Genomic DNA, 57,671 nt, shown 5'->3' on the forward strand with positions numbered 1-57,671 from the left:
TTAATATTGGAATTTTATTTCTTGCCTTTAAAAAACACTGGAAACCATTATACTATTCAGCATTCTCTTTAAGTTGGCTAATCTATTTCTCTTGGTTTGTAGGAGATTATTCTTACGATGAACATTTTTCTCTTGCTAGCACATTTTTGTTTGTGTTTTTTGCAACCTTCTACCTCATGTTCCTTGCTTACAAATTGGTTCGCAAAGAAGCTTTAGAGAAAACCAACAGCTCTTTATTGCTAAGCAACTCTTTTATATTTTATGGCATCGGAATTGCGCTTTTGAGCAAAAACCACGATGAATATCTTGGCCTTTTCACTCTTTGCAACGCAATTTTACACAGCATCGTAAGTATTATCGTTTACAAACGAAATCTTGCTGACAAAAATATTTTTTACCTGATATCTGGATTGGTTCTGATTTTTACCACCATAACCATACCTGTGCAATTAGATGGCAATTGGGTTACACTACTTTGGGTTACCGAAGCTGCTCTTTTATTCTGGATTGGGCGAACTAAAAAAGTCTCCATATACGAGCTACTGTCCTATCCTATGATGATTTTGGCATTCTCTAGCATCCTACAAGACTGGAGCGAAATGTACTATTCCTATCATGTATCCGATCCATTATCAAAAATTACACCTATACTTAACGTACATTTTCTTAGCGCTATACTATTCATTGTTTCCTTTGGCTTTATCAATCGAATCAATTACAATCCGAAGTATCCATCACAAATCACATCGAAGGAATTCCTTAGCAAAGCAATTTCCTTTCTAGTGCCATCCATCTTACTATTTACCCTTTATTTTTCTTTACGGATGGAGATCGATACCTACTGGAAACAAGTATTTAGCGATTCGGCAATTTCTGTTCAAGCAGATGGCCAAGACTATGCACGCACAATTAAAAACTTTGACATCAAGAACTTTCAAAGCATATGGATCATTAACTATTCTTTGTTATTTTTTGCACTGCTATCCTTTGTTAATATCAAGAAAATTCAGATTAAAAAACTCGATTATGCTTGCACTGGTTTACTTGCCTTTACGGTGATTTTATTCCTAACACAAGGACTTTATGCCATAAGTGAATTAAGAGAGGCTTATTTGAACAACGAACAATCGGAGTACTTTCAACATGGCGCCTTTAACATTATCATTCGATACATTTCCATGGGATTTGCAGGATTAGCCTTGGGCGCTTTATACATGCAAATTAAAGAGCGTTTAAACACCAAAAGCTTACGACTTGGCTTCGAATATTTATTAGCTACCTCTATCGTGTGGATCTTAAGCAGCGAATTGCTAAACTGGATGGACATTGCTGGATCTGCTCAATCGTACAAACTTGGTTTGAGTATTCTTTGGGGATCTTATGCCTTATTACTGATTTCTTTTGGGATATGGAAAAACAAAAAGCATTTGCGAATTGCAGCAATCGGATGGTTTGGCATTACGCTCGTTAAGCTATTCTTTTACGACATTTCGCACCTGAGCACAATCGCAAAAACAATCGTATTTGTATCATTGGGAATCTTACTTCTGATCACCTCGTTTCTATACAACAAGTATAAAAGCAATATTTCTGAGGAAGCTGATACCGAGATCAATTAAATAGACAAAAAAGAATCGAAAGATCCTTAGCATATAAAACTCTAATCATGAAAACTAGAATCTGTATCTACCTGTTCCTTTTTGTTTGCACCAATTCGTTCGCACAAGCAAAAGACTACGATTACCAAAGAGAGTTAATTGGAGTTACAGATCAGTGGCATAAACTAGACTTGCCAAATGATTTATTCGCTAAGCTTTCTACCGATTTATCGGATATTAGAATCCTTGGGATCTCAGCGAACAAGGATACGTTGGAGGCACCTTATTTAATTCAAGCCTCGAAAGAAACGATTAAAACAAAGCATGTCGATTTTAAATTATTGAATAGCACGCACAATAAAAATGGATATTACTATTCGTTTAAAGTACCAACGGCCGATGCAATCAATCAAATTCAGTTGGATTTTAAACAGGATAATTTCGACTGGGCTGTTTCTTTGCAAGGAAGTCAAAACCAAAAGGATTGGTACACCATTATTGAAGACTACCGAATACTATCCATTAGTAATCAGCACACCGATTACAAACATACACAAGTAAATTTCCCTGCGGCCAATTTTCCCTATTTCAGATTGCACGTAGCGAGCAATGAAAAACCAGAATTGCAAAAAGCGAACTTGTTACGCAAAGAAGTGGTGAACGGAAAATTGAGAAATTACCAGATTAAAAAACAAGAGATAAATCAGAACAAAAAGAGGAAAACAAGCGAAATTGACATTGATTTAGAAGCTCCTGTTCTGATTAGTAGTCTGACAATAAAGATAGACGAAAGCTTCGACTACTATCGCCCAATTAGCATTCGCTATGTTACCGATAGTGTAAAAACAGAAAAAGGCTGGAAATACAATTACAGAACAATTACTTCGGGAACCTTATCGTCACTTGAAAAAAATGTGTTCAAATTCAAAAGCATAAAAGCTCAACATTTAAAAGTGATCATCTCCAACCAAGATAATCAGGCGCTAAAAATAAGTGGTGTTGAAGTAAGCGGATACATCTGGCAACTGCTTGCTCGCTTTAAGGAACCTGCCTCTTATTTCTTAACCTATGGCAACAAGCATTCACGTAAGCCCAATTACGATATCGCCCGTTTTTCGAATAAAATACCGAAAGAAATTGCGGGAATTACTTTAGGTAAAGAACAAGTTATTAAAAAGAAAGCCAAAACACCAAAAGAAGGTCTATTCATGAACAAAACATGGCTTTGGGGAATAATCGGTCTTATGATACTTCTACTGGCTTGGTTCACCTTAAAAATGATGAAGAAAACAGAAGAAAGCTAGAAACAGTAAGCTTTCTTACTTTCATTCATTTTATTCAAAGCCCACAATAGACTTTACAGAGAAAACCTTTTGTTAATCACTGTACTTTTCATAAATTCGAGAATTCTAATCTTTCGAATGAAGTGGGAATGCAATCTATTTTGCAAAAGAGGATATGAATTCTTTTTATAAAATGAACATATCCATACACGGGGGTATAGACAATGCAAAAGGGAATGAAATTTTAAATAGGGCAAATTATTTTTAAAAGGGCTGAAATAATTTATCCTAAGTGGTATTCACAGCCAAAAAAATGATAACAGGCGGATATATTTCAAAACAAGTGACGAAACATATCGCCATACCGTTACCTTCAATAGCAAATGAAAAAGAGCATAGCACTTTTATTAATAATAATTGGACTGCAAGTTTCTGGTCAAACTACAATTGATTCGATTGTTAAGATCGAAATTGTGGACTATGAGAATAATGATTTTGACAACATGAAAGGTAGAACATATCAACTCATCGCATTAAAAAACAGTTTCTCTGTTTATAATATGAATATTTTTACTGGTTTTGAATTACTTGAAAAGCTGAAGAAGGATGATAAATTTCGTTATGAAACGATTTTGAATAAATTTACAAAGGATTCAATGGAAGTATTCAAAATTGAAATAAATTCATTAAAACAAGAATATTTTATTGAACCAAATGCAATTGATTGTGTATCGAGAAATCAAATTGATTCACTATTATTTGAATTGGAGCGAATCCCTACTAAATCTATATTCAAAGAATTAGGGCTTAATCATGAACTACTAGACAATAATGCTTTAAAACACCTAGAGTTATTTCTTCAAAAGAACTTTAAAAATTCGAAACTTAAAGAGTCACAAAAAGCGTACTGTTTAAATCAATTGCAAAATAGTGAGATATTACAAATATCGGCAAAAGAATTAATTCGTAAAAACGCTTTCAGTGATTATGGATACACAAGCGTTACAGTTTACAGACAAAGTGATACTTTGAATTACCAAACCAAAGGTACTAGTTACTATAAGTTACCTTGGTTTAATGAAAATAAAAGAATTTATACCTACAATCCAAGAACTTCTATTTTGCTAGGTACAATAATTCCAAATGAGATAAATAGAGATCTATTACAAGGGAGAAATTTCACGAGAGATTTATACTTTTATGTAATTGATAAATACTGCTTGACTCGACAAGATCGTTTTAAAAAGAAATAGCTAAAGCAGGTAATAAAAGCTAAATGTATCATGACCGTTGATTAATCTAGCAAAAAAACACACAAATTAATGGGAACTATTATAAACAACATTTTAAATTATTTTTCTTCTTCCGAGCAAGAGGAAGAACAATTAATAGAATTCCAACGAAATGACAAATGCTTTTGCGATAGTGGTAAAAAATATAAAAACTGTCATTTGATAAAGCTTCGCAAGAAAGGGAAAATGGCACTTTATTCTGTGGGAAAAAATGGAGAAGGTAAAAAAGTCAAAATTCTATCAGAAAGAAAGTATCGACATCAAACTATTCGATTTACAACCAACTTAACAGGTAATGATATCGGAGGTGGTGGAAATCTTGAATAAAGACAAATTTGTTAGGCTTACTTCTTTGGATCTATCCGTTAAAGATTTTAATTTAAATCGCTAAAATTAAGCAATACCGTTACAAGCAATCTTTTAAGTCAGCATCAAAACATGAAGAAAGTAAAAGATAAAAGACAACAGCAGGCTTTAAATATTTTCTTAGGAATAATTTTTATGACATTACCGATTATCGGTATTGCTTTAAGTGCAATTGCAATTGGAGGTGATATAGGAAATTACGTAGAACCATACAAATTCTGTTTTATTTGGGGAGTAATAGGGGTTGTGTTAGCTTATATGGTTACATATAAATTGAAGCCAATTATTATGACTGTCAATAAAAACATAAAAAACTATTCACAACTAAGATTATATTTTTCATTAGGATTTATTGGTATTGCACTAATAGTAGGCGTGAAAATTAATTCATACAATTCATCTTTGGACAAAACATTCAATTCAACTTTGATTTATAAAACTCAAAAAAAAGGTGGTTACGGTGTTGTAGGATATAACAAACTCCATTTTTTTATAAATGAACAAGCTATTGAATTAAGATGCCATCTGAAATATTGGGAAAATCATAATTTAGGCGAAAAAATAAATATTGAGTTTTATAAAAGTAAAATGGGATTCCACTATTGGAAAATTAAGAATGAATAATGGATTCTATTAACAATAAAAAAGCACTTGCGGTGAATAAACTCCCTAATCTCCGCAACAAAAGCAGAGAAAAGGATGCGAGCAGAGGAAGAAGCACTAATTATGAATTAGTTGAATTACCAGACGGCAACAAAGCTGAGCATATTTAATTCCTGCTACTCAAAAAACAATAGAATCAATGCAGCATCCCGACATTCAAAAATATGTTGGATCCCATAGATGAAGAGGACAAAAGAAAATTATCAATCAATATTGTCCTATTTATTTTTGTATTGGGCTATCCGCCCAAACCCGAATTCATTTTTTTACAGCCCCATTTCAAACACAATTAAATCACCTTTTTCCGTTAATCTTGTAGCACTAATTGCTACAAAATTTTCATCAGTAAAAGTTAAATCGTTTAGTTTTATCCCTTGTGGCAAAGCAAATTCTTTTTCTGATTTTATACTACCTGCTTCATCAATATGGACGACTTTGATTTTATTATTAAATGTTCCTGCAATAACAAAACTATTATCAGCTAAGCTTATAATTTGTTCTATATTTCCTTTTCCAGTAACACTAATGGGTGATTCCCAAATCTTTTCCCCATCTATATTGTATGCACTTGCAAAAGCTCCTGTAGCGTTTAAACCAGCAAAAACGATTTTATTATTCCCATTAATACCAACGGCGGTTGATTTTAAGCCTTGATCCAATAAAATATCCCATTTTAAATAACCTGCCTGGTTAATAGCAAATATCCAATTGCCCGCAGCAGCATAAGCAATACCTGAGGTATCACTAGCAATATTATAAACCTTACCCTTGCTTGAGTATGCACGCGACCACAATTTTTTACCATTGGCATTGAGTTTTACTAAACCAGGCGTAAAAGTTGAATCTTTTTTGTTTGTGCTATAGCCAGCAATTAAAATTTTATTGTCGGAATAAACTACAAAATCGAGTACTTCATCAATATCAATTCTTTGATTAAAAATATTTTTACCATTGGCATCAAGCTTGTAAATCCAGGCTTGCCCTTGTACACTATCAACTATGGCATCCGTAATACCTGCAACATAAATTTCATTTTGAGCACTTACACTAACTTTATTTACAGTATCATCAAAACGGTTTCCTAAAAACTTATTCCAAATCATTTTTCCACTAGCATCTAAACCTAAAAGCCAAGAATCGTGCATCTCTCCCTCTGCTTTACGCGACGATGCAGCTACTAAAAGCTCTCCATTTGGGCGTGAGGCAATTCCACCACCAAAATCATTAAACTGCTGGTTATCGAATCCTTTTACAAACTTGTAATTTTCCGTTGCAAAATCCTTAAGGATCTCTTCTCCTAATACACTAGCTTTAAGATTAAAAATATCAATGTAATGCTTGCCTTCAGGAAATGCAGACACAAATTTGTTATAAGCCTCTATGCTATTTACACTTTTAGCCCATTCAAAAAGCAATTTCTGTTTTAAAACTTTAGCTTTTGACATTTTTGATGAATTAGGAAATTCTGCCATAAAATGCTCAATAGCTTCAAGTGTCTGTTTATCGGATGCAACTTTAAAAGCCATTCCTTCCATTAATTTCTTAACCTCATAAACTTGAGCAGCCTCAGGATATTTTTCAACAAAATTTCGCAAACTATTAAATGATCCCTCACTTATAGCAGTTTTATAGGCTAAGTCATTGCGCATCTTTATTGCAATATCAGCTTGAGCTGATTCAGGATAATCCTTTAAAAATTGATTAAATGCAGCAAGCGTATTTTTATTCTCAGCTTCACGAAACTTTATATAATTCAAAATATGCGAAACATTGACATAGTATTTAGACTCAGGAAATTCATTTAAAAACCTCTCAGCATAATCTGTATTGTTTTCCTCTCGTACAAATTTTATCAACTTATCATCCATTTGTAGGCGCAGCCAGTCCATGTTTTTAATTACCGGTCTATGTCCACGCCTTTTATCTAGTTTTAAAAATAAATCGTTTAAAACAACTTTATCTCCTGCAGTAAACTGAGATTGCGTTGCATAGGCTTTTTTAAAGTATCCCAAAGCTTTAAAATAATCTTTGCCCGAATATTTATCAAATGAGTAAACAATAGCTTGCCCCAAATTAGCCATTGCTGATTCTGGTTCTTTTACTAAAACTTTATCGAAATTTACTTTAGCCTTACCGAGTCCAGTATCAATATCAGTCTGAACACTTGCCTCCATGCCTTTGAATAAATCATTTTTATAGATTTTACTAGACTTCTGTGCTATACTAATAAATGATATTAGCAGGAAAACGATCAGCAAATTTATTTTTCTTGAATTCATAATTAAGGGCTTATTTTTTTAGTACTAAAAATTCCACACGACGATTATTCGATCGTCCAACTTCGGTTTTATTGGTATCTAAAAACTTAGACTCTCCATATCCAACACCTTTGATTCTTTGAGAATTGACTCCTTTACTAACAAGATAGTTAACCACAGATTCTGCTCGTTGCTGACTTAAATTTTGATTTAATTCATCAGACCCCACATCATCAGTGTGCCCACTAATCTCAATCAAACTTACTGTTCCTTCTTTTAAAAATTCGACTACTTTATCAAGTTCTTCAAATGAAGTTGGCAAAAGCGTACTTTTTCCCGTTTCGAAGAAAATATTATTTAAAATAAGAGCACCTCCTTCTTCAATATTTCTTAATCCCTCGGTAAAAGAATCTTTAGGTAGTATGGGCTCTTTAAAAACAATCGTACCTTCTGTGTGACAATTATTTTGATCACTTACATGATAAGTATATGAACCTGCTTCTAGATTTTGAAGTTTCTGTACATTTTTTGTTCCGTTACTCCAATCAATATTGTAAGGAGGTTCTCCTCCTGATATTCCTAAGCTAATGATACCATCATTTATTATCTTACTAATTTGACCTGTAACAGGATTTAGACCTCCTGTATAAGAAGAATCAATAAGCACGGTTTTTAATCCTTTCGGAACGCATGCACACATATTACAATCAACTAGGGGACGAATTTCAAAATCGTCAAAAAAGTAATAAGCATATGACTTGCCTTTTTTATTCTTAGTATCACGACCAGTAACTACATAGTTCGTGTTATCGTAGTTTTTAAAGTTCCCCACAACAAAGAATGCCTCACCTCCTTTAGCTGTATATACTTGACAGAACTGTATCCATTCTTCTGTATTGTCTAAAAACAAACCTTCTTTATTAGTTAAATCTGCCTTTAAGTTTAAAAATGTTTTATTACCATTGGCTATTTTTGATTCTGTAAAATGCATGCTCAATTGATCAACAGCAAATTTACTACCAGATGCTAATTTGTACCAAAATGAAACACAATATTTTTGACCAGGAACCATAACCCTGCTTAAAGTACCTTGAAAGTATTCTCTGAAATCACGATTACTTCCGCTTAAAATAGCTCCCATATATCCTTTGCCAGATTTAGCCTTGCTGTATCCTGCAAAATTATCTGGCACTTTTACTTCATTAGCCCCACACTCATTAAAATAATCGGGAGTAGTAGCTGTTGGATAGGTCCAGTTAGGAATTAACTTATGTGTCTTATCCATAAAAGTGTAGCTTTCAGGACATTTTTCATACACTTCAAAACTAGGATTAAGTACCATATTCTCAACTTGAGCATATGATCCAAAGCTTGTGAAAATAACAATCAATACTATGAGATGTTTTACGTAGAGCTTTCTCATTATTAAATAGAATTATGTTTGTGTTTCTAAATTTTAAATAAATATATCGAATTGGTACGTTTTATGATAAAATAAAAGCAAAAATTTAGTTTATGCTTAACTATTTATTTTTTTTGAATTGGGCTATCCGCCCAAACCCGATTTCATTTAATGAAGAGCTTATCCGACTTAAAGACAAACAAAAAAAGCTATTTGGAATGGAAAAGTAAATCTAAACTAGTGAAGCGTTTGTTTGAGCCACAAGGCTCTTACTTTTTACCATTGATGAAAAAGTAAGCAAAAAATCTAGGGCGCGCTTCCTCGATCACCCATCACAATTCATGAACTTAATGAAAAAAACTCGTTTCACTCAAACCGTTTTTCATTCTTAACACTCATTTCATCTATGGGTCCCGACCTGCGGATTCGATGCCCAACTCTGCAAAAATAATTACAAATTATCTCCCTTCGGCATCATGAAAAAGATTATCTGAATAGCAGCGATACTTTAGTAAGACCGAGAAGCTGGTCGCGATATAGAAGTTATAAGTATTTGCTTTGCAAATACCACAAACTTCATCATTGGGAGTAGATCACTCGGCCGCACTTGAGTCTCGCAATAATTCGGGTGATCTTTTGAATGTAGCCTTGACCTTTTTGCTTCGTTTTTGGGTCAAGCCAAAAATGAAGAGCCCGTCTGGCTCTAAGACAAGAAGATAACAATCAGAAAAGACATTAATATCTGCAGTTCATAAAAGAAAACACTCCTTACAATTCTCGCAATGCATTTCTCGAAGCCCGATCCACTAGCGTAAAAAGACCATCAATTTGACTTTTAAGAGCAGAACGCTTATGCCCTTTAACCTTTACAATCTCACAATTTAAAGAATCCGTAAGTCGATAAAACTCTTTATACAATTCATGGTTGGCAATAAGCTTTCCATTCTTCGAGATGTAATTATTTTTCTCGAATCTCACTCTTCTATCGGGTAAACCAACAATATTTTGAGAGTCAGTAAAGAGAACCACTCGTTTAGAGCTTTCTTCAAGTTTAGCAAGTGTATGGAGTAAAATCTGAATTTCCAATTTAGTAGACGAAGTATCTTCAAATTGCACAAGCTCAAGTAGGTCTTTAGCTTCATTAGTAGGTAAATCTAAATCCTCTACAATTATTGAAGCACCAAAACCAATTCCCGATTGAGGATTTACACTACCATCTGTAAATATGTAGACTTCGGCTGACATCATGTAAATTTATTGATTGCTGAGATTTCTCTGGATGACAATTTGCAATTAAGAATTCGTAATTGATTCTGGATATTCTATTTCAGCTAAAAATAAACCATGCCCAGGAACCGAAGAACCAGCATTCGACCTATTTTTGCTCTCAATTACTTTTCGAAAACCATCCAAATCCATCTTACCTCTGCCCACTTCAACCAAGGTACCAACAATGGCACGTACCATATTTCGTAGAAAACGATCTGCTTTAACGGTGAATACCAACTCATCATCAGTTTCAGTCCATTCTGCTTTGTAAATTTTACAATTGTTGGTTTTCACATCCGTATGCAGCTTACTAAAACTGGTGAAATCGCTAAAATCAAAAAGGATTTTAGCGGCTTCGTTCATTTTTTCCACATCCAAAACATATTGCATGTTCCAATGTGAATCGGTACGAAATGGATTTTTATTCTTGGTAATCTTATAGTGGTAGGTTCTTGCAATGGCATCAAAACGAGTATGCGCTTCATCATTTACCAAAAAGACTTCTTTTATTGCAATATCATGAGGTAGAAAGCGATTCAATTTAAAGGCTAATTTTTCACAATCAAACTGTGTCGTTTCACTCACATTAAAATGCACCATAAAATCACTTGCATGAACACCAGTATCAGTTCTTCCACAGCCCGTTACATTAATCGGTTGATTTAACACAGTCGATAATGCCTTATTCACTTCTTCTTGCACCGTATTAGCATTTGGCTGTATTTGCCATCCATGGTAATTCGTACCTTTATAGCTTAATCGGATAAAATATCGTTTACTCAAATCGTAATCATTTTCTAATTCTCCTCAAAAGTAAGCATTTTTAGTAAGCACGAATGCTAAAGGACAAAAGAGAATTGCCAATTTAGTACTCATTAGTCCTCAAACACCCCTCTGTTCTTCGAACATCTCCCCTTCAAAGGGGAGAATTCAAGATTTTTACTTTTGTATGTAGTTTCACTATGAATCTTTCCCTTTCAAGGGAAAGTGCCGATAGGCGAAAGGGTGTTAATTCTTAAGATTATCTTTTAATATATCTTGTATCTCATATTTTTTTTCATCCAACAAGCTGTGTATAAAATAATAACCTATAAAAGAGAGAATCCTATATTATAAAGTAAGTTTATTAAAATAAGCTAGCTCCATCTTTTGTTACTTGAAACTTGATCTTTTTTACTTTATACCTGAAACTTGTTACTTTGGACTTTATACTTTTTCCTTAAAGCTTGGAACTTGATCCTTTTCACTTGGAACTTATCCCTTTTTCCTTGGAGCCTGGAGCTTCTTAAAATCATTAACACTTTTTAACGGGCAAGCATTTTCATAAAACCCTCAAAGGTTTATCTTTGTAGAGGTTTTTCTCAAAAACCATTGTCTTTTATGTAAATATTTCAAGTAATAAAATATACTTTTTTATGATGCAGACAGTTGATATCAAAGAACTAAACGAGCGTATCCAGCAGGAAAGTTCCTTCGTGGATATGATTTCTATGGAAATGAATAAGGTAATTGTTGGACAAAAACATTTGGTCGAGAGCCTGTTGGTTGGCTTACTCTCCAATGGACACATCCTGCTTGAAGGGGTTCCCGGATTGGCAAAAACCCTTGCTATCAACACCCTTGCAACAACTATAGATGCTGACTTTAGTCGTATACAGTTTACACCAGACCTTCTACCAGCCGATCTTATCGGTACAATGATCTATTCTCAGAAGAAAGAAGAATTTGTTGTAAAAAAAGGACCAATCTTCGCCAACTTTATTCTTGCCGATGAGATTAACCGTGCCCCAGCTAAGGTTCAGGCTGCTTTGCTTGAGTCGATGCAAGAGCGCCAGGTTACAATTGGCGAAAACACTTATAAACTTGAAGAGCCTTTCCTTGTAATGGCTACTCAAAACCCGATTGAGCAAGAAGGTACTTACCCTCTACCTGAGGCGCAAGTTGACCGTTTTATGCTTAAGGTGGTTATCAATTACCCTAAAAAAGAGGAAGAGCAATTAATCATGCGTCAGAACCTTTTAAAGGCATTCCCCGTTGCAAGTCAAATTCTTAAACCAGAAGATATTCTTAAGGCACGTTCAGTAGTTAAGGATGTTTATATGGACGAAAAGATTGAAAAATATATTGTTGATATTGTATTTGCGACACGTTTCCCTGCAGATTACGGACTAGAGAAATTCAAAGAGATGATCGCTTTTGGTGGTTCTCCTCGTGCAAGTATTTCATTGGCATCGGCAGCAAAAGCTTATGCATTTATCAAGCGTCGTGGTTACGTTATTCCAGAGGATATTCGTGCCGTTTGTCACGATGTATTGCGTCACCGTGTCGGTTTAACTTACGAGGCTGAAGCCAACAACATCACAAGTGAGCATATTATTTCTGAGATTTTGAATACTGTTGAAGTACCGTAGAGATTATCAATTAGTAGTTGTTAATTCGTAATTATCAATTCGTAATTAACTATGGAGACCAGTGAATTATTAAAAAAAGTTCGGAAAATCGAGATTAAGACCAAAGGTTTGTCTCGAAATATATTTGCCGGAGAATACCACTCAGCATTTAAAGGGCGAGGAATGACCTTTAGCGAGGTTCGCGAATACCAGTACGGCGACGACATTCGTAATATCGACTGGAATGTAACGGCTCGTTACAACACCCCTTTCGTCAAGCTTTTCGAAGAAGAGCGTGAAATGACCGTGATGCTGATGATTGATGTGAGTGGTTCTCGCGAGTTTGGAACCATGTCGAAACTCAAAAAAAATCAGATTACTGAAATTGCTGCAGTTTTGGCCTTCTCTGCCATTCAGAACAACGATAAAATTGGTGTGCTTTTCTTTTCAGATACCATTGAGAAGTTTATTCCGCCTAAAAAAGGAAAATCGCATATTCTTAGAATTATCCGGGAATTAATCGATTTTAAACCCGAACACCGCAAAACGGATATTAACAGTGCGCTTCGCTACCTGACTAAGGCCATTAAAAAGCGTTGTACCACTTTCGTGATATCTGACTTTATTGATGATAAAGACTTTGAAAAAAGTTTGAGTATTGCCAACAGAAAGCACGATGTGGTTGCACTTAAAATTTACGATAAGCGTGAAGAAGAATTACCTTCCATTGGGCTTAATTAAAGTTAAGGATGCGGAAACTGGCGCGTACAGTTGGATCGACACATCGAATAAAAAAGTAAGAGAAAACTATAGCAAATGGTGGAAGAAAAATAACGATCGTGCCACCGAAATTTTCAAACGTTCAGGTGTTGATGTTGCAAATATCAGAACCGATCAAGACTACGTGAGATCGTTAATTTCTCTATTTAAACGAAGAGGACACTAAAATCTAGAAGTAGACGACTATGACAAATAAAATTAACATCCCATTTCAATTGATCGCAAAACGACTCTTCGTTTTTGTGTTTGTGTTGGGAGCTACTTTTTCTTCCTTTTCGTCTTTTGCTCAAGATGAAGACAAAGGAATAAATTACAGCGCCAGACTCGATACAAATGTGATCGTTATTGGCGACCAAATTAACCTTTTGCTTTCTGTAGAACAGCCAAAAGGTTTGAAAATAGAATTTCCAGCTTTCAAAGACAGTATTCCTTCTGGTGTTGAAATTATCCAACAAAATCCGCAGGATACAATCCCGATGGAAGATGGTCAAATCAAGGTAAATAAGAACTTTTTAATTACCTCTTTTGATGATGGCGTTCACAAAATGAACCCTTTCGAATTTAAAATTCATGAAGATAATTTGATGAAAATTATTCGAACGGATACTTTGCTTTTAGGTGTTAAAACTTTTGAAATTGATACTAGTAAAGCCAATTTTGATATTGTAATGCCAATTCACACACCAATTGCCTTTGCCGAAATTGCACCTTGGTTATTTGGCGGCTTATTTGCAGTAGCTCTTATCGTTTTACTGATATTATATCTGCGAAAGCGTAAGAAAAACCAACCTTTGTTTGTTAAGGTGAAACCAGCAGAACCGGCTCACGTTATTGCTTTGCGCAAATTAGATGAGATCAAGAGTCAAAAGCTGTGGGAAACTGGCAAGGTGAAGGAATTCCATTCTGAACTAACCGATACCATTCGTTTCTATTTAGATGAGCGATTTGAATTGTCAACAATCGAATCAACTACTGATGAAATACTAGCAGCGGTAAAATCGGTCGATCAGCAATCGGAATGGCATGTAAACCTAAAAGAGGTTTTAGAACGTGCCGATTTGGCCAAATTTGCGAAATTCACTCCATTGCAAGATGAGAATGAATTGAGCTTAAAATATGCCTATAAAATTATTGAGACAACCATTATTGAAGTAATTCCTGAAGAAGAAAAAGCTAAGGAAGAAACAGCAGTGGATGACGCTAGGAAGAAAGAATAGTAAACTTTGAAAATACAAAGTATGAATTCTATACAATTTGCAAACCCAGAATATTTTTATTTGCTTTTACTTTTACTGCCCTTAATTACTTGGTATGTATTAAAAGACAAAAATGCACATGCGAGTATTCAGGTATCTACATTAAAGAGCTTTAGCGCAGCACCAAAGACGTACAAGTATTATTTGCGACATGCATTGTTTGCTTTTCGTGTTTTGGCAATTGTATTTTTAGTTGCAGCTATTGCTCGACCGCAATCCAGCAGCAGTTGGAAAAATGAAACCTCAGAAGGAATCGATATCGTAATGTCTCTAGATATTTCGAGTAGTATGCTTGCTCGTGATTTTGAACCTGATCGATTAGAAGCCGCCAAAGAGGTAGCGATGAACTTCATCACTGGTCGCCAGGAAGATAAAATTGGCTTGGTAATTTTTAGTGGTGAAAGTTTTACGCAATGTCCATTAACTACCGATCATGCTGTTCTTATTAACCTCTTTAAGGATATCCAGAGTGGAATGATTGAGGATGGCACGGCAATTGGATTAGGATTGGCCAACGCTGTTAACCGTCTAAAGGATAGTAAATCAAAATCGAAGGTAGTAATCCTCTTAACAGATGGTGTGAACAACCAAGGAGAAATTGCACCGATTACGGCTGCAGAACTTGCTAAAACCTTCGGCATTAGAGTTTATACAATTGGAATTGGAACTATGGGAACAGCTCCCTACCCGATTCAAACAGCCTTTGGTATTAGCATGAGAAATATGCCGGTAAAAATTGACGAAGAAGTATTGGGGCAAATTGCCGATATGACTGGTGGTCAGTATTTCCGAGCAACAGATAACAATAAGCTTAAAGCAATTTATGCAGAGATTGATAAATTGGAGAAAAGTAAAATTGAAGTGAAGCAATACAGCACAAAGAGTGAGAAATACCTTCTTTTTGCAATGTTAGCCGCTCTATTTTTACTTTTAGAAATTGCTTTACGTAATTCAATTTTACGGAACATACCGTAATCGATATTAATTGAACACAGAAAATCATTGAACAATGAATCAATTTCGTTTTGATCATCCAGATCTTCTATATTTATTTCTGGTCCTACCTGTATTAGGTATTTTGTATTGGATCAGTTATGCAAGAAAAAAGAAAGCATTAGCCGAATTTGGTGAAATGAATGTCATTTCTCAACTGATGCCTTATGCTTCCAATACTCGACCGTTTTACAAATTCGGGATTCTTATTTTGGCATTAAGCTTTATCATTTTTGGATTGGCTGGCCCTCAGTATGGCTCCAAACTACAAACGATCAAGAGAAAAGGTGTCGAAATTGTTATTGCTTTGGATGTATCCAATTCGATGATGGCACAGGATATTCAGCCAAACCGTTTGGAACGAGCCAAGCGTGCCATTTCGAAAATGGTAGACAAGTTGAATAATGATAAGATTGGTTTGATTGTTTTTGCTGGTGAAGCGTATACTCAATTGCCAATCACAACTGATTATGGATCTGCTAAGCTGTTTTTATCATCTATTAGCACAGATATTGTACCTATTCAGGGAACAGCTATTGGCGCGGCTATCGATTTAGCCAGCCAAAGTTTCACACCAGATAGCGAAGCAAGTAAGGCCATTATTGTTATTACTGATGGTGAAAATCATGAAGATGATGCAGTAAGTTCGGCAAAAGCAGCTTTGGCGAAAGGAATTATTGTACACACCATTGCAATGGGATTGCCTGAAGGTGCTCCAATACCAGTAAGCAGAGGATCGAGAGATTTTCGAAAAGATGAAAATGGAAACATTGTTATCTCAAAGCTCGATCAGGAAATGGTGGAACAAATAGCTGTTGCAGGTGGTGGAAAACCAGTTATTGCGAACAATACCACTACTGGATTGAATGCGCTTTTTAGCGAGATCAATAAAATGAACAAAACAGAATTGGAACAAAGAGTATACGCAGCCTACGATGAAAAATTTCAGATTTTCATTGCCATTGGATTGCTTTTACTATTTCTAGAATTCTTAGTTCTTGAGCGTAAAAACCGCCATTTAAAAGACATTAATTTGTTTAAACCATCAAAATAGAACACAATTCTGACTATTATGAACAAATATATCGCACTATTCATTGGTTTTCTTTGTCTGTTTAGCTTGGATGCGGCAGCTCAAAAAGAGAGAAAATTCATCCGAAAAGGGAATGGCCTTTTTGAAAATAAGAACTTCCAGGATTCTGAAAATGAATATCGTAAAGCTCTTGATAAAGATATTGCATCTTTTGAGGCTGCCTTTAATTTAGGTGATGCCTTATACAAGCAAAAGAAATACGATGAAGCTCTGGAGCAATTTCAAGCTCTAGCATCAAAAGAAACCGATCCTCAACGCCTGGGAATTCTGCACCACAATATTGGTAACACATTGCTCGTTAATAAAAAGATTGACGAGAGTATTGAAGCTTACAAGCAATCGCTTCGTCACTTCCCGGATTCCAAAGAAACCAAATACAATTTGGAGTATGCTCGAAAAATGAAAGAGAAAGAAGAGCAAAAGAAAAAGCAAAACAAGGATCAGCAGAATCAAGACAATAAGGATAACAAGGACAAAAATAAAGATAAGAACAAGCAAGATCAGAAAAACAAAGATCAAGATAAAAAAGACCAGGGCAAGAAGGATCAGGATAAAAAGGACCAGGACAAAAAAGATCAGGATAAAAAGAAAGGAGAACCTGAAGAACAAAAAAACAAGATTTCGCAACAAGATGCACAGCGCTTGTTAAAAGCGCTTGAGAATGACGAGAAAAAAGTACAACAGAAAGTGCAAAAAGCGAAAGCTAAAGCACAAAAGAAGAAAAAACAAAAAATTAAAAAGGATTGGTAATTGATTTTGACAATATGATTAATCACGAAGGAATAATCTGTAAATTTGCACAAAACAATAACCAAACAAATCAATTCAGTTTATAACATCTGAAAAACAATTTACTACAGATGAAGAAAATATTTCTCTCATTATTAACCCTTATCTTAATTAGTACATCGGTATTTGCTGATGGAATTAAATTTACCGCTTCGGCTCCTAATGTGGTTGAGCTCGGTGAACAATTTCGTCTTACCTACTCATTAAACTCTAAGGGAAAGAACATTCAACTACCTGCTCTTGATGGATTCAGAGTCCTTATGGGACCATCCACATCGAGTAATATGAGCACGCAGATTATTAATGGTAAGGTTACTTCCAGCTCTTCCTATTCGTACACTTACGTACTTTTAGCTGAGAAAGAAGGAAAGTTTAACATTAAACCTGCGAGCATCTCTGTAAAAGGAGATAAAGTTAGCTCTAATACGCTTACCATTGAGGTTGTTAAAGTAAATAAGACTCAGCAAGGATCCGGAAATAATCAATCGAAAAATGCAGCTGCTAGCCAGAAAATAACACAAGAAAATCTATTTGTTAAAGTCCATTTAGATCGAAAAAGTGTTTACATGGGCGAGCATATTGTTGCTACCATAAAAGTATATACTCGATTAACCATTGCTGGATTTGGTGATTCTAAATTTCCATCTTTCGATGGCTTTTTAAGTCAGGAAGTACCAACACCAGGACAAATATCTCTACAAAGAGAAAATGTAAATGGAACCATTTACAACACTGGAATCATTCGAAAATTAATTCTTTTCCCTCAACACACCGGAGAAATTACAATCGATCCTTTCGAATTAGAATGTATCGTTCGTCAGCAAAGAGCGAATAAAAGAAGTGGATTCTTCGATGATTTCTTTGATAATTACCAAGATCTTAGGGTTCCTCGTAAGAGTAAACCAATTAAAATTCGTGTAAAAGATTTCCCTAAAAGCAAGCCAGCAAGTTTTGATGGTGCGGTAGGAAAATTTAATTTAACGACGACAATCGATAAGGATTCGGTTAAGGCCAACGATGCAATTACCATGCGCGTAAAGGTATCTGGTAACGGAAACCTGAAACTAATAAAGCCATTAGAATTTAACTTTCCTGCCGACTTTGAGGTTTATGATCCAAAGACGACACAGAACCTAAAAAGTTCAGAAAAAGGGATGAGTGGCTCTACAACCTTCGAATATTTAATCATTCCACGTCATGGCGGCGAATATGAAATTCCATCGGTCGATTTTTCTTTCTTCGATCCTAAAGCTCGAATTTTCAGAACTAGATCTACACCAAAATTCAATATTAAAGTTGCAAAGGGTGATGGCGATGCTAGCGGAACGGTTATCAGTTCCTTTTCTAAGGAGAAGGTTAAATTCATTGGAAAAGACATTCGATTTATTAAAACCAATGAATTTGAATCACAGTTAAAAGGCGAAGTCTTTTTTGGAACAACAAATTTCTATTTGGGCTATTTGATTCCATTTGTGTTGTTCATTCTTGCTTTTGTATTCAATCGTAAACGCATAAAAGAAAATGCCGATACTATTGGACAAAAAAACAAACGAGCTAATAGAGTTGCAATGAAACGTTTAAAAGCAGCTTCGGCTAGCCTGAAAGCGAAACAAAAAGAACAATTCTACGACGAAATATTGAAAGCAATTTGGGGTTATACTTCCGACAAATTAAGCTTGCCTTTGGAAAATCTAAACAAAGAAAATATTTCGGAGATACTACTTGATAAAGGTGTTGAAGTTGAGCTGAAGGATGAATTCTTAAGCATTTTGGATACCTGCGAATTTGCAAGATACTCTCCATCGGCTGGATCTTCAGAAATGGATGAACTGTATCAAACATCGATGGATACCATTACGAAGTTGGAAAAAAACATTAAATAGATTAGATGATTGTGTCTTCTACAGGTTAAGACACATAAATCAATTCAGAATATGAAAAAAGCATTACAAATTATACTAGTTCTATTCATTAGCACTCAGGCTTGGGCTCAAGTAAACCCAATTACTAAGGCTAATGAAATGTATCAGAAAGGCGAATACGAGAAAGCAATTCAGGCTTATCAATTTGTTTTGGATACGCATATTGAAGCGCCTGAGATTTACTTTAATCTAGGTAATTCATTTTATAAATCAGGAGAAATTTCATCTGCTATTCTTAATTACGAACGTGCATTACTGCTTTCTCCAGATGACAAGGATATTCAATACAATCTTGACCTAGCCCGCAAACACGTATTGGATAAATTTGAAGTTCTACCAGAGATCTTTGTAAAAAGGTGGTTTACAGGAATCCGTAACAGTTTTTCGGCTAATTTATGGGCGTATATTTCAATTGGCTTATTCTTTTTAGCTCTTTTGTTTGCAAGCTTTTACTTGTACAGCAACAAAGCAGGCCTAAAAAAGATTGGATTCTTTTTAGCGCTTATAGCTTTCGGAATTAGTCTTCTTACCTATTCATTTGCATCTAAAAAAACAGATGAGATTACGCTTCGTGAATATGCCATCATATTTAGTCCAAGTGTTACGATTAAAGGTTCTCCAGACAAAAGCGGAACAGAATTATTTTTACTTCACGAAGGAACCAAAGTAAAGGTTATTGATTCCTTAGGAGATTGGCGTAACATTCAACTCAGCGATGGAAATGAAGGTTGGCTTAAAAAAGAAGATATTGAAATGATTTAAAATTAAGATTTTAGCTGTTAGGTTTACTAACAGCTTTTTTTTATACCATAACAGCACAATATGAAATACAGCATACAGAACGACCAACTGGCAATTACAGTAAAAGAAACAGGAGCCGAATTGTGCAGTATAAAATCAATAAGTACTGGACAAGAATTCATGTGGCAGGCAGATCCTAATATCTGGAATGCTCATGCTCCCAACCTATTTCCTGTTATTGGCTGCCTAAAAGAGAATGGATTTCTACATGAAGGGAAAGAATATCCAATGACCAAACATGGTTTTGTCCGAAACAATAAGGATGTAAAACTTCATAGCAAAACAAAAACATCGCTTTGCTTCGTTTTAAAATCGAATAAAAACACGAAACAACTCTACCCTTTCGACTTTGAATTCTACATTCATTACATTCTTGAAGGAAGTAAATTAATCGTGAAACATGATGTTATAAACACAGGCTCCAACGAAATGTTGTTTTGTTTGGGTGGACATCCTGCTTTTGCATGTCCTTTAAAAGAGGAAGAAAATTACACTGATTACTATCTTGAATTTGAGCAAAAAGAAACTGCCAATACTTGGATGATTGATGGTGAAGGCTTAATAGGAAAACAAGGTGAACTTGTTTTAAACAATAGCAATCGAATTAATCTAAAGCCTGATTTATTTGCAAAGGATGCACTTATCTTCAAGAATCTAAAATCTTCTTTCGTTGTTTTAAAAAGCACAAAATCGAATTTCAACTTAAAATTTAATCTTAGTGAATTTCCTTATTTAGGTCTTTGGGCTAAACCAAATGCTCCTTATGTCTGCATCGAACCATGGATTGGAATTGCTGATGTTTCAGATTCCACGAGAGAGTTTTCAAGCAAAGAAGAGATAAAATCTCTCGGGTCAAAGGAAACCTTTACTGCAAACTACTCAATCGAAATAAACGAATAATTTAAAAGCCTCAAAAGAGGCTTTTTTTATGCTACCATCAAAAAAAGAGACTATTTAGTCTTTTTTATCCTTTTTCAGATACAATTCTTCATTTGAAAAGTTAAATTTGTAATAGGCTTTGGATTAATTTCAATAACCACAAGATCAATCGAAGTTAATTTAGTAGAAAAGCCTAACCAATTTTAATCAAAATTTTTCAAATGCATTTAGAAACCCTACTTGCCCATTTGGCTGAAGAAGGTGGTGTTCATGATCCATACGGAGCTTCGCACCTACCCATTTACCAAACAGCAACATTCGATTTAAAAAAACAGTCAGGATCGAAAATATACGACTATACTCGTTCTGATAATCCAACAAGAGATGCTTTGGAAATGGTTTTTGCTAAAGCAGAGAACGGAGCAAGCTGTTCTTGCACTCACACAGGAATTGGAGCCATTGCCTTACTTTTTGAAACGGTATTAAAAGCCAATAGTAAAATATTGGTTGAAAAAGATTGCTACGGAGGTACCTATCGTCTTTTGCAAGTTTACAAAGACAAGTATAATGTTGAAGTTTTCTTTGCGGATTTTAATGATTTAGATAGCATTGATGTGTTGATGCAGACAAATAAATTTGATTTGGTATTGTGTGAATCTCCTACCAATCCAGGAATGAAGATCATTGACTTAAGACAGCTTGCCAAAATTGCCAAAAGCAATGGAGCCAAATTTGCAGTTGATAATAGTCTCGCGACATTTGCATCACAGAAACCTTTAGAATTAGGAGCTGATTTTTCGGTGTTTAGCGCCACAAAATACATCTCAGGGCATGGAAGTACAGTTGCAGGAGCATTGGTCTCTAAATCCATGGAAGATGGAGAAAAAGTGGCCTATTATGCCAATGCAGAAGGTCGTTCACAAAATCCATTTGATGTATTTCTAATATCACTAGGAGTTCCTACTCTTCCTTTGCGCCTAAAACATCATGAACAAAGTGCTACCCAAGTAGCTAAATATTTAGAGAATCATTCTAAAGTTAAAAAGCTTATTTATCCTGGTTTGGAAAGTCATTCTGCTCATACTCTTGCAAAATCTCAAATGAAAATTTTTCCTGGGGTTATAACAGTGCATCTTCAAGATGTAGAGACGGCTGAAAAATTGGTGGCATCAACTCGCTGGTTTGGTGAAAAAGCATCTTTCGGAACGGCTGATTCCCGTATTGAAATTCCCGCTAAAATCAGTCATGCGTCGTTCTCCGAAGAAGATCTGAAAGCAATTGGTATTCTGCCATCAACGGTTCGTCTATCCATTGGTTTAGAGCATATCGATGATTTGCTTGAGGATCTTGAAAAGGGTCTCAAATAATATAGTCAATACTTAATCGCATTTTTACCAATGACAATAAATCCATATCGAAATATAGCTTGTGGAAAATCCATTCCTCCGAACAATGTTCATGCTATTTCTGTTAGTCTTCCAACAATTCAGGACGTTTGTTCCTATGAAGAAAACAAAAATAATTGGCGCTCTTGTATGGAAACAGGCTATCCTCGATTTTTCTGTCATCCGTATGAAATAAAAGTTGTTGCTTTTTTCAGATCTCATTTTTCAATTAGCGATGAAAAGTACGTTTTTCTATTTCCTTCTAAGCATGCCTGTCAACTTGTAAAAAGAACTTTTGCTATTGAATTCGAAGAATTTGAATTGGGTGGAATATTTGCTTTAAGCACTGATTCAAATTGCTCCAACTTTAAAAACCTTTGTGAGTTTATTCAACACACTGGCTACAAAGTTTTCTCACGACAATTAGAAAATTTTCTGTTTCAGCATCAAATCATTCCGCAAATACAAGCAGAGGAATTGTTAATAGAAGCACCTGAAAATCATATAAAAATTGAACTTCAGAAGCAATTTGACTTACCTGACCATCGGAATATCGAACTCTTTTCCAGTGGCATGAATGCCATTTATTCTTTATTTTCTGCAATCAAGAAAAGTCAGGAGAGTAATAAAGCATCTGTTTTTGTTCAGTATGGTTGGTTGTACACCGATACGATCGATATCCTAAGGAAATATAGTAAAGGATATTATGAAATTATCTCGGTATATAAGGAGAGCGAATTGGAAAAAGTAGTGAAAGAATACAAAGGGAAAATTGCGGCCGTATTTACCGAAACACCAACAAATCCATCTCTTCACACGCCAGATCTGCCATTAATCCATTCAATTCTTAAGGCACAAAACATTCCTTTGGTAGTTGATGGAACAATTGGTAGCTGTGTAAATCTTAACTACCTTCCCTATTGTGATTTTGCTGTTGAAAGCCTTACCAAATTTGCATCTGGAATGGCCGATGTAATGGCAGGCACCGTTGTTTCAAATCCTAATTCAAAATGGGTTCAAAACAACGAAATAAACCTTACAAGCTATCAAGATAAGCTATACACTAAAGACCTACAAAGGCTTGCGATTCAAATCGGAAATTTTGAACAAAGAGTTCGTGCAATTCGAAACAATGCTTTTCAACTGGCTCAATTCTTTGAATCACATCCGGCAATAAATAAAGTGAACTGGTCTCACAATGAATACAATAAGCAGAACTATTCAAAATTAGAAAAAGAGAAGAGCAGTTATTCTGGCTTAATTTCAATTGAATTTGATCATCCAATTCAAAAATTCTATGATACTTTGGATTTACCTAAAGGACCAAGTTTGGGAACGGAATTCACCTTAGTAATGCCTTACTTTTATTTGGCTCATTACGAAGAAATTAATTGTTCAGATGGAAGAAGGTTGCTAAAAGAAAAAAATATTAACTGGGAACTGGTAAGGATCTCAGTAGGAACTGAACCTATTGAAGAATTAATAACTGTCTTTGAAAAGGCACTTAAAGCGATATAAAAAAGCTCCGAATTAAATTCGGAGCTCATTTTATAGTTAAGAGTTTGAAAAAGGATAATCGGTGTAACCTACTTCATTGCCTCCATAAAAAGTTTCCTGATCCGCAGTATTTAATTCTACGTCCTTCTCAAATCGTTTTTCTAAATCTGGATTTGCTAGGTAAGGAACTCCAAAAGAAACCAACTCGGCCTTATTGGAACTAACCGCTTCGTGTCCCGTTTCTTTTGTAAATCCACCATTCACCATTCGAACCCCTTTGTATTGCTTCCCGTAATAATCGCCCACATTCTTTTTCATTTGCGGCAATTCATCAACAGGCATTAAAGGTTCAATCAAATGCAAATAAGCCAAATCATAAGCATTTAATTTTTCAATTACATAATCAAAAATAGCGCTTGGATTCGAGTCACCCATATCATTAAATAAACCACTCGGCGACAAACGAATTCCAACTTTACTTGAATCACACACCTGTAATATTGCATCTAAAACCTCAAATAAAAATCGTCCTCGATTCTCAACCCAACCGCCATATTCATCTGTTCTTAGGTTGGTTTTATCAACCAAAAACTGATCAATTAAATATCCGTTTGCAGCATGAATTTCAACACCATCAAAACCTGCATCTAATGCATTTTGTGTGGCATGTTTATAATCCTGAACGATCTGCTTGATTTCTTCGACCTCCAAAGCTCTTGGTGTTACAAAATCTTTCAAACCCTCATAGGTAAAAGCTTGTCCTGCTGGCTTAACCGCCGAAGGTGCTACCGGCAAAGCTCCCTCATGAAAATCTGGATGAGAAATTCTTCCAACATGCCAAAGCTGAATGTATATTTTTCCTCCTTTTGCATGAACTGCATCTGTAACCTGTTTCCATCCATCAACTTGTTCCTTACTATAAATTCCTGGAGTTGCCGGATAACCCATTCCTTGCGGAGATATTTGACTTGCTTCAGTAATGATTAATCCTGCACCAGCACGTTGTTCGTAATATTTTGCCATCAATTTGCTTGGAACATTTCCTTCTCCTGCTCTATTTCTTGTCATAGGAGCCATTATCATTCTATTTTTCAATTCTATATCCCCAATCGTAAAAGGAGTTAATAATGCATTTTTAGTCATATCTTTTTATTATTTTTATTCATTCAAGATAAAAATAAGATTTGTAATATTATAAAAAGAAATGTTAAAGAAGTTATAAATTGATTTATCGTCTAAGTTTTTTTCAATTTCAAAAACAATAGCCACGAATTCCTACTGATCTCGACATTGCTTCGTATCTTCGTGAAAAATTTATTAGAATGAAACAAATTGAACTTTTAGCACCAGCTAAAAATCTGGAAACAGGAATGGCAGCCATTAATTACGGGGCTGATGCTGTTTATATAGGAGCACCAAAATTTGGAGCTCGTGCCGCTGTTGGTAACACTCTCGAAGACATAGGAAAATTGATAAAATATGCTCACCGGTATTGGGCCAAGGTTTTTATCACAATGAACACCATTTTATATGATAATGAACTAAAAGAAGCTGAAAAACTCATTCATGATTTATACAAGCTAGGTGCAGATGCGCTTATCGTTCAAGATATGGGGATTTTGGAAATGGATCTACCTCCTATTGAGCTTCATGCCAGCACTCAGACTCACAATTTTGATCTAGAACGCATTCAATTCCTGGAAAAAGTTGGTTTTAAACGAATTATTTTAGCTAGAGAATTATCCTTGGAGCAGATTAAGGAAATTCGGGCAAACACAAGTGTTGACTTAGAATACTTTGTTAATGGTGCACTTTGTGTATGCTTAAGTGGACAATGCTATTTTTCACATGCAACAACCGGACGTTCAGCAAATAGAGGTGAATGTAGTCAAGCTTGCAGAATGAAATACGATTTACAAGATGAAAACGGTAATGTTTTAGCAAAAGATAAACACCTTCTCTCTCTTAAAGATTTAAATCTTTCCAATGAAATATCAGATATTGTTGATACCGGAATCTGTTCGCTAAAAATTGAAGGACGCTTAAAAGACATCTCTTATATTAAAAATATCACAAGTTACTATAGAAAAGAGCTTGATAGTGTTTTTGAGAAGAAAAGAGAATTTACAAAAGCATCATCGGGAACAATAGATCCTAAGTTTGATCCTGATTTGGATAGAACTTTTAACAGAGGATATACCTCCTACTTTTTTACAGGAAGAATACCAGAGATTGCAAATTTTCACACACCAAAATCACTAGGAAAAGAGATCGGTAAAATTGTTTCTATCCGAAAGGACCATTTCATTATTGATACTAAATATGATATTCACAATGGAGATGGCTTGTGTTTTTTCAATAAAAATAAACTTTTGAAAGGCATTCTTGTAAATGGTGTAAAAGGCAAGCAAATTTTTCCAAACGAAATGAGCATGTTGGTTGAAGGAGCTACTTTGTATCGCAATAACGATCATGAATTTGCAAAAACACTTAAAAGAGACAATTCTATTCGACGTATTTCTGTGGATTTCTATCTTGAGTTTACTAATGATACACTTACTTTATTTGCTACGGATGAAGATGGAATTAGTGCTTCGGTTCAACTTCAACAAGATTTTGAGTTGGCTCGAAACAGAGACATGGCCATTAGCAACCTTCAAAAGCAACTGGTAAAATCAGGTGGTTCTATTTATAGTATTAGTAACATTGAAGACAACTTTACTGACGTTCCTTTTGTTCAAGCGAAACAACTGAACGAATTACGAAGAAATGTTCTGGATCGTTTAACGGAAATTAGAATTGAAGCTTTTCAAAAAACAGAAAATCAGGATTTAATTTCTCATCCACAATACCCTACTAAAAATTTAACGTACATGGGAAATGTGGTGAATTGCAAAGCAGAAGAATTCTATCATAAATGTGGTGTAGAGAAGATTGAGAAGGGTTTTGAATTACAATCCAACTATACTGGAAAAACCATTATGACCACAAAGCATTGTTTGCGGCACGAATTTGGCATGTGTAAAAAGGAAGTTAACACAGATGCTAAGCCAAATACACCTTTATACCTGGTCGATAACAAGAACAGATACAAACTTGAATTTCATTGTCAGCGTTGCGAAATGAAAATCGTTTTAGAATAAAATTAACTCAATTACGAACCTTATTTAAATGTTTTAGCTATGGTTCATTATATCGATAAGCTGATTCGTGAAGGCGAGCATCAGCAGCAGGATTTTAAATTCTGCATAACGGATTCCAGGAAAATTGCTAAGTCGTTATCCGCTTTCGCTAACACAGATGGCGGAAAGCTACTGATTGGTGTAAAAGATAACGGCAAAATAGCTGGCACAAAAGTCGAAGAGGAATTTCACATGATAAAGGCAGCTGCAGAAATGTATTCTCGCCCTAAAATTGAATTTGAAAGTAAAGTTTGGAATGTCGGTGGAAAAAATGTTTTGGAAATAACGATACATCCATCTAAAGATATGCCACATTATGCCGAAAATGAAAATGGCAAATGGCTAGCTTATATCCGAAGAGCTGATGAAAATCATTTGGCAAATAAAATTCAATTAGAAGTCTGGAAAAGAAAATCAAAACCAACAGGAACCTATTTGGAATATACAGAGACGGAATCCTTATTAATGGAATATTTAAAAAACAATGAGGAAATTAGTCAAAATCAATTCTGTAAAATTGCAAAAATTAGTAGGTACAAAGCAGAAAGGATCTTGGTAAAATTAATTTGCTGGAAAGTTATCCAATTGAATTTTTCAGAAACTGGCACAAGATATTGTATTAAACAAGAAGCAATCTCTACACATTAAGCACACACAAATGCCTGTATTTAAACAGACTAACAACTCCACGAATAAAAAAAATAGGCATAAAAAAAACGCACTAGCTAATGGATTTTAAACTCCTATAAAACAGGATTTGAGTGCCCATCTGGTCAAGTTTCCCCTGTGTCCGAAAACAACCCTAAGGTTGGGGCCTGCTTTTGCAAACGTGTAGCTTTCTCGGTAACTTGTAAGTGTTGAGTTTAACAATCGATAACTAGTGCGATTATGCTTTTATCTTATATGTAAAGAACGTTCTTTCTTGTATGCAAAGTAAGCAATAATTTCTGTGTTTACAAGGTCTATAACGTTTTTTTTCTTCTATTTTGACTAAAATATCCAATCCTATTTCCCAACAGCCAATCTATTAAATTGTTATGCCTTCACCTTTTTTTGCCAAATTGAATATTTGTCTACACCAACAATATTAGTATTTTTGCCGAACGAAAATGAGCATACCCTTGGTACCTTATATCGACATTCACACACATTCATCAGCGGTGCAATCCGATATCTGTTCCATCCAATCTAAAAGTATGGAGGAACAAATAAAGGATAATGGGAAAGCTATATATTCCTTAGGGATACATCCATGGAAAATAGAGGATATCGACATCGCTTCTTCCTTAGAAAAATTGGAACAAATTTCTTCACAAAATCATATTCTAGCAATTGGAGAAATAGGCCTCGATCGCTTAATTCAAACTCCCCTATCTGTTCAAATAGAAATTTTACTCTCGCAAATTAGTATTGCAGAAAGGGCGCAAAAACCAATCGTTATTCATTGTGTAAAATCTTTTCCAGAACTAATTGAAATTCGTAAGAAACACAAAAGTTTTCCATGGATTATACATGGTTTTCAAAAAAATAAAATATTTGCTGATGAATTAATTGAATTGGGCTGTTACCTATCTTTTGGTAAAGCCTTATTTACAAACAAGAAGTTACGAGCCCTTTTTTGCTCGCTTCCAACAAGGCAAATCTTTCTTGAAACAGACGAAAGTGATGTTTCCATTAAAGAAATCTACAATAAAGTTGCGGATATAAAAGAGATGGAAGTGGAGAGTTTAAAAAAAGAGCTATTTAAAAATTTTAAGACCTGTTTTAAGAAGTGATGAGTACAGAATGGTTAAGCAGAACGGAACTGCTTTTAGGAAATGACAAGCTAAACAAGCTAAAGTCAGCACATGTTTTGGTGGTTGGATTAGGTGGTGTTGGTGCATATGCAGCCGAACAAATTTGCAGAGCTGGCGTTGGAGAAATGACAATTGTAGATGGAGATGATATTGAATCGACCAATATTAATCGTCAATTACCAGCAAGCATAAGTAATTTAGGTAAAGACAAAGCCCTTGTTATGGGAGAACGTTTACTAGATATCAATCCCAATCTAAAACTCAACATCATTAACGAATATCTGAGAGAAGAAAGAATGATTGAAGTCTTGCGAGAGCGAAGCTATGATTATGTCGTTGATGCCATTGACACTCTAGCACCTAAACTTTTCTTAATCTATCATAGCCTTCAAAACAAGCTAAATATTGTAAGTGCAATGGGTGCTGGGGGAAAAATGGATCCTACAAAAATTCAGGTGACCGATATTTCCAAATCGTACAACTGCCGACTAGCGCGAATGTTACGAAAAAAACTTCATCAACTAGGTGTTCGAAAGGGTGTTCAAGTTGTATTTTCACCTGAAGATGTTTCCAAAGATGCTGTTGTGATCGCAGAAAGTAAAAATAAAAAATCTAATGTTGGTACCATTTCATATATGCCTCCATTGTTTGGATGTTTCTGCTCTTCAGTTGTAATTAATGGCCTACTTGCTAGCTCGGAGCAAAACCTTAATTAAAGCTAAATTTACTTAAAACTCAATTGCCTTTCCAATAAATTAGCTACATTGAAAATTAAATAACTCTTACCATATTTTAATATTTGTCCGCTATGACTTTTTATGATATTCTTTCTTCTCCAATTGGCAATTTATTAATGGTTGCCAATGAAAATGGATTAAATAAAATCCTTTTTGAAGATGAAAATCAGCTAAACAAAATAGACGACACATGGATTAATGATACTGATCGACTCAAAGAAATTAGCAATCAGCTTAAAGCCTATTTTGCAAAAGAATTGACCGAATTCGATTTAAAATTGGCTCCTGAAGGAACTGCTTTCCAAAAACAAATTTGGAAACAGTTACAAGAAATTCCATTTGGTGAGGTATGTTCTTATCAAGATATAGCCCTTTCCATAAATAAACCAAATGCTTGCCGTGCAATTGGCATGGCGAATTCCTTAAACCCAATTCCGGTTATTATTCCTTGTCATAGAGTTATTGGAAAAAATGGCAAACTTACTGGTTACGCAGGTGGCCTAGAAACAAAAGCAAAACTACTTGGCTTGGAAAATATTGATCTAAGTAATTCAAAAAGTCAATACCAACTCTTTTAGTATAAAATACATTTAATAATTAGCTCGCAATCACTCTTATTCAACCCTACTCGAGTTTACTTGAATAAGGGCCATAAATACGTAAAATAGCTTTGATATCAGTTTCAAATAGTATAACTTGCCACTCGCAATTTACTAGCTGAATGCCTTTATTTTAGCTAATTAATATTGTGTTAAATATCAAAAAACAAATAAACAGTTACATGAGTAAAATTTTAGGACATAGTTTCCACATTCCAGTAATGGGAACCGGATTTACCGTTGATACTCCTGTAAAAGTGGCTCATTTAGGAATTTCATCAGTTGTTTCAATTGTTGATGATATCCTACTTGAAAAAATGAGAGAGCTGTATTGCACAAAACTCAGCTTACCATTTAAGCCAATAACGGAAAAAACAAAAGACTTTCGTGCCGAAAGAATTACTTCTTATCTAAATTTAATGGATAAGATTGTAAAAGAGAAGTTCGAAAACTTGAAAACTTCCGTACAGGAGAAAAAAGAAGATCTTGAAGAGTATCTTGATTTACTACCTGATTTTTCAGAAGTGAAAAAAGAATTCAAGGAAAAATTTGATGACAATTCTTACGTAAAAGAAGCAAAAGAATGGTTAACGAATAATCTTCCTCTTGGATCGATTGATGTAAACATCATGACCAAGTTAGATAAGGATAATTTTTATGAAGGTGAGCAATTGCCAGCAGAATATAACGACGCACATGCAGCTCTTCGTGGATTTGCCATGAGTAACCTGGAGAGCTCCATGGTTTTATCTGCGGGTATGAACCCTCGCTTATATGGATACCTAGAACAATTCGAAGATTTTTATCCTGATGAAACAGGATATATCAAGAAAAAGATTGTTCTTAAAGTAAGTGATTACCGCTCTGCATTAATACAGGGGAAATATCTTGCTAAAAAGGGAATCTGGATTTCTGAATTTCGTATTGAATCTGGTCTGAATTGTGGTGGACATGCCTTCGCAACAGATGGATTTTTAATGGGACCTATTCTTGAAGAATTCAAGGAGAACAGAGAGGAATTAAAAGCAACTTTAAACGAGATCTTGTCTCAAGCTTTAAAAACTAAAGAAAGAGCTTGTCCAGAATCCAATTTAGATTTAAGAATAACAGCACAAGGTGGAGTTGGAACTGCTGAAGAGCAAGAATTCCTAATGAACCACTACAATCTAGATTCTATTGGTTGGGGAACTCCATTTCTTTTGGTACCTGAAGCTTGCGATGTTGATGACAAAACTTTACACCTTCTTGAGGATGCTAAAGAAAAAGATTTAGCTCTTAGTCATGCTTCTCCTTTAGGCGTTCGTTACAATACGCTTCTTGGAAATACCAGAGACAGAGATGTTCTGAAAAAATTTGCAGCAAACAAGCCAGGTAGCGCATGTACAAAAAAATTCATGTTAGCGAATACGGAATTTACGGAAAAACCAATCTGTACGGCTTCAGTGCAATATCAAAAGTTAAAACTTGCTGATTTGAAAAATCAGGAACTTCCAAAAGAAGAGTATGATAAAGAAGTTGGTTTATTGCTTGAAAAAACCTGTTTGTGTAAAGGTTTATCTGCATCATCATTTCTTGTAAATCATATTGACACAAAGGCTGATGGAGACGGTGTTTCGATTTGCCCTGGTCCAAATTTAGCTTACTTTTCAAAAAAGGCTAAGCTAAAAGAAATGGTTGATCATATTTACAACAGAACCAATTTAATTGTTCGAAAAGATCGTCCACACATGTTTGTTAAAGAGTTAGATCTTTATGTAAGTTATCTTAAGGAACAGATTGATGAGTTGAAAGATCCTGTAAAGAAACAAATCAGATCACTGGAGAAATTTAAAACAAATCTTCTTAATGGTGTTGACTATTACAAAGGCTTATCGAATAATTTAACAGACAAGTTTAAAGATGCAAAAAAACAGGTCAGTAACGATCTGGATAAATTAGAAAATGAAATTAGGGGATTGTTAATCTCGACAGATAAATAAAACCTCATTTAAAAAGCCAATCGTACATCGATTGGCTTTTTTTTTGTGAATTACTGCATATCAGAAACTTACCCAACCACCCCTCCAACTTGGCGTAAATCACCCATTCACTTTTGAGTATTTCCAACTTGCATTTTGGGTAAATACAATGAAACCCTAAACCAATATTTCATGCATTTTTGTAGTGTGAAAGGGATATCACAAGAAAGTTTCAAAACTTTTATTGTGAATTGTGGCGAGAAAAGTAGAATGTGCTTCTACTTCGAGAGTACTTCAGATCCTAACTTTGTTTAGGTTAAGGTTAGAATTGTGGGTTAGGGTTTGAAGTATTTCTTATTTAAATTAGAATAATTGGGTTATTCCATATTGTTAGTTTTTGCTTTAAAACTGTAAAAAAGTCTTCACCAACTTTTTTACAGTTTTTTTTATACAAGAAGAGCTGGTTTCAAAATTGAAACCAGCTCTTTTTATGCGTAGATCATTTTTTAATTTTCTTCGGCTTCCGCCATCTTTTTTATACCAGCAATTTTTTCAAGCATATCTGTCGTTACTGATTTTGGACGCTCCAGAGGATACCCAAGAGCTCTGTCCCAAATAATATTAGCACAGATACCTATTGATCGACCAATACCAAATAACACGGTATAGAAATCATAATCTTTCACGCCATAGTGCCATTGAATAACACCTGATTGTGCATCGACATTAGGCCATGGATTCTTCGCTTTACCATGTTTCTGTAAAATTGGAGGTACAACCTTATAAAGCAAGTCAGCATATTTAAAAATTGGATCATCGGGAAGATGTTTCTGACTAAACTCGCGCTGTAATTTATAACGGGGGTCGGTTTTACGCAATACTGCGTGACCAAAACCAGGAATTACCTGACCAGAGTTCAAAGTATTCCAAACAAATTGCTCCATCTCTTCTGTTGATGGTAATTTATTGTCCATTTTATTCATTACCTCTTGTAACCAACGAAGAACTTCCTGATTAGCCAAACCATGTAAAGGTCCTGCTAAGCCATTAATCATCGCTGAAATAGAAAGATAGATATCAGATAAAGAACTTGCTACTAAGTGACCTGTATGCGCACTAACATTACCACTCTCATGATCAGAATGAATAATAAAATGCAAACGTGACACATCATCATATGGCTTCTCTATTCCCATCATTTGAGCAAAATTAGCTCCCATATCAAGGTTAGGATCTGATAAAATACGTTCACCTTTACGATATAGCTTATTATAAATATAGGCTGCAATCTCAGGCAACTTAGCCAATAGATTCAAGGCATCTTCATAAGTTGCTTCCCAATAATCTTTCTTGCTTAAGCCTGCTTGATATTGGCGATTAAAAACAGATTCTCTATTTAAGGTTAGAATAGCTGTTGAAAAAATTGCCATTGGATGACTTGATGTCGGGAACGAATCGATTACATCATAAACAAAGCGCGGAACAATGCGTCGCTTTGAAAACTCATCTACAACTTGCTGAACTTCTTCCTGATTCGGAAAATCTCCGGTAAGGAGTAAGTAAAACAATCCCTCAACGTAAGGCATGTCCCCTCCTTTTGGCTTTGGTAATCCTTCAATTACTTCTTCCAATGTATAACCTCTATAACGAATTCCTTCTTCAGGGTCAAGGTATGAAATATCAGTAACGAGAGATTTAATACCTCTCATACCACCAATTACTTGGGCTATAGTAACCTGATCAACAACGACATCCCCGTATTCTTTCAATAATTTTTTTGTCCGGGGTCTTTGTTTATCAATTTTCTCGGATAAGGTTTGCTTCAGTGTTTTTTTCATATGGTCTAAACTTTAGGTTTGGAAACCAACCGGGGAGATTGGTTTCGCATTAGCATTAGTTTGTTGTTTATTTTGCATTTTGTTTTCTTATCAGATTTAAAGCACTCCCCGCCTTAAACCAGTCAATTTGAACCTTGTTATAAGAATGATTTGCTACAATCGAATCTTTTGATCCATCTTCATGCGTAACAACTAATTCTAAAGGTACACCAGGAGTAAAATTTGTTAATCCGTTAACATCTACCTTATCTTTCTCTTGAATTTTATCGTAATCAGCTTTATCAGCAAAGGTTAAACCAAGCACACCTTGTTTCTTCAAATTCGTCTCGTGAATACGAGCAAATGAACGAACTAAAACAACTTTAATTCCTAAATGACGAGGTTCCATTGCTGCATGCTCTCTCGATGAACCTTCTCCATAATTTTCATCTCCCACAACAAAACTGGCCTGACCTTTAGCTTTTATTGCACGAGCTGTTGCCGGAACTTCTTCATATTTCTCAGAAATAGGATTAAATATTAAATTGCTTTCGTCATTGAAGTAATTAATTGCACCAATTAGCATATTATTAGAAATATTATCGAGGTGACCACGGAATCTTAACCAAGGTCCGGCCATAGAAATATGATCGGTTGTACACTTTCCTTTGGCTTTAATCAATAAATTAAGCCCCAGATAATCTTCACCATCCCACTCTTTAAATGGTGCTAACAATTGTAATCGATCAGACATCTTACTCACCTCTACCTTCACACCACTCCCGTCAGCCTGAGGAGCCAAATAACCAGCATCTACCACGTCAAAACCATGCGGAGGCAGTTCATAGCCTTTAGGCTCATCTAACTTCACCTCTACACCATCTTCATTAATTAATGTATCAGTCATTGGGTTAAAAGTAAGATCACCAGCAATAGCCATCGCTGTTACCAATTCAGGCGAAGCAACAAACCCATGTGTATTCGGGTTACCATCATTTCGCTTGGCAAAATTTCTATTAAAAGATGTAATAATTGAATTCTTACGTGTTGGATCTTCAGTATGACGATTCCATTGACCAATACATGGTCCACAAGCATTTGACATGATGACACCACCAATATTTTCAAACTCACTAAGAATACCATCGCGCTCAGTTGTATAACGAACCATTTCAGATCCTGGTGTTACAATAAATTCAGCTTTTACCTTCAGGTTCTTATCTCTTGCCTGTTTAGCTAATGATGCTGCTCTCGACAAATCTTCGTAAGATGAATTTGTACAAGAGCCAATTAAACCAACCTCTAGTTCTTGTGGGTAATCATTCGTCTTTACCGCTTTGGCAAATTCAGAAAGCGGATGAGCTAAATCTGGTGTAAATGGTCCATTAATAAACGGCTCCAATTCAGACAGATTGATTTCAATCAGTTCGTCGTAATATTTCTCCGGGTTTAAAGCAATCTCTTCGTCTGCTCGCAAATGTGGCATAATATCGTCAGCCAAGTCTGCTATTTGCTCACGCCCCGTATGACGCAGGTAAGTACTCATATTCTTGTCGTAAGCAAAAATGGAAGTTGTTGCTCCAATTTCAGCCCCCATATTACAAATGGTAGCTTTACCTGTACATGATAAGGCATCAGCTCCTTCACCAAAATATTCTACAATAGCACCTGTTCCACCTTTTACAGTTAAAATACCAGCAACTTTCAAAATCACATCCTTAGACGATGCCCAACCACTTAGTTTGCCGGTTAATTTTACACCAATTAGTTTTGGCATTTTTAGCTCCCAAGCCATTCCTGCCATCACATCAACAGCATCGGCACCACCAACACCAATGGCTACCATACCTAATCCACCAGCATTTACCGTGTGCGAATCTGTTCCAATCATCATCCCACCAGGGAATGCGTAATTTTCTAAAACAACTTGATGAATAATTCCAGCACCCGGCTTCCAAAAACCAATTCCATATTTATCAGATACCGATTGCAAAAAATTGTAAACTTCATTGTTTTGTAATAAAGCTTCTTTTAAATCTTCATCCGCTCCTACCGATGCTTGAATCAAATGGTCGCAATGTACAGTTGAAGGAACAGCAACCTTTGATTTACCAGCATTCATAAACTGAAGCAAAGCCATTTGTGCGGTAGCATCCTGCATAGCAACACGATCCGGAGCAAAATTAACGTAATCTTCAGCTCTCTTAAATTTATCTCCCTTTTCCTCTGCGGATAAATGAGAGTATAAAATTTTCTCGCTTAATGTTAATGGTTTGCCAAGAGTCTTTCTTGCTTTATTTACCTTTTCAGGCATTTGTTCGTAAACAGATTTTATCAAATTAAAATCAAATAGCATAGTTTAATGAATTTTTGATTTATATATATTTCCAATGGTTAATAGTTCTAAATTTAATTTAAGCACAAAAGAAAGAAATGTTTTAAGAGTTAGCGATCTTTTAATGCGTTTTATGTAAGCGACAAGTTGCAAGCTTACTGACTGTACTACAACATCTTAGAATAATTGAAGCTCTATAAGTAGCTGTTAAGTACGATTAAATTTAAATATCTAAATATAACAAAAACTTGCTATATTAAAAAGCCGAAACTAAAAATCTTTATAAGCTTTCAGACTCAACCAAAAAGAGCAGATTCTACCCTACAACTATAAATTTCCCCCTTAAAAAAATAGACTTATCAGATACCTGAAAATTGGAAGGTATTAACTTCCCTTATTTCCAAATTCAACAACTTGAAGATCTTTAATCTCTTTTGCATCAATCGTAAATTTTATTATGGTTTGAACTTTATGAAAACCATTAATTCCTGATGCTCCAGGATTGATATGTAAAAGATTTAATTCTTTATCGAAAATCACCTTTAATATATGCGAATGACCTGAAATAAATAATTGCGGAGGATTGTCAAAAATTTCCGGTTTTACATTACGGTCATAATTTTTTGGATAACCTCCGATGTGTGTGATCCAAACATCAACCTCTTCGCAACGGAAACGCTGATGCTTTGGGTAATCAATGCGAACCTTATGGTCGTCTATATTTCCATAAACAGCTCTTAGAGGAGCTATTTCGGATAATTTATCAGCGATTTCAATTCCTCCAATATCTCCAGCATGCCATATTTCATCGCATTCTTTTAAATGCTTTACCACTACTGGATCGAGCCATGCATGAGTATCAGAAAGTAATCCTATTCGCTTCATATAATTATCCTATTCGCAATTTTGTTTCGTAAATCTACTAAAAGAAATTCAAAGAATTAAGCAAACGTTAGCACTGTACCTGCCGTGAATTTGGTTGCAGAACTCTAATGTGATACAATTGAACTTTAAAAACAGAGCCTTATTTAATCCTTATAATAGGAAGCAAAATCAGTAAAAATGATTACTTTTGCATGCTTTTATTTTAAAGAAAATACGATCGATGGGATTTAAAGACGAAATAAATAGAAGACGTACCTTTGGTATCATCTCTCATCCCGATGCAGGTAAAACCACACTAACCGAAAAACTTTTGTTATTTGGTGGAGCTATTCACGTGGCTGGTGCTGTTAAATCGAACAAGATTAAGAAAACTGCAACTTCCGATTTTATGGAAATTGAGCGTCAGAGAGGTATTTCTGTTGCAACTTCGGTAATGGGATTCGAGTACAAAGGACATAAAATTAACATTCTTGATACACCTGGTCACCAGGATTTCGCTGAGGATACATTTCGTACTTTAACAGCTTGTGATTCGGTTATTATTGTGATTGATGTGGCAAAAGGAGTTGAGGCACAAACCAGAAAATTGATGAAGGTTTGTCGTATGAGAAAAACGCCTGTAATTGTATTCATTAATAAAATGGACCGATCGGGTAAGGATGCTTTTGATCTGCTTGATGAAATTGAGGAAGAATTACAATTAAATGTCAATCCTTTGAGTTGGCCTATAAATATGGGGCCTGATTTCAAAGGGGTTTACAATATCTACCATAAAAACTTGAGTCTCTTTACACCTGCAACTCAAACCGTTCAGGAAACCATTGAATTCGACGATGTTTCTAGTCCTGAGCTGGAAAATCATATTGGTGATGATGCTGAAGTGCTTCGTGAAGAGTTAGATTTAGTATCGGGAGTTTACCCTGAATTTAGCGTTGAAGATTATCTAAATGCTGAAATTGCGCCTGTATTCTTTGGTTCTGCACTGAATAACTTTGGTGTTCAGGAATTGCTTGATGTTTTTATTAAGATTGCTCCTTCTCCACTGCCATGTCAGACGGTTGAAAGAGTTATTGCACCAACAGAAGAGAAGTTTTCTGGTTTCGTCTTTAAGATTCATGCCAATATGGACCCTAAGCATCGCGATAGAATTGCTTTCGTGAAAATTGTATCGGGTACTTTTAAGAGAAATACACCTTACCTGCACGTACGCAATGGTAAAAAAGTGAAGTTCTCAAGTCCAACAGCTTTTATGGCTGAAAAGAAATCGATTGTAGAAGAGGCGTTCCCTGGAGACATTATCGGTTTGCACGATACAGGTAACTTTAAGATTGGTGATACTTTAACTGAAGGTGAAAAAATCAATTTCAAGGGGATTCCATCATTCTCTCCTGAGTTGTTTAAATATATCGAGAATGCTGATCCAATGAAATCGAAACAGCTTGCTAAAGGTATTGACCAATTGATGGACGAAGGTGTGGCACAACTCTTCACCTCACAGTTCAATGGTCGTAAAGTAATTGGTACCGTTGGAGCACTTCAATTTGAGGTTATCGAGTACCGTTTGCTACACGAGTATAGCGCATCCTGTCGTTGGGAACACATCAATCTTCACAAGGCTTGTTGGATTAAGTCTAACGACGATGAGGAATTGAAAGAGTTTAAAAAAGCTAAATACCAATATATTGCCAAAGACAAGCAAGGTAGAGATGTTTTCTTAGCTGATTCGGGTTATATGTTGCAAATGGCACAAGCAAATTATAAGAACTTGGAATTCCATTTCACTTCGGAATTTGAAGAATAGAATAACAATTTAAGAACCCTTATTATGGCTTTAGTAGAAGGATTATCCATAACACAAACTATGACTGTAACCAAAAAGGATACAGCAATATATCACGGATCTGGGAAGTTAGAAGTATATGCTACGCCAGCAATGGTTGCCTTTATGGAAAACACAGCAGTTGCTTGTATCGATAAAGACATGGCAAAAGGTACAGATAGCGTAGGAATTCAGATTGACACCAAGCACAACAAAGCTACGAAACTAGGAGCTACCGTTACATGTACTGCCAAATTGGTAAAAGTAGATGGTAAAAAATTAAGTTTCGAAATTGAAGCTTCTGACGAAGGTGGTAACATTGGAAATGCCGTTCATGTTCGATACATTATCGATCCAGTTAAATTTATGAGTAGATTGTAAAATCTATCTTCAAAATACTAAAAAGCCTGCAATTCATTTGAATTTGCAGGCTTTCTTTTTTATCATGTTGTATTAATCCATTAATCGTTTTTCACCATCCAATTTACGAATATCTGTTGCATCTTGGCTCACTTCAATACAGCCTTTATATACATTCTTCTCATCGCGCAAAGCGAAATACTGGATTAGAATGAATCGACCTTTCATTTGGATCCAAAATGATTCACTGTCCTTTTCTTCACTCTTAAATGCCTTAACCAAATCATCAACCACATGAACACTCTCTGGCGGATGACAATTCTGCACGGTTCTTCCAATTATTGCTTTTGAGCGTGGAAAAAAACGTTCTTTTGGATTTGAGAAGAAACAGACTCTATCATTTTCATCAATCATTGTAATGTCAACAGGCAAATGATTCAGCAACATCATCGCTTGTTTCAATGTCATTAAACCAGTTTCAAAATTAAGCAAGTTATCGCCCAATTGCTCCATATCTAATTCTTCTCCAATCATCTTTTCTGTCTTCTTTACTGATTTCTTTTCTGCTTTAACCAACTTTGGAGCTTCTATAAAACTGAAGCCTATTTCCGAACTCTGATCGTTCATTTCATCCCATAAATCCTCTGAAACAGCATTCAATGCAATCGGAAAAAGCAAATACTCCTCTCGAGAAATAATCGCATACATGAAAAAGAACAAATCGCCTAACAAACGATTAATCAGCTTCAAATCGATTAACTCAGATTGCAATTCTGCCACCAATTGTTTTTGAACCTTACGAATATCATCATGAATTGACCACATCACACCTAAACATTTGTATTCGGGATATTGATTTTCGAAGTAAGGAAAAAAGATGTTCTCTTTGCGCTGATAGTGCTTATTCATCTCGTCTAACTCACTAATTTTTTGTTTCAAAAGAGATAATTCGCTAGCCAATTCTTGAGGATCCTCGATACGATTGATGTTCTTCACTAGAGGTTTTATTGCCTTTAATCTAGTATCTAAGGCTGCATTCTCTAGCATCATTATTCCCAGAAAATGATTTTCTTGTACATCAGCTTTGGGATGATTGTGAATTGCTTTGTGAAAAACATTAAGTGCTTTATTGATGCCAACTTTCAAATCTTCCATTGGAACGTTCGCCTCTACCAAACGGTGCACAACCAAAATGATATCATTAGGAGTTAAGTGATCAATTGCCAGTTGATGTTTCTCAATTAATTCAGTTCCCTTCTCTCCCTTAATTAGTTGGTAACAAAACTCAAATAAAGAATCGACTCGAGCTTGATTATTATTTATGAATTCGGACATATACTTCTTATTAAATCATTTCTATTTTGAGAAAATTACAATAAAAAGCGCATGATACCAAGCTTACAATAGACCACTTCAGTATGCATTCCTCGCGGCAACCTCAGCTTTCTAGTATATATCAGAAAAAAAAAGAGACTAGCTGATCTTCAACATCAGGTAATCTCTCTTCGTAAATATATAAAGTGCACACAAACGGCACCCTTTCAGTTCAAATCAATAATCATCTTATTTCATTAACTGCTTAAAAAAGGCAGGTATATTTGTTTCAAAGGTCATCTCCTTTTTGGTGTGCGGATGCTGTATTGTTAAGCTTGCCGCATGCAAAGCCAAACGCTTCACTCCCATTCCTTTTATGCCGTACATTTTATCGCCGGCAACAGGATTGCCATTTTCAGCAAAATGAACACGAATTTGGTTTTTACGACCTGTAAACAGTTTTATTTCAAGCAAACTAAAGTATTTTGATTCCCTAATTACTTTATATCCTGTTTTAGCATACTTTCCCTTGTTCGGATTAGTAACGGAAAAAACTCTGTGGATGCTATTCTCTGTTAGGTAAGATTCGATGATTCCTTCCTTTTCAGCCAATTTTCCTTCTACCGCAGCAACATATTTCTTACTGAAATTTTGCCATTCGGTCTGTAGGAATACTTTTGCCTTCTCTGTTTTAGCAAAAACCAATACACCAGAAGTATCCTTATCAAGACGATGTACTATAAATATCCGATTTCGTGCTCTTGGATTTCCTTTTTTTACGTAATGCGTTAAATGCTGATAAGCTGTTTTTTGACGCTCCTTATCACTTCCCATGGTCAACAAGCCACTTACCTTATCAACAACGATAATATCTTGGTCTTCGTGAAGAATAGTACAACCTCTTGGTTGAAATCTTGAATTGACTTTTTTAGCTTTTGCTTTATTCTCTTCCATTATTTTCGTCTGCAATACGGATTAAGGCTCTGTTTTTTTGGTCGTGCAAAGATTGCTCTTTCATTTTGTTTTATAACCAAAGTAGATAAGAAATATTACAATAAAATATAGACTTGAACTCTTGATAGAATACATGCAATCTGAATAAGGATAAAAGTTACTTACTCTTTGTCTAAAGGAAAACTAAATTTGAAACTACTTCCTTTCCCAATTTCACTTTCAGCCCAAATTCTTCCATTGTGTTTCTCGATAAATTCCTTGCATAACATCAATCCCAAACCAGTACCTTTTTCGTTGGCAGTTCCTAAGGTAGTCTCATTTTCACTAATCTGAAATAATTTAGCTAAACGATCGAATGGAATTCCTACTCCATTATCAATTACACTAATTAATACTTCATCCTCTAATTGTTTAGCGGCAATAACAATTTCACCATGAGGCATTGTAAATTTAATAGCGTTCGAAATTAAGTTTCTCAACACCGTATTGATCATTTCTTTTTGCGCACACATAGTAAATCCAGAAGATACCTGAGTCGTAACTTCAATCGACTTAACCTGCGCATTGTTTGAAAACAAAAGGACTATTTCATCAATCTGCTTCTTTAAATCATAACGTTCAGGATTAAAATCTATTCGTCCTATTTGCGATTGCGACCATTCCAATAGGTTCGATAACAAATCCTTTGCTCTATTCGATGAATTATGAATAATTTCTGCATATTCTTCAATCCTTTTATAATCCTTCAACTTCATTTGCTCATTCAACAAATCACTAAATCCTATAATACTATTAAATGGGTTCATCAAATCATGTGCGATGATAGAAAACAATTTATCTTTAGTTGCATTCAACTCACCAAGAGCGATTTCTCGTTCCTTTAATGCTACCTGCGATTTAATTTTAAAATACTGAGTTTTGGCAAGTCTGTAGAAAATAAACAACCAACTAATGGACAAAAAAGCTAAAATAAACAAAGCTTGTTTCCAGCGAAGATTACTTTTTTCATTTAAAATATGGAATGGAATAAACGAAACAATTTTCCAATGATAATCATCGTTTATATGTTGCTGCTCATTTCTAGAAGGAGTTAATTTTTTGGGAATAGGGTAAATCGTTTTAAAAGTAAACATGCCCTTTTTCGTCTCAAATTGTGATTGTCCAGTAGCTACAATACTATCCCAAACCGCTCCATATTCATTTTCGAAAGTTAAGTCTTGCTTATCTTCATACATAAATCCCCAATCACTCTCAGCCCTTTGTCCTTTAAACCAGTAGCCCTCTGAGTTTAGGAACATCAATTGATCTTTAATTAAGGGATTCCTTTGATTAACAAATTCATTGATAATATTTTGTCCATAATAATTCAAAACAACAACCCCTCGTTTCACATTTTGACTATCAAAAACTGGTGTGGCAAAACGTATCATTGGTTTCAAGGGTATCTCAATTTCACCATTTTCAACATTTAAATCCAAAGGAGAAATAAAAACTTCATTACGATCTAACTTAAACGAATCATAAAAATAATATCGATCTTTTTTATTTTGCAATTTCGATTTGGGAACAATTGATGGCCTTGCAGAACTATAGTTAATACGAATAATTTCCATTCCCTTCTCATCAATCAATCGCACCTGATCAAAAACTTCATGATGAATCGAAAGATTAAGAAATTCAGCTTTTAAATCCTCGATATTTCCCTCTTTATCGCTCCAAAACTTCTTTAGATTACCACTTTCGGCCAACATCATCAAATCAGAAGTAACAGATTTAACGTCATCTTGAATATTTTCAAGTTTTGTTGCTAAAACTGTTTCTGCAACTTCTCGATATGCTTTCTTCTCTACTTCCTCATATTTGTTTAAAGTAATTATCAAGACTGAGAGCAAAACAACGAATCCAAATATGAAAATAAACAATAAGTTACGCACAAAACTACGTATGCTTTTATTTTCTTCATTCATAAAGCTGTACCAAATGTTTTTCATATTTCTACCAAATGTTTCTCAGTATAATCGAAAGAATTACGAATGAAATTGTAATAATTAAGGTGAGCGCACCTCTCTACTTCATTCCAATTAAAGATAGCAAATAAGACGATAGAACCAACAAAATGCCGCGTAACGAAAGGCCTGTTAAGCATAACACATCAGTATTTAACCCGATACTCCTCTCTTATACTTTTTTTTAAATTCCCTTTTTGTATTGTCCATTTACAGATGGATGAATTGCTTTCTTAACGTCCTTTTCAGAATCTGCACTTCCATTTAGCAATCCTTCAAAAAACGAAATAACCTCCCGTTTGCCAAAATTTAACTTCGTTTCTGTTTTCACATCTCGTAAATCAATCATACAAGAAGAAAAAACATTGGGCAAATCGTTAAGAATAGCTGTATTGAGATAATTATTGGTATTGTATAGGCTATGATAGTTTCCTTTCGATTTTTCAATCAAAAAAGAATCCTTTTTTAAATTTGTGATGGATGAATGCTTCTCGCAGGATTGAATACAAGTATTATCCACCATATTTTTCACACAACCAGTAACCTGATGAAACAAACATTGTCTGCTAGTCATCAGTACAATTGGATGATACAAACTATAATGAAGTTGAAAATCTTCTGGCCTTTTAATATTTTGAATTTGTTGCTTATTCAGCTCATTGGAAATAAAAGCTCCAGAACAATTAAAATCTTCTTTAAGAGAAAGTAAGCTGTACGAATTTGCCATATTTAAATGCGGACCAGCAATCCAATCGATACCTAACTGATACGCTTCGTAAGCAATACCTGTGTTGTTTGTGACAATTAATTTTGGCTTTACACAATGCAAAAAATCCACAGCTACATCGTAATCTTCTCCTATAATCACAGAAGGAAAATAAGGAATTATTTTTTCATTTTGGGTGAACAAATCTACATAAGCATCAAGTTTCCCCTTAAAACTATTAGGCAACTGAAAGTAAATCTGAGCATTCGTTTCATCAACAAAAGAAACCTCTTCTTCAGAGGATATCAAAACAGAAAGATTCGGTTTTTCATTCTCTTTAGTCAATTTCTTTATCGCAGGTAACTTAATTGGTTCAAGTGTTTCTCTGGAATCGTTTAGAATGAACAGAATTCGTTTCTTAAGTGCCGTCAGTTCTTTAAAAGAAATGTAAACATCACCCTTTATTTCTTCCAAATTCAAATCCTCAATAAAATATTCCGTATCGTTAAATGCTTTGAATCGCTTTAATACCATCTCCTTGGTAAGCGCCTCGGTACCTTTGTCAAGCAAATTGCACTTTGAAAAAACTTCAAACTCAGAATCTGGTGTTTTCACTACAACCTTCAGTGGTGCAGCTGGTTCTCCCGATAAATTTATTTGCAAAGAAGCTTTTATTGCACTTACACTATTTATTTTATCCTCTACAGAGCTTTTGATCTCTTCTTTTTCTTTGTATAATTTTAATTGTCCTTTCTCCAAATCATCTGCTGAAGCATAAGAATTGACTTCAGACAAATGCTTTATGGAATGATCACGAGGATTATCAATAAACATATCCTTACTGATATCGCCTTTGAGTAAAGTATTCGAAAAATTACGATTAAACACTTTATACAAAATACTATTCTCCTCTCCAACTTTATCTGTTCTATAAAAAGTATCAAGTTGTTTTCTCCAAGTATCAACAACGGTATAAACGTAATCGGAACCCTTTATTCGCCCTTCAATTTTTAAGGAATCAGCTCCAGCATCGTACAATTCCCTTAGATCATAGATTGCAGAGTTATCTTTCAAATTAAGCGGATATTCCTTTCCTGCAGTTGTTGTAAGGTACCGATCTCTGCAAGGTTGGCTGCACCTGCCTCGATTACCAGAATTTCCTCCATGCACCGAACTCATATAACAAATTCCTGAAAAGGAAATACAATTGGAACCATGCACAAATACCTCTGTTAACATCTTTTGTTGATGCGCCGCGCTGCTTAAAGCTTTAATCTCCTTTAGGTTTAATTCTCTTGATAAGTTTACGCGTGTAGCCGAAAGTTTGCTCAGAAATTTAATTTGCCCTTCGTTATGCGTTGTCATCTGTGTTGATGCATGAATATTTAGGCTAGGGAAATGCTTCCTTAAAACATACAACAGTCCAATATCCTGAACAATTACACCATCGATGCTTGTATTCTGCAACTTATTCAGCAAGCTAACCAGGGCAGAAAATTCACTTTCGAGAATGATAATATTTAGGGTAAGAAAAATTTCACAATTGTGCTTGTGAGCCAGATGAAGAACTCCTTGCAAATCATCAAAATCGATGTTTACAGCTCGGTTTCTTGCGTTAAATTTATCTAAGCCACAATAAATTGCATTTGCTCCTGCTAGTATTGCTGCTTTTATGGAATCAACATTTCCACCCGGTGCTAGTAGTTCAATCTTTCTTTTCGTCACAGTCTCTATCTCTTTCTTGAACTCCAAAAGTAAGGATTTTAAACAAGCTATTACGATTATATCCTAAGCTTAGATTTCCTCTCTTACTAATTTTTAAAAATACGAATTCAAATATTTTGGTTCGGTATTTGTTTAGCACAAGTTAGATGCATTACAGAATAGCTCTAAAAAGGAAAGTTTATGTGCAAAAACAGAACTTTGTGGACTTAGTAGCGTAATCTCAAATTAAAAATTAAATTTGCACAAAACCAAGATCCAATATTCTATGAACAAACTTACTCACTACGCACTTATTGCCGTACTTATAATTGTTGCTAGCTGCAGCACAGGTAATAAAGCGCTACAAAATGGAGACTACTATTCGGCTGTTCTTAAATCGGTAGAACGTTTACGTTCCAATCCTGACAAAGAAAAGGCTCAATTAACTTTAAAGGAAAGTTATCCTTTAGCAGTAAATTGGTACGAACAAGAAATTAATTACCTATTAGCTTCTAATGATCCGTTTAAACATTCGAAAACAGTTGGGCACTACCAAAGCTTAAACAGAATGGCTAATGAAATTAGGAGATGTCCAGGCGCATTGCGTATCATTTCGTATCCTAAACAATTTCAGCACGAAGAAAATATGGCCAAGCAAAATGCAGCTCCCGAATGCTATGCTGCTGGTATGTTAGAGCTAGAAAAAAACACTCGTACAGATGCTGTAAAAGCTTTTCATCATTTTGAAAAAGCCAATAGCTATGTTTTAAACTACAAAGATGTTGATGAAAAAATGAAGGAAGCTGAATACATGGCTACCTTAAAAGTTATCATTGATCATGTACCCGTTAACTCTACTAAATATCAATTAACAGCGGAATTTTTTCAAGATCAGGTAACGCAATATATTTTTCACAATATCAAAAGAAAATTTGTTCGTTTCTATACGCCTAAACAAGCTGAATTAGAAAAGCTAGAATATCCTGATCAGATTATCGGAATGCGTTTCGAAGATTTTGTAATTGGTGAAACTCATGACACTGACATTGAAAGAGAAGTAGTTAGTGCTGACAGTGTTGAAGTTGGTGAGACCAAATTAAAAACTGGAGAAACCATAAAGGTTTTCAATAAGGTAAAGGCTAAATTACATGTCCATAAACGTGAAGTGATCTCAAAAGGATTGTTATCGCTGCATATTATTGAATTTGACAACAAAAAAGAAGTGAACAACAAGCAGTTCGGTGGTCAATTCAATTGGTACCATCAGTGGGGACATTTTAATGGAGACGAAAGAGCTTTAACCGAAGAAGAATTAAACATTTGCAATAGCGAACCAATTCTTCCTCCAGCCCATCAAGATTTGTTTGTGGAATTCACCAAACCTATTTACTCAGATTTAACGGCAGAACTAAGAAGGTTCTATAACAGATACTAAGAATTGAAATTACATAACGAAAAGGCTATCCTAAATGGATGGCCTTTTTCATGAATGGCAACTTGCATTTCATTCAAACCCCTCACACGAGTGAACATTCCCTTTTCACAATTAATCAAAGCTATTTTCTACTATACATCAGCAAATAGATAATAAAAAAGAGGCAGGAAAATAATTTCCAAGCCTCTTGCTATATTTTCAATGACTTATCGATCCCGATGAATCAAATTGTAATCTACAATTAATGTTTTAAAAAACTGTAAGGGTTGCATTTCAGTCTTTATTCCTAACTGCTCCATCACATTTTTACGTGCGCGTAAACCAAATTGTAATTTTTCAACTGGATCTTCTAGCGTCTCAATCTGAGCAATCACTTTTTTAAATAGAGGTAGGTCTTTCTCATTAATATTTTTTGACTCGGAAAAAACAAGCTCATAATTATCAGGGATATCCACTAAAATAGTATTTTCAATTGACACTTTCCGTTTCGTTTTAATCACTGTTGTTTTAGCTAAAATATCACCTAATCGTTGTCCCTTTTCGCCTATAACAATGCAGAGAATTCCGCATATGCCATACGTCAAGGAAATATCAACTAACCTAAACATCCATCGAATCAAATAATTAGAAAAAGAAGGCGCAGATCCATCTGCAGTACTCACTTTAATTTTTAAGATCTTTTTCCCAGGTGTTTGTCCATTCATAAAGACTTCAAACAACAATGAATAAAAAAACAAAGGGATCATGAACAACATAAGCCAAACAAAACCTTCCCCTAATAGCCCCGCAAAAAGCATTACAATCATATACACGACAAAGAGAAATAATAAATCAAGTAAACTAGCTGAAATCCTTTCACCTACACTCGCCAATTGAAAATTAATACGAACATTTTGTGTTGTTTCTATTCCTACATTTGCCATTGTTATCTCTATTTTTTGTGCAAACGAATATACCTATCATAAGAAAGTAAACGAAATTTTTAAATAAATATTTTCAACATTTAAAATCATTCTACTGACTTATTGCTAGTTAGTAAAGTGGCTTGCAATTTAACCTTAATCTATTATTTGCAATTTTCCTTAATTACAATAACTTTAGCATTGTTTTATAGAAATCGTCTAAATGAAAGAAGTAGTTTTCCTGGATCGCAACAGTAAAAAATGGAAAGAATTTGAAAATCTTCTTGCTAATGAATCACATAGTGATCCGGATGCCATTGCCGATTTATACATTCAGTTAACGGATGATTTATCGTATGCACAAACTTTTTACCCTAACTCTTCAACAACTGATTACCTAAATCAATTAAGTGTAGGTATTCATCAGCAGATCTATAAAAATCAGAAAGCCAAAAAAGGAAAATTTAAACAGTTTTGGACTACAGACTTACCCTTAATCCTTTTTCAAACAAGAAAACAATTACTGTACTCTTTATTAATATTTCTTGTATCAACACTTTTAGGTGTTGTTTCTACAAGTAACGATCAGTCTTTTGTGCGTGCTATTCTTGGTGATGACTATGTAAATATGACCATTGATAATATTAAAAAAGGAGACGCAATGGCTGTATACAAACAAGAGGGACAAACTCAGATGTTTCTTGGAATTACCATTAACAACATAAAAGTTTCGTTCATGGCATTTGTTTTCGGCATATTTACTGCCTTTGGCACAGGTTACGTTCTTTTCAATAATGGAATAATGCTGGGCAGTTTTACCTATTTCTTTGTTGAGAATGGATTATTTTGGGAAAGCACACGAGTTATCTGGATACATGGAACGCTTGAGATATCAGCGATTATTCTAGCAGGAGGAGCAGGAATTGTTTTGGGAAATAGCATTATTTTCCCAGGCACCCTACCTCGTAAAACATCTATGCAAATAGGAGTTAGTAAAGGAATTAAAATTATTGTTGGAATCATTCCCATGTTTATCGCTGCCGGATTTTTAGAAGGCTATATAACACGACATACCGAAATGCCGATGTGGCTAAGTTGGTTCATTATTGTCTGTTCCCTACTGTTCGTTATTTGGTATTTTATTATTAATCCCAAACGAGTATATCAAAAAATAAGCAATTCATAAAAACTAAATCAAATTCTAAAACAAATGACAAGCAACAAGTTGCAACTCGAAAAAAACCGCGATTTCGGAGAACTATTTAACGACACATTCCTTTTTATTAAGTACAATTTTAAAAATTTACTTATGGGAATGATCTATTTCGTTATCCCTTTTGCACTATTACAAGGTATAGCACTCGGTGTGTATCAATATCAAGCATTATCATCTATTTCTATGGGACAAGTATCAAATCCATTCACAAATGGAGGAGGTAGTGCAATCTTAATCACTTATCTGTTTATGTTGATTACCTATTCCTTTTCAATGTCATTTGTGATGCAATATATCAAGTTATACAAATCAGCAGAGGGTAATGATATTGAATTAAAACAAGTTTGGAAATTGATGCTTGGAGTTGTGCCAAAAATATTCCTAACAATTATTGTTATTGGACTTATTTCAGGTATTGGCTTTATATTTTTATTAATCCCAGGTATTTATTTAATGATTTGTTTTAGTCTCGTTATCCCTATCATTGTATTTCAAGGTGATTCTCTTGGTGAAGCTCTAAGTGCTTGTTTTTCTCTAATAAAAAATAACTGGTGGCTAACTTTTGGCTTTTTATTAATCCTTGGTTTAATCGCTGGAGCTTTACAATTTGCATTCCAAATACCAACAACGATTTATCAGGCGATGACAGCTTTTCATATGGTACAAAATGAACCTTCATCTGCAAGTCAAAGTTTAAGCATTTTATTTTCAATTATCCAATCAATAGGAGCATCCTTAATGCAGATCATTCCATTTATAGGAATTGGAATTCTTTATTTTAGTCTTGTTGAACAAAAGCAAAATCCTGCATTATTAAAAGAGTTGGAAAGCGTTGGAGCTGATGAGTAAAAAAACACTTACAATATTATTTCTAGGCTGGTTTCATTTCTTTATTGGAGCCAGCCCTATTTTAGCGCAGGAAACTTTCAACTCGGATACTCTTGTAATGGATACTGGGCAAGTACAATTATGGGAAAAATCCATTCCTGAAGAACGAATTGAAAATTACCGAAAACAAAGCGATTTCAATTACAATTTAACCGAAGTAAAGCAAGAAACTGCTTGGGGACGTTTCGTTCAATGGCTTAAAAATTGGTTTAATTTCATGATTAAAAGCCTTGGTGTGATCTGGTATTTGAGATACATCATTTTAGCTGCCTGTGGTATTCTTCTAATTGCCATGATTTATCGTAGTAAATTCACAGGTTTGTTTAGCTCTCATCAGGAAATTTCATCGATGGAATTTAGCGATGCTACAAATCCCAATAAAGTAAATTGGGAACAGAAAATTCAAGAAGCACTTCTTCAAAAAGAATACCGTTTGGCTGTTCGCTATCATTACTTATCTCTTTTAAAAGCTTTAAGCCGCCATAAAATAATTACTTGGAAATCGGAAAAAACCAATTACGATTACATCCGAGAAATAAAACATGAAAAAATAAAAACAGATTTTATTGAATTAAGCGAATTGTATGAGGCTGTTTGGTATGGAGATTTCCCTATTGCCAAACTAGATTACCATCAAGTTGATGATGAATTTGCACGTTTGAACATTCTATTATCACAAACAAAAGAATTCGCGTCATGAAAATAAATATCCCTAAAAATGCACTTCCTGTAATTGGAATCCTCATTATCCTGATTCTAATGGATCTTTTTGCTCCGCAACCAATCGACTGGACAAGAAACTTTAATGAGGATGATAAACGTCCTTTTGGTTGCTTTCTCCTTCGCGAATTGATAGAACAAGAATTATTTCCTGAACAGGAGTTTGAAATTAGCAGAGATGCAATATTTAACTATCCTGTACTTGATAGCCTTGCTCCAAACAAGAATTATATTTTTGTAACAGATGATTTTTCTCCTCAGGCATGGGAAATTAAACTATTATTGGATTTAGTTCAAAATGGAAATCAAATCGTAATTGCCACATCTAATTTAGGTAAAGTATTCTCCGACACCATACACGTGCAATTTGATACTGAGTTTAAATTTACTGATCTAGGTGCTAAAGAAGTACAATTTCAGAATTTTGAAAATCCAAATTTAAAAGATAAAAACAACTCAAAATATCCCAAAGCGTTTGATAACACGACCATAAATAAATTTTATAAGGATAGTTTAATCGTTTTGGGACGAGATAATAAAAAAAGAATTCAATTGGTAAAAGTACCCTATGGCAAAGGGAATTTTTTTATAAGTAGTCAGCCTTTAGCATTCACGAATTTTAATATCGTTCAAAACAAAAATGCCGATTACATAGCAGGTATTTTCAGCTACTTACCTCCTAACCCAATCGTTTGGGATGAATATTACAAGCCTCTTAGAGCTTTCCGATCTACTAGCCCAATCGCATTCTTACTATCAAGTCCACCATTAAAAATGGCGTACTACCTTCTTTTGGCTTGCCTTATTCTTGTTCTTATTTTCCAAGGTAAACGCAAACAAAAAATGATTCCAATCCTAAAACCTATTCCCAATACAACTCTTGAGTTTATTAAAACAATGGGGAGATTGTATTACAATCGTAAAAACCACAAAGACATAGCACTCAAAAAAATAAAATACCTTAAGGAATTCTGTAAAACTCGATACCATATCGATTTAACTACTGATACTTTAAATGAAGTAAGTAAACGATCGGGAATTTCTTTGAAGACTTTGGAAATTCTATTTAAACAAGTAAACCAAATATCCAATTCCAATAACATCTCTAACGAAGAATTGGAAGACTTAAACGCTAAAGTAGAATACATTTATAAATCCGGCAAATAAAATAAACCCAAGAATGGAAAATAAACCTCAATTTAAAAACCGCATAGATTTGGCAGAACTCAATCACTTGATAGGCCAAATTAAATACGAAATAAAAAAAGTAATTATCGGACAAGAGAAAAACATTGATCTACTTCTAGTTGGTTTGTTTGCGCAAGGTCATGTTTTAATCGAAGGTGTTCCTGGAATTGCTAAAACCCTTTCAGCTAAATTACTGGCAAAGTCAATTTCTTCCGATTTTTCACGAATTCAATTTACGCCAGATTTAATGCCTTCGGATGTTTTAGGAACTACAATATTTAACCTAAGCACTTCAAAATTTGAGTTTAACAAAGGTCCTATATTCTCTAATATCATTTTGATAGATGAGATTAATCGTGCTCCTGCAAAAACTCAATCGGCACTTTTCGAAGTAATGGAAGAAGCGCAAATTAGTATTGATGGTACAACCCATGAAATGGAGCAACCATTTTGGGTGATTGCCACACAAAACCCTATTGAGCAAGAAGGAACCTACCGTTTACCTGAAGCACAATTGGATCGTTTTCTAATGAAGATTGAATTTACTTATCCTGATGAATTAGAAGAACTTGAAATTCTTGCCACCAAAAATGAGAGGAAAGGAAAAAATGAAACCGCTTCAATTTCCGAAGTATTAAATTCGGAACAGATTAACGAGCTGCGTCATCAAGTACAAGAAATACATATCGAAGAAAATCTTCAAAAATACATTGTACAGATCGTTCAAAGTACAAGAAATCATCCTGGCATTATATTGGGAGCTTCTCCGAGAGCATCCGTTGCAGTCATGATGGCTTCTAAAGCTCTTTCTGCCATCAGAGGTCGTGATTTTGTAACTCCGGATGATATCAAAGAAGTGGTTATTCCTGCCTTGCATCATCGATTAATTTTAACTCCTGAGAAAGAAATGGAAGGTGTTCTTCCTAAGCAAATAATCGCACAAATTATTGAAGGAATTGAAATTCCACGTTAGTAGGATTAATACAATTAGTTCAAACATCTAGCTGCTCACATAAAAATGAACTACCATTAATGAAATTCATTAAATCGATATATCTAACACAAAATTTGTATTGGGGACTAGTGCTTTTGGCTCTAATTTCCATTCTCGGGCATTTTATTCCGCTGCTATTTCCAGTAGCACGACTTCTCTTGCTTTTGTTTTTCTTATGCCTGGGTTTGGATATTATTATTCTCTACCGAAGTAAAAAAGGTATTATCGCATCACGAAAGTGTCCAGAGAAGCTATCCAATGGAGATGATAATTCCATTTCAATATTTGTAGAAAACAATTATCCCATAGCAACGAGAATAGATATTATAGATGAATTACCCGTACAGTTTCAAAAAAGAGATTTCCTTTATTCTTTTCAGCTAAAGACTGGTGATGACAAGCAATTCAACTACAACCTAAGACCTACTGAGAGAGGAGAATATCATTTTGGACTTCTGAATGTGTATGTTTCCACTTTTTTGGGATTGATAAAAAGAAGATATAAAATTGAAGCTGAACAAATGCTTCCTTGCTATCCATCTTTTATGCAGATGCGACAATATGAATTACTGGCTATCTCAAATCGATTAAATGATTTCGGGGTAAAAAGAATTAGGCGAATTGGCCACCAAATGGAATTCGACCAAATTCGGGACTATGTGAAAGGGGATGATTACAGAACCATTAACTGGAAAGCAACAGCTCGTAAGTCACAAATAATGGTGAACCAGTACCAAGATGAAAAATCACAACCAGTTTACTGTCTTATTGATACTGGCCGATCAATGAAAATGCCTTTTAATGGCTTAACGCTTCTTGATTATGCAATCAATACGAGCTTAGTTATTTCCAACACTGCGGTGATTAAAAATGATAAAGCAGGTCTAATTTGTTTTGGGAAAGATATTAATGCTCATGTTCCAGCTGATGGAAGAAGAACCCAAATAAGAAAAATAATGGAGGTTCTTTACAATCAGAAAACCAATTATCCTGAGCCAAATTATGAGTTACTGCATAGTTCTGCCCGACGATTTCTTCGAAACAGAAGTTTACTAATGCTGTTTGCAAATTTTGAAAGTCTCGATTCAATGAGACGCCAACTACCATACTTGCAAGGCTTAGCAAAAGATCATTTGTTAATGGTTGTCTTTTTCACAAACACTGAGATTAAAGAAATAACGCAACAACCTGCAAAAAGTATAGAAGAAATTTACATTAAAACCATCGGAGAGAAATTTATCTACGACAAAAAATTAATCGTAAAAGAATTGGAAAAATATGGAATTCATGCGATATTGAGTCAACCAAAAGACTTGACTATTAACACACTCAATAAATATCTCGAATTTAAGTCAAGAGGATTGATTTAAATAAATCAAACGATAGGGATATGGCATGATAAAAACTCGAAACATGAAACGTATTTATCTTCTTATTCTAGCTGTACTCTTTCTTACCGCATTAGCAAACGCTCAAAATCCAAAAGTAGAAATTACAACTTCGTTTGGAACAATCGAATTGGAAATTTATGAAGATAAAGCTCCCATTACGGCAAAAAATTTTCTGCATCATGTGGATCAGAACACCTTTAAGGATGCCTGCTTCTATCGGGTTGTAAGAATGGATAACCAAGGTAACCGTAATACTAAAATAGAAGTTATTCAAGGAGGATTGTTTCACGATTCAATTGTTGATCAAATACCAACAATCATTCACGAAAACACAAAACAAACTGGTGTTATGCATACAGATGGTGTAATTTCTATGGCCAGAAACCAACCTGGATCAGCTTCTACTGAATTCTTTATTTGTGTAGGCGAGCAAGCTAGTTTAGATTATGGTGGAATGAGAAATTCTGATGGACAAGGATTTGCTGCTTTTGGCAAAGTAATTAAGGGAATGGATGTGGTTAAACAAATTCAAGTACAAAAAGATGAAGGTCAGATGTTAATTGAAAAAATTAAGATCTTATCCCTAAAACGCAAATAAACTATACCAATTCAAGCAATTCTACAATACACTCTAATTCTTTTACATTTATCTTCTCCAAATCATTATCCTCTATTAATTCATGCTCCCAAGTAGTATGAAAAGGAACATGAATTGCTTCTCCACCTAAATTTACAACAGGTAATATATCTGATTTTAATGAATTCCCAATCATCAAAAACTGTTCGGGATGAATATCTAAATGCTGAATTAATTTCTGATAATCTTCTTCTTTTTTATCGCTCATCACCTCGATATGATGAAAATACTTTAGCAGACCAGACTTCTTTAATTTTCTTTCTTGATCTAGTAAATCTCCTTTTGTTGCCACAATTAAACGGTATTTATTTTGAAGATTTTCTAAGACTTCTATAACACCATCAATCAATTCAATTGGTTTATTAATTTGATTTTTGCCAATCTGCAGAATGGCTTCTATTGTTTTGGCATTCATCTTTCCTTTGCTGATTTTTAAACCAGTTTCAATCATCGATAAAACAAAAGCTTTTGTTCCATAGCCATACAAAGGAATATTTCCTATTTCGGTAGCAAACAACTCTTCAGTAACCTCATCAATGCCCATTCCATTTTTTAAAAGATTACAGAATTCCAATTCAGATTCTCTAAAGTAAGGTTCGTTTACCCAAAGTGTATCATCCGCATCAAAAGCAATTACTTTAATTTTATTCATGATTTATTTATTCTACTATTTTTTAATCCTCTAATGTTATTATCATCAACACAATACACCCAAATGTCTCACTATCAATTTAAATTGACTTTACTTTACGGATTTTGTAAATTTATAATACCTACATCTAAATAACTTAAGTTATGGATAAAAGAATGCTATTTCAAGACCAACCATCGCAATTTTATCTTCTTTTTGCGCGTATTATTGGAAGTTTAATAACTGGTATATTTATTTTATTTATGGTACCAGAGTTCATCACTTTATTAAGCACGGGGCAAACGAATAATGAAGGCTGGGTACTCGTTTTTTATATTCTTTCGATAATTTACGGTATTGGTTTTTTAATCAGCTTTTGGAAACCTGGCTTAGGTGGTTTCCTTTTGGTTAGCAGTAGTATATTAATTACACTCTACGCCTTTATCGATTCAAATAGTTTCTTTGTTCTATTGCTTTTTATTCCCCTATCTTTTGCTGGAATTCTTTTTCTTATTCATTGGAAAAAAAGTAAATCCTATAACGCTTAAACTTGTGCGCTCCTTACCTTTTTCACCGAAATAATATTATTCTGCTTCAATTCCTTGGCGTCCATTCTATAGGCTACAAGGATTCCACCATTTGCTACACATCCATCAACGCAACACAAGTTATTTCTTACAAGTCCAGCATTATCGCCTAAGCAGTAATGTCCAAAAAACACAGGTAATTCTGTTTCTGGGTACAAAGGAATTTCCTTACAAAGTTGAGAGGGTATTGTATACTCAGGCAAATGAAATCGATTCCCAAAGGAAATATCTTCAAAACTCTTCCCTTCCATTGGTTCCCACCATTTAATTCTATAAGCCGAACGTTTGAATCCGTAAGCATCTTTCAATATCATGTCATCCGGAAAATTAAACTCACGCCCTTTAAGTAAAAGCATTGTTGCTTTAAAAAGTTTACCTCTTTCAAAATAAATCTTTCTCAAAAATTGTTTGTTTAGGCAATTTTCAGGGTTTTCTTTTTTCAATAGATCAATAGCGTCCTGATCCCAACACGCATGCACAATACGAAAATTATCAAACTCTAAAAATAAAGGCAAGCTGCGAAGCCACTTAAGGTATGATTTACGCTTTGGTTTATCTAATTTGAACTCTTCGTAAGTTTTCTTTATTTGTGTTCTATTTTTTAAACTGTGTTCTCGTAAAAAAAGTCCATCCTCATCTTTCGTATAATAAGCAAGAACATTTAACTCATGGTTTCCTACCACTGCAAAAGCATTTCCTGCAGTCACCATTTTACGAACAATAGATAGGGTTTCAAAAATATCAGGCCCACGATCTACAAAGTCACCCACAAATACAGCTTTTCTTTCAGGATGAAAATATCCCTCTTCTCCCTCCACATAATCAAGACTCAGCAACATATGTTTCAATGTATTTGCCTCACCATGAATATCTCCAATTATATCGTACACCTTATATCTATTTTAATTAGAAGCTGTTTTTCACTCATCTTCAAAATTGAACTAGCTTCTTGTTCAACCCAAAAATATAAAAAAATCCTGAAAATGAATTTTCA

50 protein-coding genes (1 of these 50 only partly in view) are annotated in these 57,671 nt (G+C 34.7%); 35 read left to right on the forward strand and 15 right to left on the reverse strand.

What is annotated here, in order from left to right; genetic code table 11:
* From L3049_RS04455 to L3049_RS04480, 6 genes are all read left to right on the forward strand, one after another.
* On the forward strand, positions 1 to 1,619 hold the 3' portion of the coding sequence (locus L3049_RS04455) for a DUF2339 domain-containing protein (protein ID WP_275108590.1). 766 nt of this gene lie to the left of the window's left edge; only the last 1,619 of its 2,385 coding nucleotides appear in the window; its start codon lies beyond the left edge, outside the window; it ends in the stop codon at positions 1,617 to 1,619.
* 47 nt (positions 1,620 to 1,666) lie between these two features.
* The gene (locus tag L3049_RS04460; RefSeq protein WP_275108591.1) at positions 1,667 to 2,902 is read left to right on the forward strand and encodes a DUF3999 family protein; all 1,236 of its coding nucleotides are present in this window, start codon (positions 1,667 to 1,669) and stop codon (positions 2,900 to 2,902) included.
* Positions 2,903 to 3,264: 362 nt separating this feature from the next.
* A complete protein-coding gene (locus L3049_RS04465; RefSeq protein ID WP_275108592.1) occupies positions 3,265 to 4,134 on the forward strand; it encodes a hypothetical protein in 870 nt (289 codons plus the stop codon).
* A 69-nt stretch (positions 4,135 to 4,203) separates the two neighbouring features.
* The gene (locus tag L3049_RS04470) at positions 4,204 to 4,500 is read left to right on the forward strand and encodes an SEC-C domain-containing protein (protein WP_275108593.1); all 297 of its coding nucleotides are present in this window, start codon (positions 4,204 to 4,206) and stop codon (positions 4,498 to 4,500) included.
* Positions 4,501 to 4,611: 111 nt separating this feature from the next.
* Positions 4,612 to 5,163: a hypothetical protein gene (locus L3049_RS04475; RefSeq protein ID WP_275108594.1), complete on the forward strand. Its 552-nt coding sequence runs from the start codon at positions 4,612 to 4,614 to the stop codon at positions 5,161 to 5,163.
* The gene (locus tag L3049_RS04480) at positions 5,163 to 5,312 is read left to right on the forward strand and encodes a hypothetical protein (RefSeq protein ID WP_275108595.1); all 150 of its coding nucleotides are present in this window, start codon (positions 5,163 to 5,165) and stop codon (positions 5,310 to 5,312) included. Before L3049_RS04475 ends, L3049_RS04480 begins: the two co-directional genes overlap by 1 nt.
* Positions 5,313 to 5,468: 156 nt before the next feature.
* Here the strand turns inward: L3049_RS04480 and L3049_RS04485 are convergent, their stop codons facing one another.
* The 4 genes from L3049_RS04485 to truA all read right to left on the reverse strand — a co-directional run bounded on the left by L3049_RS04485 (position 5,469) and on the right by truA (position 10,914).
* Complete coding sequence (locus tag L3049_RS04485; protein ID WP_275108596.1) at positions 5,469 to 7,481, reverse strand: hypothetical protein; 2,013 nt, start codon at positions 7,479 to 7,481, stop codon at positions 5,469 to 5,471.
* 10 nt (positions 7,482 to 7,491) lie between these two features.
* Positions 7,492 to 8,883, reverse strand: coding sequence for an OmpA family protein (locus L3049_RS04490; protein WP_275108597.1), 1,392 nt, complete (start codon positions 8,881 to 8,883; stop codon positions 7,492 to 7,494).
* A gap of 747 nt (positions 8,884 to 9,630) precedes the next feature.
* Positions 9,631 to 10,107: an RNase H family protein gene (locus tag L3049_RS04495; RefSeq protein ID WP_275108598.1), complete on the reverse strand. Its 477-nt coding sequence runs from the start codon at positions 10,105 to 10,107 to the stop codon at positions 9,631 to 9,633.
* Positions 10,108 to 10,155: 48 nt separating this feature from the next.
* Positions 10,156 to 10,914 carry a tRNA pseudouridine(38-40) synthase TruA gene (gene truA, locus L3049_RS04500; protein WP_275108599.1) on the reverse strand — a complete coding sequence of 253 codons (759 nt, stop codon included), beginning with the start codon at positions 10,912 to 10,914 and terminating at the stop codon, positions 10,156 to 10,158.
* 632 nt (positions 10,915 to 11,546) lie between these two features.
* On the opposite strand from truA, the gene L3049_RS04505 reads away from it, so the two are divergent.
* The 12 genes from L3049_RS04505 (at position 11,547) to L3049_RS04560 (ending at position 23,937) form a co-directional block, all read left to right on the forward strand.
* Positions 11,547 to 12,542 carry an AAA family ATPase gene (locus L3049_RS04505; protein WP_275108600.1) on the forward strand — a complete coding sequence of 332 codons (996 nt, stop codon included), beginning with the start codon at positions 11,547 to 11,549 and terminating at the stop codon, positions 12,540 to 12,542.
* A gap of 51 nt (positions 12,543 to 12,593) precedes the next feature.
* Positions 12,594 to 13,262 (forward strand): DUF58 domain-containing protein, encoded by a 669-nt coding sequence (locus L3049_RS04510; protein WP_275108601.1) that lies wholly within the window; start codon positions 12,594 to 12,596, stop codon positions 13,260 to 13,262.
* On the forward strand, positions 13,228 to 13,467 hold the full coding sequence (locus L3049_RS04515) for a hypothetical protein (RefSeq protein ID WP_275108602.1): 240 nt from the start codon (positions 13,228 to 13,230) through the stop codon (positions 13,465 to 13,467). Before L3049_RS04510 ends, L3049_RS04515 begins: the two co-directional genes overlap by 35 nt.
* Positions 13,468 to 13,486: 19 nt before the next feature.
* Positions 13,487 to 14,518: a hypothetical protein gene (locus L3049_RS04520; protein ID WP_275108603.1), complete on the forward strand. Its 1,032-nt coding sequence runs from the start codon at positions 13,487 to 13,489 to the stop codon at positions 14,516 to 14,518.
* 21 nt (positions 14,519 to 14,539) lie between these two features.
* A complete protein-coding gene (locus L3049_RS04525) occupies positions 14,540 to 15,532 on the forward strand; it encodes a vWA domain-containing protein (RefSeq protein WP_275108604.1) in 993 nt (330 codons plus the stop codon).
* Positions 15,533 to 15,566: 34 nt separating this feature from the next.
* On the forward strand, positions 15,567 to 16,604 hold the full coding sequence (locus L3049_RS04530) for a vWA domain-containing protein (RefSeq protein ID WP_275108605.1): 1,038 nt from the start codon (positions 15,567 to 15,569) through the stop codon (positions 16,602 to 16,604).
* A gap of 18 nt (positions 16,605 to 16,622) precedes the next feature.
* Positions 16,623 to 17,393 (forward strand): tetratricopeptide repeat protein, encoded by a 771-nt coding sequence (locus tag L3049_RS04535; RefSeq protein WP_275108606.1) that lies wholly within the window; start codon positions 16,623 to 16,625, stop codon positions 17,391 to 17,393.
* 110 nt (positions 17,394 to 17,503) lie between these two features.
* Positions 17,504 to 19,315 carry a BatD family protein gene (locus L3049_RS04540; protein WP_275108607.1) on the forward strand — a complete coding sequence of 604 codons (1,812 nt, stop codon included), beginning with the start codon at positions 17,504 to 17,506 and terminating at the stop codon, positions 19,313 to 19,315.
* A 51-nt stretch (positions 19,316 to 19,366) separates the two neighbouring features.
* Complete coding sequence (locus L3049_RS04545) at positions 19,367 to 20,116, forward strand: tetratricopeptide repeat protein (RefSeq protein WP_275108608.1); 750 nt, start codon at positions 19,367 to 19,369, stop codon at positions 20,114 to 20,116.
* Between the two features lie 60 nt (positions 20,117 to 20,176).
* Positions 20,177 to 21,055 carry an aldose 1-epimerase family protein gene (locus tag L3049_RS04550; protein WP_275108609.1) on the forward strand — a complete coding sequence of 293 codons (879 nt, stop codon included), beginning with the start codon at positions 20,177 to 20,179 and terminating at the stop codon, positions 21,053 to 21,055.
* Between the two features lie 200 nt (positions 21,056 to 21,255).
* A complete protein-coding gene (locus L3049_RS04555; RefSeq protein WP_275108610.1) occupies positions 21,256 to 22,401 on the forward strand; it encodes a trans-sulfuration enzyme family protein in 1,146 nt (381 codons plus the stop codon).
* A gap of 30 nt (positions 22,402 to 22,431) precedes the next feature.
* The gene (locus L3049_RS04560) at positions 22,432 to 23,937 is read left to right on the forward strand and encodes a PLP-dependent transferase (RefSeq protein ID WP_275108611.1); all 1,506 of its coding nucleotides are present in this window, start codon (positions 22,432 to 22,434) and stop codon (positions 23,935 to 23,937) included.
* 36 nt (positions 23,938 to 23,973) lie between these two features.
* Here L3049_RS04560 and L3049_RS04565 read toward each other — a convergent pair whose 3' ends face one another.
* Positions 23,974 to 25,059, reverse strand: coding sequence for an alkene reductase (locus tag L3049_RS04565; RefSeq protein WP_275108612.1), 1,086 nt, complete (start codon positions 25,057 to 25,059; stop codon positions 23,974 to 23,976).
* A gap of 179 nt (positions 25,060 to 25,238) precedes the next feature.
* Here L3049_RS04565 and L3049_RS04570 point away from each other — a divergent pair, with 179 nt between their 5' ends.
* From L3049_RS04570 to L3049_RS04595, 6 genes are all read left to right on the forward strand, one after another.
* Entirely contained in the window at positions 25,239 to 27,059 is a 1,821-nt protein-coding gene (locus L3049_RS04570; RefSeq protein WP_275108613.1) for a peptidase U32 family protein, read from the forward strand.
* 39 nt (positions 27,060 to 27,098) lie between these two features.
* Positions 27,099 to 27,746: an AlbA family DNA-binding domain-containing protein gene (locus L3049_RS04575; RefSeq protein WP_275108614.1), complete on the forward strand. Its 648-nt coding sequence runs from the start codon at positions 27,099 to 27,101 to the stop codon at positions 27,744 to 27,746.
* 548 nt (positions 27,747 to 28,294) lie between these two features.
* A complete protein-coding gene (locus tag L3049_RS04580) occupies positions 28,295 to 28,873 on the forward strand; it encodes a TatD family hydrolase (protein ID WP_342753433.1) in 579 nt (192 codons plus the stop codon).
* The gene (locus tag L3049_RS04585) at positions 28,873 to 29,610 is read left to right on the forward strand and encodes a tRNA threonylcarbamoyladenosine dehydratase (RefSeq protein WP_275108616.1); all 738 of its coding nucleotides are present in this window, start codon (positions 28,873 to 28,875) and stop codon (positions 29,608 to 29,610) included. The genes L3049_RS04580 and L3049_RS04585 overlap by 1 nt, the downstream gene beginning before the upstream one ends.
* Before the next feature lie 92 nt (positions 29,611 to 29,702).
* Positions 29,703 to 30,209, forward strand: a complete 507-nt coding sequence (locus tag L3049_RS04590) for a methylated-DNA--[protein]-cysteine S-methyltransferase (RefSeq protein WP_275108617.1) — start codon at positions 29,703 to 29,705, stop codon at positions 30,207 to 30,209.
* Positions 30,210 to 30,412: 203 nt separating this feature from the next.
* Positions 30,413 to 32,209 carry a hypothetical protein gene (locus tag L3049_RS04595; RefSeq protein ID WP_275108618.1) on the forward strand — a complete coding sequence of 599 codons (1,797 nt, stop codon included), beginning with the start codon at positions 30,413 to 30,415 and terminating at the stop codon, positions 32,207 to 32,209.
* 485 nt (positions 32,210 to 32,694) lie between these two features.
* Here the strand turns inward: L3049_RS04595 and L3049_RS04600 are convergent, their stop codons facing one another.
* The 3 genes from L3049_RS04600 to L3049_RS04610 form a co-directional block, all read right to left on the reverse strand.
* Positions 32,695 to 34,026 (reverse strand): citrate (Si)-synthase, encoded by a 1,332-nt coding sequence (locus tag L3049_RS04600; RefSeq protein ID WP_275108619.1) that lies wholly within the window; start codon positions 34,024 to 34,026, stop codon positions 32,695 to 32,697.
* A gap of 67 nt (positions 34,027 to 34,093) precedes the next feature.
* Positions 34,094 to 36,361: an aconitate hydratase gene (locus L3049_RS04605; RefSeq protein ID WP_275108620.1), complete on the reverse strand. Its 2,268-nt coding sequence runs from the start codon at positions 36,359 to 36,361 to the stop codon at positions 34,094 to 34,096.
* Between the two features lie 363 nt (positions 36,362 to 36,724).
* A complete protein-coding gene (locus L3049_RS04610; protein ID WP_275108621.1) occupies positions 36,725 to 37,225 on the reverse strand; it encodes a metallophosphoesterase family protein in 501 nt (166 codons plus the stop codon).
* Between the two features lie 220 nt (positions 37,226 to 37,445).
* On the opposite strand from L3049_RS04610, the gene L3049_RS04615 reads away from it, so the two are divergent.
* Both L3049_RS04615 and L3049_RS04620 read left to right on the forward strand, forming a co-directional pair.
* Entirely contained in the window at positions 37,446 to 39,026 is a 1,581-nt protein-coding gene (locus L3049_RS04615; protein WP_275108622.1) for a peptide chain release factor 3, read from the forward strand.
* Between the two features lie 24 nt (positions 39,027 to 39,050).
* Positions 39,051 to 39,425, forward strand: coding sequence for a thioesterase family protein (locus tag L3049_RS04620; protein WP_275108623.1), 375 nt, complete (start codon positions 39,051 to 39,053; stop codon positions 39,423 to 39,425).
* A gap of 72 nt (positions 39,426 to 39,497) precedes the next feature.
* Here L3049_RS04620 and L3049_RS04625 read toward each other — a convergent pair whose 3' ends face one another.
* From L3049_RS04625 to L3049_RS04640, 4 genes are all read right to left on the reverse strand, one after another.
* Positions 39,498 to 40,739: a DUF438 domain-containing protein gene (locus tag L3049_RS04625; protein WP_275108624.1), complete on the reverse strand. Its 1,242-nt coding sequence runs from the start codon at positions 40,737 to 40,739 to the stop codon at positions 39,498 to 39,500.
* A gap of 228 nt (positions 40,740 to 40,967) precedes the next feature.
* The gene (locus tag L3049_RS04630; protein ID WP_275108625.1) at positions 40,968 to 41,672 is read right to left on the reverse strand and encodes an RluA family pseudouridine synthase; all 705 of its coding nucleotides are present in this window, start codon (positions 41,670 to 41,672) and stop codon (positions 40,968 to 40,970) included.
* Between the two features lie 161 nt (positions 41,673 to 41,833).
* Positions 41,834 to 43,663 carry a sensor histidine kinase gene (locus tag L3049_RS04635; protein WP_275108626.1) on the reverse strand — a complete coding sequence of 610 codons (1,830 nt, stop codon included), beginning with the start codon at positions 43,661 to 43,663 and terminating at the stop codon, positions 41,834 to 41,836.
* Between the two features lie 199 nt (positions 43,664 to 43,862).
* On the reverse strand, positions 43,863 to 46,109 hold the full coding sequence (locus L3049_RS04640; RefSeq protein ID WP_275108627.1) for a U32 family peptidase: 2,247 nt from the start codon (positions 46,107 to 46,109) through the stop codon (positions 43,863 to 43,865).
* Positions 46,110 to 46,374: 265 nt separating this feature from the next.
* Here L3049_RS04640 and L3049_RS04645 point away from each other — a divergent pair, with 265 nt between their 5' ends.
* Positions 46,375 to 47,523: a hypothetical protein gene (locus L3049_RS04645; RefSeq protein WP_275108628.1), complete on the forward strand. Its 1,149-nt coding sequence runs from the start codon at positions 46,375 to 46,377 to the stop codon at positions 47,521 to 47,523.
* A 206-nt stretch (positions 47,524 to 47,729) separates the two neighbouring features.
* Here L3049_RS04645 and L3049_RS04650 read toward each other — a convergent pair whose 3' ends face one another.
* Complete coding sequence (locus L3049_RS04650) at positions 47,730 to 48,446, reverse strand: RDD family protein (protein WP_275108629.1); 717 nt, start codon at positions 48,444 to 48,446, stop codon at positions 47,730 to 47,732.
* 202 nt (positions 48,447 to 48,648) lie between these two features.
* Here L3049_RS04650 and L3049_RS04655 point away from each other — a divergent pair, with 202 nt between their 5' ends.
* Genes L3049_RS04655 through L3049_RS04685 form a run of 7 tightly spaced genes read left to right on the forward strand, consistent with a single transcriptional unit; the run spans position 48,649 to position 55,420 of the window.
* Positions 48,649 to 49,611 carry a stage II sporulation protein M gene (locus L3049_RS04655; RefSeq protein ID WP_275108630.1) on the forward strand — a complete coding sequence of 321 codons (963 nt, stop codon included), beginning with the start codon at positions 48,649 to 48,651 and terminating at the stop codon, positions 49,609 to 49,611.
* 24 nt (positions 49,612 to 49,635) lie between these two features.
* A complete protein-coding gene (locus tag L3049_RS04660) occupies positions 49,636 to 50,490 on the forward strand; it encodes a DUF7847 domain-containing protein (protein WP_275108631.1) in 855 nt (284 codons plus the stop codon).
* Positions 50,483 to 51,229: a DUF4129 domain-containing protein gene (locus tag L3049_RS04665; protein ID WP_275108632.1), complete on the forward strand. Its 747-nt coding sequence runs from the start codon at positions 50,483 to 50,485 to the stop codon at positions 51,227 to 51,229. Before L3049_RS04660 ends, L3049_RS04665 begins: the two co-directional genes overlap by 8 nt.
* A complete protein-coding gene (locus tag L3049_RS04670) occupies positions 51,226 to 52,416 on the forward strand; it encodes a DUF4350 domain-containing protein (protein ID WP_275108633.1) in 1,191 nt (396 codons plus the stop codon). The genes L3049_RS04665 and L3049_RS04670 overlap by 4 nt, the downstream gene beginning before the upstream one ends.
* Before the next feature lie 13 nt (positions 52,417 to 52,429).
* A complete protein-coding gene (locus L3049_RS04675; RefSeq protein WP_275108634.1) occupies positions 52,430 to 53,410 on the forward strand; it encodes an AAA family ATPase in 981 nt (326 codons plus the stop codon).
* A 59-nt stretch (positions 53,411 to 53,469) separates the two neighbouring features.
* Positions 53,470 to 54,801, forward strand: a complete 1,332-nt coding sequence (locus tag L3049_RS04680; RefSeq protein ID WP_275108635.1) for a DUF58 domain-containing protein — start codon at positions 53,470 to 53,472, stop codon at positions 54,799 to 54,801.
* Positions 54,802 to 54,844: 43 nt separating this feature from the next.
* Positions 54,845 to 55,420: a peptidylprolyl isomerase gene (locus L3049_RS04685; protein WP_275108636.1), complete on the forward strand. Its 576-nt coding sequence runs from the start codon at positions 54,845 to 54,847 to the stop codon at positions 55,418 to 55,420.
* A 1-nt stretch (position 55,421) separates the two neighbouring features.
* On the opposite strand, the gene L3049_RS04690 is transcribed toward L3049_RS04685, so the two are convergent.
* Positions 55,422 to 56,111: an HAD family hydrolase gene (locus tag L3049_RS04690; protein WP_275108637.1), complete on the reverse strand. Its 690-nt coding sequence runs from the start codon at positions 56,109 to 56,111 to the stop codon at positions 55,422 to 55,424.
* A 143-nt stretch (positions 56,112 to 56,254) separates the two neighbouring features.
* Here L3049_RS04690 and L3049_RS04695 point away from each other — a divergent pair, with 143 nt between their 5' ends.
* Positions 56,255 to 56,638: a DUF7670 domain-containing protein gene (locus L3049_RS04695; RefSeq protein ID WP_275108638.1), complete on the forward strand. Its 384-nt coding sequence runs from the start codon at positions 56,255 to 56,257 to the stop codon at positions 56,636 to 56,638.
* Here L3049_RS04695 and L3049_RS04700 read toward each other — a convergent pair.
* Entirely contained in the window at positions 56,635 to 57,567 is a 933-nt protein-coding gene (locus tag L3049_RS04700) for a metallophosphoesterase (protein WP_275108639.1), read from the reverse strand. The genes L3049_RS04695 and L3049_RS04700 overlap by 4 nt on opposite strands.
* Positions 57,568 to 57,671: the final 104 nt, after the last annotated feature.

The sequence above is a fragment of the Labilibaculum sp. DW002 genome, from assembly GCF_029029525.1.
GTDB lineage: Bacteria > Bacteroidota > Bacteroidia > Bacteroidales > Marinifilaceae > Paralabilibaculum > Paralabilibaculum antarcticum.

What these genes read in the sequence shown, in the direction of transcription:
- L3049_RS04520 (WP_275108603.1), top strand. Translation starts at nt 13,487, where the DNA reads ATGACAAATAAAATTAACATCCCATTTCAATTGATCGCAAAACGACTC.
- L3049_RS04650 (WP_275108629.1), bottom strand. Translation starts at nt 48,446, where the DNA reads ATGGCAAATGTAGGAATAGAAACAACACAAAATGTTCGTATTAATTTT.
- L3049_RS04580 (WP_342753433.1), top strand. Translation starts at nt 28,295, where the DNA reads ATGGAGGAACAAATAAAGGATAATGGGAAAGCTATATATTCCTTAGGG.
- L3049_RS04615 (WP_275108622.1), top strand. Translation starts at nt 37,446, where the DNA reads ATGGGATTTAAAGACGAAATAAATAGAAGACGTACCTTTGGTATCATC.
- L3049_RS04625 (WP_275108624.1), bottom strand. Translation starts at nt 40,739, where the DNA reads ATGTCCGAATTCATAAATAATAATCAAGCTCGAGTCGATTCTTTATTT.
- L3049_RS04535 (WP_275108606.1), top strand. Translation starts at nt 16,623, where the DNA reads ATGAACAAATATATCGCACTATTCATTGGTTTTCTTTGTCTGTTTAGC.
- L3049_RS04605 (WP_275108620.1), bottom strand. Translation starts at nt 36,361, where the DNA reads ATGCTATTTGATTTTAATTTGATAAAATCTGTTTACGAACAAATGCCT.
- L3049_RS04575 (WP_275108614.1), top strand. Translation starts at nt 27,099, where the DNA reads ATGGTTCATTATATCGATAAGCTGATTCGTGAAGGCGAGCATCAGCAG.
- L3049_RS04565 (WP_275108612.1), bottom strand. Translation starts at nt 25,059, where the DNA reads ATGACTAAAAATGCATTATTAACTCCTTTTACGATTGGGGATATAGAA.
- L3049_RS04505 (WP_275108600.1), top strand. Translation starts at nt 11,547, where the DNA reads ATGATGCAGACAGTTGATATCAAAGAACTAAACGAGCGTATCCAGCAG.
- L3049_RS04675 (WP_275108634.1), top strand. Translation starts at nt 52,430, where the DNA reads ATGGAAAATAAACCTCAATTTAAAAACCGCATAGATTTGGCAGAACTC.
- L3049_RS04585 (WP_275108616.1), top strand. Translation starts at nt 28,873, where the DNA reads ATGAGTACAGAATGGTTAAGCAGAACGGAACTGCTTTTAGGAAATGAC.
- L3049_RS04595 (WP_275108618.1), top strand. Translation starts at nt 30,413, where the DNA reads ATGAGTAAAATTTTAGGACATAGTTTCCACATTCCAGTAATGGGAACC.
- L3049_RS04690 (WP_275108637.1), bottom strand. Translation starts at nt 56,111, where the DNA reads ATGAATAAAATTAAAGTAATTGCTTTTGATGCGGATGATACACTTTGG.
- L3049_RS04495 (WP_275108598.1), bottom strand. Translation starts at nt 10,107, where the DNA reads ATGTCAGCCGAAGTCTACATATTTACAGATGGTAGTGTAAATCCTCAA.
- L3049_RS04485 (WP_275108596.1), bottom strand. Translation starts at nt 7,481, where the DNA reads ATGAATTCAAGAAAAATAAATTTGCTGATCGTTTTCCTGCTAATATCA.
- L3049_RS04480 (WP_275108595.1), top strand. Translation starts at nt 5,163, where the DNA reads ATGGATTCTATTAACAATAAAAAAGCACTTGCGGTGAATAAACTCCCT.
- L3049_RS04630 (WP_275108625.1), bottom strand. Translation starts at nt 41,672, where the DNA reads ATGGAAGAGAATAAAGCAAAAGCTAAAAAAGTCAATTCAAGATTTCAA.
- L3049_RS04470 (WP_275108593.1), top strand. Translation starts at nt 4,204, where the DNA reads ATGGGAACTATTATAAACAACATTTTAAATTATTTTTCTTCTTCCGAG.
- L3049_RS04555 (WP_275108610.1), top strand. Translation starts at nt 21,256, where the DNA reads ATGCATTTAGAAACCCTACTTGCCCATTTGGCTGAAGAAGGTGGTGTT.
- L3049_RS04540 (WP_275108607.1), top strand. Translation starts at nt 17,504, where the DNA reads ATGAAGAAAATATTTCTCTCATTATTAACCCTTATCTTAATTAGTACA.
- L3049_RS04550 (WP_275108609.1), top strand. Translation starts at nt 20,177, where the DNA reads ATGAAATACAGCATACAGAACGACCAACTGGCAATTACAGTAAAAGAA.
- L3049_RS04645 (WP_275108628.1), top strand. Translation starts at nt 46,375, where the DNA reads ATGAACAAACTTACTCACTACGCACTTATTGCCGTACTTATAATTGTT.
- L3049_RS04465 (WP_275108592.1), top strand. Translation starts at nt 3,265, where the DNA reads ATGAAAAAGAGCATAGCACTTTTATTAATAATAATTGGACTGCAAGTT.
- L3049_RS04510 (WP_275108601.1), top strand. Translation starts at nt 12,594, where the DNA reads ATGGAGACCAGTGAATTATTAAAAAAAGTTCGGAAAATCGAGATTAAG.
- L3049_RS04545 (WP_275108608.1), top strand. Translation starts at nt 19,367, where the DNA reads ATGAAAAAAGCATTACAAATTATACTAGTTCTATTCATTAGCACTCAG.
- L3049_RS04670 (WP_275108633.1), top strand. Translation starts at nt 51,226, where the DNA reads ATGAAAATAAATATCCCTAAAAATGCACTTCCTGTAATTGGAATCCTC.
- L3049_RS04695 (WP_275108638.1), top strand. Translation starts at nt 56,255, where the DNA reads ATGGATAAAAGAATGCTATTTCAAGACCAACCATCGCAATTTTATCTT.
- L3049_RS04560 (WP_275108611.1), top strand. Translation starts at nt 22,432, where the DNA reads ATGACAATAAATCCATATCGAAATATAGCTTGTGGAAAATCCATTCCT.
- L3049_RS04620 (WP_275108623.1), top strand. Translation starts at nt 39,051, where the DNA reads ATGGCTTTAGTAGAAGGATTATCCATAACACAAACTATGACTGTAACC.
- L3049_RS04460 (WP_275108591.1), top strand. Translation starts at nt 1,667, where the DNA reads ATGAAAACTAGAATCTGTATCTACCTGTTCCTTTTTGTTTGCACCAAT.
- L3049_RS04655 (WP_275108630.1), top strand. Translation starts at nt 48,649, where the DNA reads ATGAAAGAAGTAGTTTTCCTGGATCGCAACAGTAAAAAATGGAAAGAA.
- L3049_RS04665 (WP_275108632.1), top strand. Translation starts at nt 50,483, where the DNA reads ATGAGTAAAAAAACACTTACAATATTATTTCTAGGCTGGTTTCATTTC.
- L3049_RS04490 (WP_275108597.1), bottom strand. Translation starts at nt 8,883, where the DNA reads ATGAGAAAGCTCTACGTAAAACATCTCATAGTATTGATTGTTATTTTC.
- L3049_RS04635 (WP_275108626.1), bottom strand. Translation starts at nt 43,663, where the DNA reads ATGAAAAACATTTGGTACAGCTTTATGAATGAAGAAAATAAAAGCATA.
- L3049_RS04475 (WP_275108594.1), top strand. Translation starts at nt 4,612, where the DNA reads ATGAAGAAAGTAAAAGATAAAAGACAACAGCAGGCTTTAAATATTTTC.
- L3049_RS04525 (WP_275108604.1), top strand. Translation starts at nt 14,540, where the DNA reads ATGAATTCTATACAATTTGCAAACCCAGAATATTTTTATTTGCTTTTA.
- L3049_RS04590 (WP_275108617.1), top strand. Translation starts at nt 29,703, where the DNA reads ATGACTTTTTATGATATTCTTTCTTCTCCAATTGGCAATTTATTAATG.
- L3049_RS04660 (WP_275108631.1), top strand. Translation starts at nt 49,636, where the DNA reads ATGACAAGCAACAAGTTGCAACTCGAAAAAAACCGCGATTTCGGAGAA.
- L3049_RS04680 (WP_275108635.1), top strand. Translation starts at nt 53,470, where the DNA reads ATGAAATTCATTAAATCGATATATCTAACACAAAATTTGTATTGGGGA.
- L3049_RS04570 (WP_275108613.1), top strand. Translation starts at nt 25,239, where the DNA reads ATGAAACAAATTGAACTTTTAGCACCAGCTAAAAATCTGGAAACAGGA.
- L3049_RS04600 (WP_275108619.1), bottom strand. Translation starts at nt 34,026, where the DNA reads ATGAAAAAAACACTGAAGCAAACCTTATCCGAGAAAATTGATAAACAA.
- L3049_RS04685 (WP_275108636.1), top strand. Translation starts at nt 54,845, where the DNA reads ATGAAACGTATTTATCTTCTTATTCTAGCTGTACTCTTTCTTACCGCA.
- L3049_RS04610 (WP_275108621.1), bottom strand. Translation starts at nt 37,225, where the DNA reads ATGAAGCGAATAGGATTACTTTCTGATACTCATGCATGGCTCGATCCA.
- L3049_RS04530 (WP_275108605.1), top strand. Translation starts at nt 15,567, where the DNA reads ATGAATCAATTTCGTTTTGATCATCCAGATCTTCTATATTTATTTCTG.